This is a genomic window from Microbacterium sp. (genome assembly GCF_036566905.1).
In the GTDB taxonomy this organism is placed as follows: domain Bacteria; phylum Actinomycetota; class Actinomycetes; order Actinomycetales; family Microbacteriaceae; genus Microbacterium.
Map to the genome: position 1 here is coordinate 1 of NZ_DATCVK010000218.1, position 56,892 is coordinate 56,892.

Here is a 56,892-nt window from a genome sequence, read left to right on the forward strand (position 1 = left end):
CGCCGACCTCGTGCTGCTCGACGCGCCGACGCGCGTGCACCTCGCCTACCGTCCCGGTGTGCCGCTCGTGCACACCGTGTGGGCGGGTGGCGCGCCGGTGTGAAACCACAGCTCGCCTGTCACGATCTGGCCGATACGGCAACAGATCGTGACAGGCGAGCGGAGGGCGATCGAGACGTCAGCGGGTGGCGAGCTCCGCGACGTCGACCGGCGAGAGCGCCGAGCCCCACACGGTCAGCTCGTCGATGTCGCCCCGGAACGGGGCGTCCCACCAGTTGACGCCGAGCGCGAAGACGTTGTCCGTGCCCGACAGGACGTCCGGGAACCCCGTGCCCTGGAAGCGCCGCTCGCCGTCGACGTACACCGACGCCGCACCGTCGTCGACCACGAAGGCGACGTGCGACCACTCGCCGAGCGGCAGGGTCCGGCCCGTGCCGGCGTCGTACCACTGCGTTCCCGACCAGAGCATCGTGGACCCGCCGACGCCGTCGTGCCCGCGTGGCACGAGGCTGACCCACGAGGTCGGACTCGCCGCCGCGAAGAACGCGGTCGTGTAGGCCGTGAGCACCTCCGGCCGCAGCCACATGCTCACGGAGTACGACGAGCCCTGCACGAGATCGTCGGGCAGTCTCACGCCGCTGCCGCCATCGAGACGCAGCGCGCTGCCGTCCACGCCATCCGTGACGAACGCCGACGGGGCCGCAGCGGGCGCGTCGATGCGCGCGCCGATGGGCAGGGCATCGGCCCACGCCCCGCCGGCCTCGGCGAGCGAGCCATCGAACGACCATGCCCCCGCGAGCACGCCGGGCGTGCGGGCGAGCACGACGACGTCGAACGACACGGATGCCGACGCCGACCCGTTCGTCACGGTGGCGGTGAGCGAGACGTGGGCGTCGGGTTCGCCGATTCCCGGGCGCGTCACGGTCCCCTCGGCGTCGACGACGCTCTCGTCGCTGGACGTCCACGCGATCGTCGTCCCGCCGGTGCCCGACGTCGGCAGGTCGAGGTCGACCGTGACCGCCGAGGTATCGCCGAGCGACAGGTCGTCGACGACGGCGTCCACCGCCGCGGCGCCGGTCAGCTCCACGGACTTGCGCCCCCACAGCGTGACGCCGGCATCCGAGACCGCCGTCAGGCCCACCGACCACGCCTGCAGGTCGGGGTCCCAGATCGGCGCGAACACGCCGTCGTAGACGACGCCGTCGACCGTCAGGGTGGCGGTGTGCTGTCCCGTGAGCGTGAAGGAACCCTCGACCGCCCCGGTGATGCTCCCGTTCCGTCCGAGAGTGACATCGGATGCCGCCGCTGCGGTCGCCGTGATGTCCTTGCCCATGTCGACCAGCTGCCAGGTTCCGACGACGTCCGCGCGCTTCACCTTGCCGGCGGTCTCGCCGGCGTAGCGCATCGGTGAGACGACCGGCCAGCCGTCGGCGTTCATCCACATCTGGTGCACGCGCACCTCGTGCAGATCGCCGGTGCCGGGGAAACGCGCGTGGAAGACGAGGAAGAGCCGCCCCGTGTCGGGATCCTCGTACCAGGACGTGTGGCCGGGGGAGACGTAGCCGATGCCGGCGCCGGTGCCGGGGTCGCCCAGCTCACGGCCGAAGAGGTGTCCACCCATGAGCTTGACGCCGTACGGCTGGATCGAGAGGTCGTCGAACAGCGGAAGCGTCGGGTCTGCCTTCACGTCGCGCATGTCGTTGCCCTGCGCGTCCAGATACGGGCCGGTCACGCTCGTCGAGCGGGCGACCCGCACGTCGTAGCCGCCGGTCACGCCCAGACCGCCGAAGGAGAGATAGAGGTAGTAGTACCCGGTCTCGGCGTCGTACTGGATCGTCGGCGCCTCGATGCGGCTGTGGTTGCCGCCGACGAGATGCGTGCCGTAGCCCTGCCCGGGGAGAGGCTGGCCGGTGGCGGCGTCCATCTTCAGCAGGAAGATCCCTCCGGAGTAGGAGCCGTAGACCATCCAGAGGCCGCCGTCGGCGTCGTAGAAGGCGTCGGGGTCGACGGTATTCGGATGCAGGCGCGCGTCGTAGGTCTCGCCCGGGTTCTCGGACTCGCCCGACATGCCGCTCTTGAGCAGGATGCCCTGGTTCTCATACGGACCGTCGACCTCGTCCGACACGGCGAGGCCGAGCGCCGACCGCGGCGACGACCCCTCGCACGCGTTGTAGTACATGGCGAACCGGCCGTCGGGAAGCTGGACGACGTCGGCCGCCCAGAGCGTGGAGGTCTGCGCCCACTCGAACGTTTCGGCGAGCTCGGTGTAGATGTCGTCGAAGAGGGCGTTGTCGGCGTTCTGCGAGAGGTCGACGGTGTTCTGCTGCCACGACATCAGGTCGGTGGTGTGCGCCGAGGCGCCGTGCGACCCGAAAGCCCAGATCTCGTCGCCCGACGTGACGATGGACGGATCGTGCACCGTCACGTCGTCGAACATGGGCGCGGGCGGATCCGCCTGGGGCTTCGCCCAGGCGGAGGGCGCGCACAGCGCGCCCGCGACGAGGATGCCGGCGGTGGTCAGGGCGAGCGCGGTGCGGGAGCGTGCGCGGCGCGTCATGGGTTCTCCTGTTCGACAGTGGACGGGATGAGCGGATCCGATGGCTCTGCTTCGAGTCGTCAGTCCGTCGAATGGCAATCTACAACGATGTAGAGCTGGATTACAACGATGTAGAAATCTTCCGCCGAACCGAGCCGTCGAGCGTCAGTGCGATCCGTGCTCAGCGGGGGGCGTCGAACGTCCAGTTGTCGGGATCGACGGCGGCGGCGACGTCCCAGTCGTCCTGCGCCCAGATGAACGTCGCGACCGCGCATGTCGGCATGTGGGCGATGTCGTCGTCCGAGAGACGCGCGGCCAGCGCGCTCATGCCGGGGTCGTGCGCGACGACCATGACTGCCGGAGCACGGGTCGCCGCGGCCGCCTCGAGGATGGTCGACGCCGGAGCGCCGTACAGCTCGGGGTCGAGCGAGACCGCGGCGCCCAGGTCAGCGGCGAAGGCCTCGGCCGTCGTGCGTGCCCGCAGCGCCGTGCTGGACAGGATGATGTCGGGTCGGAATCCGGTCGCCGCGAGCCGCGCCGCCATGCGCGGCGCATCCCGCATGCCGCGGTCATTCAGCGGACGGTCGTGATCGTCGAGGCGGGAATCCCCCCAGTCCGACTTGGCATGGCGCACCAGCACGAGACGGATCATGACGCCACCTTTCGCAGGGCCTTTCCGGCGAGGAGTTCGAGCACGCACAGGGCCGCCAGCCGCACGGTGCGCCCGTCCGGCGCATCCGCCGTCGCGTCGACCTCGGCGATGTCGGCGCTGTGCACCCGCGTGTCGGAGGCGACCGCGCGCACCAGCGCGCGCAGCTCCCAGGCGGCGAGACCGCCGGGGACGGATGCCGGGCACCCGGGCGCGACGGAACGGTCGCACACGTCGACGTCGATGTCGAGATGAACGGCGCCCCCGCCGGCGCCGGCGACGTCCAGGGCCTCGGCGACGACGTCCGCCGCGCCACGGCGTCGCACATCGTCCATCGTCACGACGGTGATCCCGAGGTCGGCCGCGCGCTCTGCGTACGCCACGGAGTTCGCGAAGTCGGCGATGCCGAGCTGGACGATGCGGCGGGGGTCGAGGCCGTCCTCCACGAGCCGTCGCACCGGAGACCCGTTGGAGACCCCGTCGCGCAGGTCGAAGTGCGCATCGACGGTGATGAGTCCGGTGGCCGCAGCGCCGTGCGCGACCGCGTACGTGATCGAGTTGTCGCCGCCGAGCGCGACGACGAGGTCGGCGCGCTCACGCAGCGCTGCCACCGCGGAGCGGACGGATGCCTCGCCCGCCGGCCCGTCCGGCTCGTCGACGTCGCCGGCGTCGGCGATGCGCAGCACCTCGCCGAGGTCCAGCGGGGGTGGTCCGAGCAGCGTCGGACTGTACCGCTGCAGAGTCTCCCGGATCGCGCCGGGCGTGGCATGCGCGCCGGTCGGGGAGAGCGACGTGCGGAAGGCGGGGACACCGAGGATCGCGGCATCCCAGCCGCCGTCGTCGATGGCAGGCCACGCACCTGCGCGTGGCCAGAGAGGGTCATGGGCGAGCGTCACGCCTCGACGCTACCGGCCCGGTCAGGCCGCGACGTAGACCCACGCGGAACGACCGCTCGCGAGCACCACCGCGATGCGGCGGTAGAGCGCCACCTCGTACTCGTCGGACGCATCGAGCTCGTCCTCGGTGACGACGAGCGCCTTGCCCACGACCTTGTCGAGCGGGTTGCCGGTCTCGCGGACGATGGGGTGCACCGACAGACCCGAGAGGTCCACCACCCGCGTGTCCTCGATCTCGGCGTAGTCCACGGTATAGCCGGGCAGCGCGTCGTCCTCGCTCTCGACGAGGCGCCCGAACGTGTCGAGCTGGACGTCGGGGTGCTGCAGGGTCCCGTAGCTGAACAGGTACTGGAGGGGCTCGTCCACCGACACGGCATCAGGCTAACGCGCGGCGTCGCCGCGCTCCCGGCTCTTCACGCAGTCTTAACACGGGCGACCACGCGGCCCGCGTCAGCCCCGCAGCGCGTGCGCGGTCAGCCCAGCAGCGCGTGCGCGATCGAGAAGATCGCGAGGCCCGCCAGCGCCCCCACGATCGTGCCGTTGAGGCGGATGTACTGCAGATCGCGTCCGACCATGAGCTCGATCTTCTCCGTCGTCTCGGCGGGGTCCCAGCGTTCCACGGTGTCGGTGATGATCGACGCGATGTCATGGCGATAACGGTCGACGAGGAAGACCGCGGCGTCGGTGACCCAGGAGTCCACGCGGCGCTGGAGGGCGGCATCCGTCGTCAGCCGCCCGCCGATCTCGGCCAGTGCCTCGACGCCGCGCCGCCGCAGCCCGCTCTCGGGGTCGGCGAGGGAGCGCAGCAGCCCGGCCTTCGCCGTGGTCCACACCTCGCCGGCCAGCTCGCGCACGCGAGGGCTGTCGAAGACCGCGAGCTTCGCGTCCTCGAAACGCCCGATCGTCGCCGGGTCGTGCTGCAGGTTCGCCGCGAGGCGGTCGAGATAGCCGTCGATCGCGACGCGCGCAGGATGCCCAGGGTCGGACCGCACCGCGGCCACGAACTTGACGGCCTCGTTGTACACGGTGTCATCGACGAACCGGTGCGCGATCGACGGCACCCATGCGGGCAGGCGCCGCGAGATGACGCCGGTGAAGGATGCCTGATTCGCGGCGAGCCACGCCGCGATGCTGTCGGCGGCGAGATCGACGGCGCCGCGGTGCGCGCCCGCCTCGACGATGCGTCCGAGCCACTCGCCGAGCGGCGGTCCCCACTCCGGCGTGATGAGGTGCTCGCGGGCGAGCTCCTCGATGACGTCGCGCACGTCGTCGTCGCTCAGTGCCCGCAGGACGCTGCTCGCCATGACGGATCCCTCGGCCGCGACCCGCTCCGCGTGCGCCGGCACACTCAGCCACTCGCCGAGCCGGGCGGCGATCGCGGTCTGATCGAGCTTGGTGCGCACGACCTCCGCGCGGAGGAACTCGGTCTCGACGAACTCGCCGAGCGTGCGGCCGATCTCGTCCTTGCGGCTGGGGATGATCGCGGTGTGCGGGATGGGGATGCCGAGCGGATGCCGGAACAGCGCCGTCACTGCGAACCAGTCAGCGAGCGCACCGACCATGCCGCCCTCGGCTGCTGCGCGGACGTATGCAAGCGCAGGAATGTCCTGCTGGAAGGCGAACGAGAACGCGAACAGCACAGCCATGAACACCAGTGCGCCGAGGGCGACGCCCTTCATGGTGCGCAGCGCTCGACGGCGCTCCTGGTCGGCAGGACTCAGGAGATGGGTCGGTGTGGGCGACATGGGGTCAGTCCTCGAGGGGGCCCAGCCACGCGGTCGCGACCGTCGCATGCGCGGATTCCGGGTCGGACGGGTGGAAGAGCCCCGCGAGGACATCGCGGTAGAGCCGGTTCAGCTCGTTGGCCGAGAAGTACGACGAGCCGCCCCCGACGAGCATCGCGTCGTCGACGATCGACTTCGCCGCCGTCACCGCACGGTGCTTGACGCCCGCGAGCAGCGAGAACCATCGCGTCCCGTGGTCGGCGAGCTCGTCGACGTCGCGTGCGAGCGCCTCGATCTGCGACGGCAGCGCGTCGTACGCGAGCGCCATACCGGCGATGCGCCAGCGGATGTCGGGATCCTGGCTGTACGCCTTGCCGGTGCGCTTGGAGGTGCGCTTGCCGGCCGCAGCCACCGCGAGGTCGAGCGCGCGTCGAGCGACGCCGGTGTACACCGATGCGAGCAGCAGCTCGAAGACGCTGAAGATGCCGAACACCAGCGGGTCGGGGTTGGGTCCCGGCGCGAGCCGGCGGACGACGCGGTCTGCCGGTGCCACGGCATCCCGCAGCTCGGTCGTGCGGGACTGCGTGCCGCGCATGCCGAGCGTGTCCCAGTCGTCGCGCACCACCACGCGGCCGACCTGGACCTCGGAGCGCGGCACGAACGCGTAGACCATGCGCGGCGCGTCCTCGGACGAGGTGTCGAGACCGTGGAGCCCCAGCTGGGTCCACACCGGGGCGAGCGAGGTGAAGATCTTGGTGCCCGTGAACGAGTACCCGCCGTCGGGCAGGGGAGCGGCATCCGTCCCGCTCCCGAACAGCACGAGATCGTTGCCGGCCTCGCTGATCCCGAAGGCGAACACCTCGCCGGCCGCCGCCCCTTCCTGCACGAACCGCAGCGCATCGATGCCGCGGTCGGCGAGCACCTTCGCGACCCCGGTCCACACGAGGTGCATGTTGATCGCGAGCGCCGTCGCCGGTGCCGCGCTCGCGAGGCGCTGCTGGAGGACGGCTGCCTCGGCGAGACCGAGCCCCGCACCGCCGAGCTCTTCGGGCACGAGGATCGCGAGGTAGCCGGCATCCTTCAGATCGGCCAGATCGTCGTCGGGGAAGGTGTTCTCGCTGTCGTGCACGGCCGCCCGGGCGCGGAAGCGCTCGAGGAGTTCGTCCGGAAGGAGGTCGGCGGCATCGTTGGGGGTCACCCCGCCATTCTTACGCCATGATGTGCGCATGGCGACGCTCTCAGAGATGATGCAGGCGCTCATCCCCGCTACTCAGCGGCAGACCGCGGCGGAGGTCACCGAGGCGCTCGACCTCGGCTCGGGGGATCGTGCCGGCAAGCGCAGCGGCTTCCTCATCATGCTGACGCTCGCCGGGATCATCGCGATCGCGGGGGTGCTCACGGACTCGACGGCGACGGTGATCGGCGCGATGATCATCGCGCCGCTGGGCACCCCCATCCTGGGGATCGGACTTGGCATCGTGCGAGGTCACCTCAGCCTCGTGGTGCGGTCGATCCTCTGGGTGCTCCTCGGGGTCGCCATCGTGATCGTGCTGGGACTCGCGTTCTCGGTGTTCGTCTCCACGCCCGAGAGCCTGGAGACCAACTCCCAGGTCGTGGGTCGCACATCGCCGAGCTTCATGGATCTGGTGGCGGCGCTCGCCACCGGGTTCGCGGGCGGCTTCGCCATGTGCCGTAAGGACCTGAGCGCCATCCTCCCCGGAGTCGCGATCGCGATCTCGCTCGTCCCGCCGCTCGGCGTCGTCGGCGTCTGCGCGGGACAGGGCCTGTGGACGGATGCCGTCGGTGCGCTGTGGCTCTTCCTCTCCAACGTCGTCGCGCTCGTCATCGCGGGCAGCATCGTCTTCACGCTCGCCGGCTACGCACGCGATCCCGGATCGTCGCGCGTCGCCAACCGCCGGCGTGCGTACACCATCGTCACGGTGCTGGCGGTCGTCATCACGATCCCGCTGATCGTGAACTCGGTCGTCTCGGTCGCGCTCGCGCGCTGGTCGGTCGGCATCCAGAACGCCGCGACGCAGTGGCTCGCCGACGACGAGGGCGCCCGCGTCTATGGCGTGGAGTGGTCGGGCGCGACGGCGACGATCGAGGTCACCACCGAGGACGGCGAGACCCCGCCGCTCGATGAGCTGCAGGAGGCGGTTGCCGCAGTGGTCCCGTCGTTCGTCGGTGTCGTGGTCGACGTGGGGCAGGGAGTCGAGATCCCCGTCCAGTAGCCGGCCGGCGGCTGCTGCTGCTGGGCGTCGGGCGGCGGGCTGCCGGGGGCGCCGGGCGTCAGCCGAGCGCGGCGCGCAGTGCCTCTATCGTCGCCTCGGGCCGGTCGCGATGGGGCGAGTGCCCCGCATCAGCTACGACCGAGACGGTGAACACGGGGTTCCGCGCGACGGCGGTCTCGGCGGGCTTGCCGCGGAAGATCGAGTAGACATGCGGATCGGACGCGATGACATGGGTGGGCACCGACACCCGGAGGGCGGCGTCCGTCACGTCCCACCGCACGTTCTGCGCACTCGTCTGCTCGACCGCCCAGCGGCTGGCCTGCTGGGCCGACAGCGCCTTCAGCTCGACGTCCTGCGGGTGCCAGTGCGGATGCTCGGTGCGTACGGCCTCCTCGGACGGGTCGTCGAACGCTCGGATCTGGCTGTTGCGGACGATGTCGCGGTCGCGATCGGTGAGCATGATGGCCGGGTCGACGAGGATGAGCCGATGCGTCCACGACGGATCCTCCGCCGCGGCGAGCACGGATGCCGCGCCGCCGAGCGAATGCCCGATCACGAGGTCCCACGGCCGCTCGGCACCCGCCCTGGTGCCGACGACGTCGGCGCCGTACGCGGCCAGCGTGTAGTCGAGCGCGCGCGGCGCGGTGCCGTGTCCGCGCAGGTCGACGGCATCGGCCCGCCAGCCGGCGTCCGCCAGCGCGACGCCGTAGCGCCACATGAGCGCGCCGTTCGAGCCGAGGCCGTGGATGAGCAGTGCGCGGCGCTCGGCCGAGGGCGAGCCCCAGGACAGGCGGGGGAGGATGACGCGACTGGGCATACGCTCAGCCTAGGAGCGCGGCCCCGGCCGTCCCGACGCACGGCAGGATAGAGGCGGGGGTTGGCGTGATCTCGACGGAAATGGCTGTGGCACTGCGCGAAGCAGGGCTGGTGTGGCACCCGCGCTCGGGCGACCGGTTCCAGCTGGACGAGCCCGAGTTCGAGGCCGACGTGTTCACGGTCAGCGAGATGACCATCGAGCCGCGCGAGTACCCGACCGGCCGCATCCTCGCATTCAACGGCACCACCGAGTGGGCGCTGGACTCCGTCGCGCTCGAGGACGCGCTGTGGCTGCCGCACGAGCACCAGCTGCGCGAACTGCTGCGCGGCGCCTTCCGTGGCCTGCGGCGCCTGCCCGACACGCATGAGGTCGAGATCGTGCTCGGCGGCGAGCGGCTGGCGTTCGAGCATCCCGAGCCCGCCGATGCGTACGCCCTGGCGCTGCTGGAGATGCTGCGGCGCTTGGCCTGACGGCTTCCGGGACCTCAGCCGATCGTCGCGACCGGCTCGGTGTCGGGGATCGGGCTCGCGCCGCGCACCCGGAGGTCTGGCAGACCGCGCGCGAACACGATCGCGACGAGCAGGCCCAGGGCGCAGAACGTCGCCGCCGCTGCATAGGACGCTGTCACGCCGCCCGGCCCGTCGATGAGGAGCCCTGCCACGGCCGAGCCGGCCGCGGCGCCGATGAGCTGACCGGTGCCGACCCAGCCGAAGGCCTCGGCGGTGTCGCTGAACTTGACGCTCGCGGTGGTCACCGCCGAGAGCACGGCGAGAGCCGGCGCGATGCCGATGCCGGCCACGAACAGCGTGCCGCCGATCCACCACACGTTGATCCACAGGGCGGTCATGGCCAGCCCGATCGCCACCACGGTCAGCCGCCGCGCCAGCGCCCAGCGCCCCATCGGCAGGTGCCCGAAGGCGAACCCGCCGGCGAGGCTGCCGATCGAGAAGACGGCGAGCACGAGGCCGGCTTCCAGTCCGCCGTGGTCGAACGTCGCGACCACGCTCGCCTCGACCGCGGCGAACGAGCCGATGATGAGGAAGCCGACCACCGTCGCGAGCAGGATCGGCGGCCGCGTCAGCACCGTGCCGAACGAGCGCTTGCTGCGCGGGATGCGCACCCGGCCGACCTCGGGGGAGAGGATGAACCACGCCCCGCCGCCCACCAGGAACACCACCACCAGCACGAGACCGACGACGGTGCCCGCCTGCGTGGCGACGAACGTGATGAGCACCGGGGCGAGGATCCAGATCACCTCCTGCAGCGAGGCGTCGAGCGAGTACAGCGCGGTGAGCTGCGTCGAGTTGACCATCTTGGCGTAGATCGTGCGGACAGCCGCAACGATAGGCGGCGTCGATGCGCCGGCGATGAAGCCCAGCACGATGTAGACAGGCACGGGCACGACGAGGAACGCGACCGCCAGCAGGGATGCCGCCGACACGGCCGTCGTGAGCGTCAGCACGCGGCGCATGCCCCAGCGGCCCATCCACCGGCTCGTGACCGGGCCGGCGAGCGCCTGGCCGATCGACACCGCGGCGAGCACGATGCCCGCGGCGCCGTAGGAGCCGGTGATCCCCTCGATGTGCAGGAGGATCACGAGGCTGATCATCCCGTTCGGGAAGCGCGCGGTCAGCTGCGCCGCGATGATGCGGGCGACCCCGGGGGTGCGCAGAAGATCCCGGTAGCCGGCCACCCGTCCACGTTACGACACGCGCCGACGCGCACGACGCGATCGCGACACGCCCGCGACACGCCGGAGGACTTCTCCACAGGCCGACCCGATGTCGGACCCCGGATCTACCGTCTGGCTGTGGAGGGATGCGGCCGCGGCGTCCGAAAGCGCCGTGATCCTGGCCTTTTCCAGAGCCCCTGGGCTGTGGATGAATCCGTGGAGAACCTGTGTTGTACATGGGGAGAACGGTGGAAAATCACACGGATGTAACTACTAGCCCTTGTGGTGCTATCGAATGTCGGTACCCATATGTAGTATTGGAGTCCCGGTGGGGGGACTACCGGGAAGAGCACCGGATGCCACCGGGGGAAGCACTGAGGAGACGGAATCGACATGGCGATCACGGTTTACACGAAGCCCGCGTGCGTGCAGTGCACGGCGACGTATCGAGCACTCGATTCCAAGGGGATCGAGTACGAAATCCACGACCTCTCGCAGGACCCCTCGGCCCTCGAGCAGGTCAAGGCGCTGGGGTACCTCCAGGCGCCGGTCGTCATCACCGATGAGGACCACTGGTCGGGCTTTCGTCCCGACAAGATCGACGAACTCGCAGCGCGGCTGGCGTAGTTCGACGCAGCCCACCCGTTTCGACGGAGCTCAACGACCGCCGTCGGGTGTGTCCGAGCAAGGGGCGTCATGGGCGTCGTAGCAACTGAGACACCGCTGCTGGTCTACTTCTCGAGCGTGTCGGGCAACACCGCACGCTTCATCGAGAAGCTCGGAGCACGAGCACTCCGGATCCCGCTGCATGCGACGGATCCGGAGCTCGTGGTCGACGAGCCCTACGTCCTCGTGACACCCACCTATGGCGGAGGCCAGGGGCGGGGCGTCGAGAAGGGCGCCGTTCCCAAGCAGGTGATCCGGTTCCTCAATGACGAACGGAACCGGCGCCACATCCGCGGGGTCATCTCCGCGGGGAACACCAACTTCGGCGAGCACTTCTGCCTCGCCGGCGACATCATCAGCCGCAAGTGCAACGTGCCGCACTTGTATCGGCTCGAAGTATTCGGCACGCCTGAAGATGTGGAACGCGTGAACGCGGGATTGGAACGATGGTGGGAACTCTGACGCAGCAGACCGACTTCAAGACGGAGGCACGCTTCGAGGGCATGGATTACCACGCCCTCAACGCGATGCTGAACCTCTATGACGCCGATGGAAAGATCCAGTTCGACGCCGACAAGCGCGCTGCGCGGGAGTACTTCCTGCAGCACGTGAACCAGAACACGGTGTTCTTCCACTCGCTCAAGGAGCGCCTGGACTACCTGGTCGAGAAGGAGTACTACGAGCCCGAGGTGCTCGCCAAGTACCCGTTCGAGTTCATCCAGAAGATCAACGACCACGCCTACGGCAAGAAGTTCCGCTTCGAGACGTTCCTGGGCGCGTTCAAGTACTACACGAGCTACACGCTCAAGACCTTCGACGGCAAGCGGTACCTCGAGCGCTTCGAGGACCGCGTGGTCATGACCGCCCTCGGCCTGGCGGACGGCAACCAGACGCTCGCGCTCGAGCTCGTCGACGAGATCGTCTCGGGCCGGTTCCAGCCGGCGACGCCGACGTTCCTCAACACGGGCAAGGCCCAGCGCGGCGAGCTCGTCTCGTGCTTCCTCCTGCGCATCGAAGACAACATGGAGTCGATCGCCCGCGGCATCAACTCGGCACTCCAGCTGTCCAAGCGCGGCGGCGGCGTGGCGCTGCTGCTGTCGAACATCCGCGAGTCGGGCGCGCCGATCAAGCAGATCGAGAACCAGTCCAGCGGCATCATCCCCGTGATGAAGCTGCTCGAAGACTCTTTCTCGTACGCCAACCAGCTGGGCGCGCGTCAGGGCGCCGGTGCCGTGTACCTCAACGCGCACCACCCCGACATCCTGCGCTTCCTCGACACCAAGCGCGAGAACGCCGACGAGAAGATCCGCATCAAGACGCTCTCGCTCGGCGTCGTCATCCCGGACGTCACGTTCGAGCTCGCCAAGAACGGCGAGGACATGTACCTGTTCTCGCCGTACGACGTTGAGCGCGTCTACGGCGTGCCGTTCGGCGACATCTCGGTCACCGAGAAGTACCGCGAGATGGTCGACGACCCGCGCATCAAGAAGACCAAGATCAACGCGCGCGAGTTCTTCCAGACCCTCGCCGAGATCCAGTTCGAGTCGGGCTACCCGTACATCATGTTCGAGGACACGGTGAACAAGGCCAACCCGATCAAGGGCCGGATCAACATGTCCAACCTCTGCTCGGAGATCCTCCAGGTCAACACCCCGACCACGTACAACGAGGACCTCTCGTACGCCGAGATCGGCAAGGACATCTCGTGCAACCTCGGCTCGATGAACATCGCGCTCGCCATGGACGGCCGCAATCTCGGCCGCACCGTCGAGACGGCGATCCGTGCGCTGACCGCGGTGAGCGACCAGAGCCACATCACGTCGGTGCGCTCCATCGAGGACGGCAACGACCGCTCGCACGCCATCGGCCTCGGCCAGATGAACCTGCACGGCTACCTCGCACGCGAGCACGTCCACTACGGCTCGGAAGAGGGCCTGGACTTCACGAACATCTACTTCTACACGGTCGTCTACCACGCGCTGCGGGCCTCGAACCTCATCGCGATCGAGCGCGGCGAGGTGTTCGACGGGTTCTGGGACTCGACCTACGCGTCGGGCGAGTTCTTCGACAAGTACACCGACCAGGCGTGGGCTCCCCAGACCGAGAAGGTGAAGGAGCTGTTCGCCGGCATCCCGATCCCCACGCAGGAGGACTGGGCGGCGCTGAAGGCCTCGATCCAGCAGCACGGCATCTACAACCAGAACCTGCAGGCGGTGCCGCCGACCGGTTCGATCTCGTACATCAACAACTCGACGAGCTCGATCCACCCGATCGCGTCGAAGATCGAGATCCGCAAGGAAGGCAAGCTCGGTCGCGTCTACTACCCGGCTCCGTTCATGACGAACGAGAACCTGGAGTACTACGAGGACGCCTACGAGATCGGCTACGAGAAGGTCATCGACACCTACGCGGCCGCGACGCAGCACGTGGACCAGGGCCTGTCGCTCACGCTGTTCTTCAAGGACACCGTGACCACTCGCGACATCAACAAGGCGCAGATCTACGCGTGGAAGAAGGGCATCAAGACCATCTACTACATCCGCCTGCGGCAGATGGCCCTCGAAGGCACCGAGCTCGACATGTGCGTGAGCTGCACGCTTTAGCCCTTCGACATCCTCAGGGACCGAAAGAAGACTGAAATGACTCCCGAACCGCTCAAGCTGCTCTCGCACGTGCAGGCGATCAACTGGAACCGCATCGAGGACGACAAGGACCTCGAGGTCTGGAACCGCCTCGTGAACAACTTCTGGTTGCCCGAGAAGGTGCCGCTGTCGAACGACATCCAGTCGTGGAACACGCTCACCCCCGACGAGCAGACGCTCACGATGCGCGTGTTCACCGGGCTCACGCTCCTCGACACGATCCAGGGCACCGTCGGCGCCGTCTCGCTGATCCCCGATGCGCTCACCCCGCACGAGGAGGCCGTCTACACGAACATCGCGTTCATGGAGTCGGTGCACGCCAAGTCGTACTCATCGATCTTCTCCACGCTGTGCTCGACGAAGGAGATCGACGAGGCCTTCCGGTGGTCCGTCGAGAACCCGAACCTTCAGAAGAAGGCTCAGATCGTCATGGAGTACTACCGCGGCGACGAGCCCCTCAAGCGCAAGGTCGCCTCGACCCTGCTCGAGAGCTTCCTGTTCTACTCGGGCTTCTACCTGCCGATGCACTGGTCGAGCCGCGCCAAGCTCACCAACACCGCCGACCTCATCCGCCTCATCATCCGCGACGAGGCCGTGCATGGGTACTACATCGGCTACAAGTTCCAGAAGGGACTCGAGAAGGTCGACGAGGCCACGCGCAACGACATCAAGGACTACACGTTCTCGCTGCTCTACGAGCTCTACGACAACGAGATCCAGTACACGCAGGACCTCTACGACGGCGTCGGCCTCACCGAGGACGTCAAGAAGTTCCTGCACTACAACGCCAACAAGGCCCTCATGAACCTGGGCTACGAGGCGATGTTCCCCTCGACGGTCACCGACGTGAACCCGGCGATCCTGTCGGCGCTGTCGCCGAACGCCGACGAGAACCACGACTTCTTCTCGGGGTCGGGCTCGTCGTACGTCATCGGCAAGGCCGAGGCCACCGAAGACGAGGACTGGGACTTCTGACGCGAATCTGAAGTCACCGGGAGGACGGATGCCGCTTGCCGCGGCATCCGTCCTCTCTTTCGTGGCCGGCGCTCGGCCGCGGGCCAGAAAGCGCGCGAAGTCGCGTAATAGATGGCGGTCGATGCTGTCTCTTGAGTGGGGGATGCGCCGGAGCCCCGGTCCGGCACCCCGGCCGTGGGTCCCGAGCTCGCGGCTACCGGGGGTGCCGGCATTCTCGCGTCGGCCCCCCGGTCAAAATCCCCGCTCTGTGGGCTGCCCATCACGGAACGCTTCGCCATCTGAGGCCAATTCCGCCGGAACAGGTGACACCGAGCCCCCGCGTTCCTACAGTTGTGACAGCGCGCCCGGTTATGGGGACCGCCTGCAGGCAGTGCGCGCGGTGGAAGGGGAACGTGTCGTGGACGATGACGCCGGTTCGACAGGGGTTTCCGCCCCCGCAGCCGCTACCGCGCGGGCGGCAGTCCCGGTGACGCGCAGCACGCTCGTGTGGTTCGGACTCGGTTTCGTGCTGCTGTCGTTCTTCGCCGCGTTTTTGGGGTCGTGGCTGGCTCGATCGGTGGACACCGCCGAGCCGGCGCCGGCGCCATCGGCGTCGGCCACGGCCGCTCCCGAGTACGAGGAGGCGCTCGCCGAGATCCTCCCGGCCGGTTCCGCCGTGCGCGCGGGTTCCGGGGCGCCCGAGGCGGGCAAGGGGTACGAGGGCGACGTCTACATCGACCTCCTCACGGCCGACGTCTACCTGTTCCAGGACGACTGGACCTTCGTCGGCAACATCCGCGCCTCGGCCGCCGAGAACCTCACCGGCGAGCAGGGACCCGCCGGCGAACAGGGAGCTGCCGGCGAACAGGGGCCGCAGGGCGCGGAGGGCGCCCAGGGACCGAGCGGAGCGCCAGGCGCGCCGGGCGCGCCCGGGACTCAGGTCATGCTCGGCACCGCAGCACCCGACGACGCGGAATGCACCGCCGACGGTGACGTGTTCATCGACACGGCCGCCGTGCAGTTCTACGAGTGCACCGACGACGCCTGGGTGCTGTTCGGCCCCACGCCGGATGCGACGCCGGAGCCCTCGCCCGAGACGAGCGAGTAGCCGTCACGCCGCGTCCCACCGATCAGCGGCGGGTCGACACCGTCACCGTGAACTTGGCGTTCCGGGCGATCTGTCGCGTCGGTCCGACCGCGCGCTCCAGCGCGGGCCGGTAGCCCAGGCCTGAGTTCCACACCGTCCACAGCTCGCCGCCCGGCCGCAGGACGCGCGCCGCGTCGGCGAACATGCGGGGAGCGATGCCTTCATGCACCGCGGCGCCCGAGTGGAAAGGCGGGTTGAGCGCGATGAACGACGCACTGCCGTCGGGCCGGCCCCCGAGCATGTCGTCGCGGATGACCTCCACGCGATCGCCCACGCCGTTCGCCTCCGCCGTGGCGACCGCCGAAGCGACGGCAGCGGACGACTGATCCGAAGCGATGACGCGCAGGCTGGGATGCCGCAGCGCCAGCGTCACCGCGACCACTCCCGTGCCGCATGCGAAGTCGATCACCGTCCCGCCATCGTCGGACACGACAGGCAGCTGGTCGAGCAGGAATCTCGTGCCGATATCGATCGAAGCGCCCGCGAACGCGCCGCCGAATGCGCAGACGACGATGCCGTCGTGCTGCTCCCGACGCGGTGCGGGGTCGCTGCCGTCGTGGGGCTCGCGCGCCGTCAGCACGCGGGACTTCTGCCGCGCGTGGCTCACGTCGAGCCGCGCGAAGCTCTCGCGCAGGATGTCGTTCATGCCGAGCGTCATGTGCTTCACGCGCCCGCCGGCGAAGACGACGACGTCGGGCGCCGCGTGCGCGGCGATGAGGCCCGCGATGTCGCGCAGCGCCTCGAGCGACCGCGGAAGTCGCATCAGCACGACGCGTGCGCCGTTCACCAGCTCGGGCGATAGCGGCAGCGACGTGAAGGCGTCGCCGAACCCGAGTCGCTCGGCGTTCGCGGTCAGGGCACGCTCGCCGGTGAGCGGATCCTGGTGGACACGGATGCCGCGCCCGCCGTCCGCCGCCGCGGCCAGTGTGAGCGCGCCATAGCCATCACCGATCACCGTGAGGTCGCCGTCGCTCAGACCGGCGCGGGCAGACGCCGATTCATCGAGGAGCAGGCGGTCCGCGGCATCCGCCGCCACCAGCCCGGGGGCCTCGACGTCGGGCCAGCGGCGCAGTCCGTCGAGCGAGAACGTCACGGTCCCACGGTAGCGGGCCGTGCCCCGTTCACCGGTCGGCGAATGCGCACCGTCGCACGACAGCAGGGCTAGCATTTAGCGCGTGTCCGAGCGCGCCTTCAGTCCTGTCATCTCCCTGCTGACGGTGGCGGGCGTCTGGGACGCGCGCCTGGGGGCAGAACTGCGCGACCTGGGCCTCACCACGCGCAAGTACGCTCTGCTCGCGCACATCGAGGCGACACCGGGCATCTCGTTCAGCGAGCTCGCCCGCCGATCGCAGATCACGGTGCAGTCCGCGCACACCGCTGTGCAGACGCTCGTCGCCGACGGCCTGGTCGCCGATGCGACGAAGCACGCCGGTTCGGCGTCCGACCTGCGGGTCACCGCGCGGGGGAGCGACGTGCTGGAGTCGGCACAACAGCGGCTCGCGGCGCTCGACGGTGCTCTCGGCGAAGGTGCGCCCGCCCTCGCGACAGCCCTGGAGGGGCTGCACGAGCAGCCTTTCGGCGCGGAGGCCGAACCAGCGGACGGGTGAACCTTCAGGTTCACTGAAGAGGTTTCAGTTAGGCTGAAGGTGTGTTCCGAACTCCTCACATCCTCTTCCGCGCGCTCGCGATCGCCGAGGCGATCTCGTGGACCCTGCTCATTCTCGGCCTCGTTCTCCGCGCCACCACCGACTGGGCGCTCGGCGTCACGATCGGCGGCGGCATCCACGGCTTCGTCTTTCTGTCGTACGGCGCCACGGCGATCCTCGTCGCGCTGAACAACCGGTGGCGCGCATGGCCGACTGTGGTCGCGCTGGTCAGCGCCGTCATCCCGTACGCGACGATCCCGGCGGAACTGTGGCTGCAGCGCACCGGCCGGCTGGCAGGACCATGGCGGCTCGAGCCGTCCGACGACCCGCGCGACGGCGCCTGGTACGACCGGCTCATGCGCTGGTTCCTGAGGCGTCCCTGGGTGCTCGCCGCGCTGATCGCCCTCGCCGTGATCGCCCTGTTCGTCGTGCTGCTGATCGCCGGCCCGCCCGGAGGTCGCGACTGACGGCGCCGGCCCTCCCGGAGGTCGCGACTGACGGCGTCGGCCGTCCGGCAGGATGGCCCGATGGCTCAGTCGCGCGGCGGGAGCTGCTGCAGTGTCCAGGTGTTGCCGTCCGGGTCGTCGAACTGAACGAACCGGCCCCACCCCTGCTCATCGACGCCTCGCGCCTCCACGCCGAGGCCGCGCAGGTGCGCGAGGGCTTCGTCGGCATCGGGGACGACGACCTGGATCGTGTTCTGGCGACCCGGCTCGAGATCGTTGCCGAGGCCGGTGCCGAACGCGATGGAGCAGGCCGACCCGGGCGGCGTCATCTGCACGAACCGCAGGCCCTCGAAGGGGACCTGGTCGTGATCGGCGTGGAATCCGATGCGCTCGTAGAACTCCTTCGCCCTGTCGACGTCGGTGACGGGCACGAAGATGAGCTCGATCTTCCAGTCCATGGTTCTCTCCTTTGAGACGGTTCCCCCCGACTGATGAGGCTACGCCGCACCGCCGACGCCGACAGGGGCTGAGTCCGGAGTCACGTCCGTAACGAGAGGGAATACCTGCGCGCGGGCGCCGTTGAACTTGACAATGCGTGTATCAAGTTCAAAACTTGATGCTCGATCACTCAAGTTTCAGGAGAGACGGAATGCCCGAAGACTTCACGCCCCAGGCCGGCGACGACGGGAGCTCGTTCGACGAGTTCCTGGCACGCTACCTCGCGGGGGAGCGCGCGCGTGCCGAGCGGTCGATCGACCTGAGTCGGTACCTCGGCGCTCGCACCCAGGAGCTGCTCCAGCGTGCCGGAAAGTACGCCCTGGACCGCGGCCAGCGGGAGCTCGACGCCCTGCACGTGCTGCGCATCCTCGTCGCCGAGGCACCGGCCCGCGACGCGGTGAGCCGCGTCGGAGCCGACCCCGACGAGATCTCTCGCGCGACCGAGGAGCGGCTGCCCGCAGCCTCCGCCGCGGCGGACGTCGACGGCGCCGTCGTCACCGCGTCCGTGCAGCGCGCGCTGTTCCACGCGTTCCAGGTCGCCCGTTCGTCGGGCTCGACGTACGTGGACCCCGAGCACCTCTTCTTCGCGCTCGTGCTCGCGCAGGACACGCCGGCCGGTCAGGTGCTGGCGCGCGCCGGCGTGACCGCCGAGGCGCTCATGCAGGGTGCCCGCGAGACCGTGACGCCGGGCGAGGGCGCCCCGGCGGAGGCCGGAACGGATGCCGCGGCATCCGACACCCCCATGCTCGACACGTACGGCACCGACCTCACCGCGCGCGCCGTCGCCGGTGACCTCGACCCGGTCATCGGGCGCGCCGACGAGATCGAGCAGACCATCGAGATCCTCAGCCGCCGCACCAAGAACAACCCGGTGCTGGTCGGCGAGGCCGGCGTCGGCAAGACGGCGATCGTCGAGGGACTCGCGCAGGCGATCGTCGACGGCGGTGTGCCCGAGCAGCTGCTCGGCAAGCGCGTCGTCGCCCTCGACCTTCCCGCCATGCTCGCCGGAACCCGCTACCGCGGCGACTTCGAGGAGCGCCTCACGAAGACGATGGACGAGATCGCCGCCCACAAGGGCGAGCTGATCGTCTTCATCGACGAGGTTCACACCGTCGTGGGCGCCGGCGGCGCCGGCGACGGCGGGATGGACGCCGGCAACATCCTCAAGCCCCGCCTCGCGCGCGGCGAGCTGCACCTCGTGGGTGCGACGACGCTCAAGGAGTACCGCGTCATCGAGAAGGACCCCGCGCTCGAGCGCCGGTTCCAGCCGGTGCGCGTGGGCGAGCCGTCCGTCGAGGACGCCGTGCTCATCCTGCGCGGCCTGAAGCCCGCGTACGAGGAGCACCACGGCATCGTTTACACCGACGAGGCGCTCCGCGCCGCGGTCGAGCTCAGCGATCGCTACCTCACCGAGCGCGTCCTGCCCGACAAGGCCATCGACCTGATCGACCAGGCCGGTGCGCGGCTGCGTCTGCGCCTCGGCTCGAAGGTGGACGTCAGCAGCCTCATCGAGCGTCTCGCGACCCTCGAGGCCGACAAGAACGCCGCGGTGTCGGCAGAGCACTACGAGGAGGCGTCGCGGATCCGCGACCAGATCGCCGAGGTGCAGGCCAAGCTCGACGATGCGACGGCGTCCGGCGCCGCGGCCGCGCGTGTCGACGCGATCGTCGGCGAGCCGGAGATCGCGGCCGTCATCAGCCGGGCCACCGGCATCCCGGTCAACCGCCTCACCGAAACCGAGCGCGAGCGGCTGGCGTCCCTCGAGGACGAGCTGCACGGCCGGGTGATCGGGCAGGACGACGCCGTGGTCGCGGTCGCCAAGGCCGTGCGCCGCAACCGGACCGGCATGGGCGACGCACGTCGCCCCGTGGGCTCGTTCCTCTTCCTCGGCCCGACCGGCGTCGGGAAGACCGAGCTGGCCAAGGCGCTCGCAGCGAGCCTGTTCGACGACGAGAGCGCCGTCATCCGCTTCGACATGAGCGAGTTCGGCGAACGGCACACGGTGTCGCGCCTGGTCGGCGCTCCTCCCGGATACGTCGGCTACGACGAGGCCGGGCAGCTCACCGAGCGCGTGCGGCGCAACCCGTACTCGATCGTGCTGTTCGACGAGATCGAGAAGGCGCACCCCGACGTGTTCAACCTGCTGCTGCAGGTGCTCGACGATGGGAGGCTCACCGACGGCCAGGGGCGCACGGTCGACTTCCGCAACACCGTGGTGGTCATGACCTCGAACCTGGGCTCGGAGTTCCTGGCCTCGCGGGGCGGCGCCATCGGCTTCCTGCCCGACGGCGGAGGGGAGACCGGCTTCGGCTCGGAGAAGGACTTGCGCGATCGCGTGTTCGGCAAGCTGCGCGAGGCGATGCGGCCCGAGTTCCTCAACCGCATCGACGAGATCGTGCTGTTCCGCAAGCTCGACAAGCCGCAGCTCCAGAGCATCGTGCGACTGCTGCTGGGCGCGTCCGACGCGCGGCTGGCCAAGCGCGAGATCGACCTCGTCGTCACCGACGGTGCGGTCGCCTGGCTCGCCGAGCACGGCTACGAGCCGGAGTACGGCGCCCGGCCGCTGCGTCGCCTGATCCAGCGCGAGGTGGACGACCGCATCGCCGACCTGTTCGTGACGGGTGCGCTCGTCGACGGCGGTGCCGTGACGGTGGATGCCGTGGGCGACCAGCTGTCGGTGGTCGCGGGCGAGTCGTTCGCGGTCGCCGCGTGAGCTGAGCCGCTCCTCGAGAGGCGCCGTGTCTTCGGGCACGGCGCCTCTCGCCATGTCCGAGGGGCGGTCGCCCGGCGCCGCGCCGGCGAAGAGGTCAGGCGCCCAGCATCCGTTTCAGCGTGCAGGCGTTGCGGACGGCGTTGCCCTCGCCGTCGTTGTTGAAGTAGGCGTGCACTTCGTGGCCGGCGGACTCCCATTCGCGGATGCGCTCGGCCCACCAGGCGAGGTCGTCGTCGGAGTACGAGCCGCCGTACAGATGGTCCGGGTCGGGCCCGTGCAGGCGCACGTACACGAGGTGGGCGGTGGCCCGGAGGATGCAGGGCAGGCGGGCCCCGCTCATGACGCAGTACGCGGCGCCGTGGCGCTCGAGCATCCCGAACACCGCCTCGTCCGCCCACGACGGATGCCGGAATTCGATCGCGGGCCGCGTCCACTCGGGCAGGGCGCTCAGGAAGTGGTCCAGACGTGCGTCGTCCCGCTCCATGCCCGGATGCAGCTGGACGATCAGCGGCCCGCGGCGGCCGCGCAGCTCGTGCAGCCCGCGGGTGACGCGTGAGATCCAGACCTCGGGATCGAGCAGCCGCCGCGCGTGCGTGAGGCCACGGGGCGCCTTTACCGCCATCTCGAACCCCTCCGGCAGCCGCTCCCGCCAGGCCGCGAACCTCGCATCGGCCGGCCAGCGGTAGAAGCTGCCGTTGAGCTCGACCGCATCGAACGCCGCGGTGTACTCCGAGAGCCAGCCGCTCTGGGGGCCTTCGTAGAGCACGCCCCGCCAATGCGGGTAGACCCATCCCGACGTCCCGATGCGTGCCATCGCTCCAGCGTGCCCGGCGACAACGGCCTCGGGCAGGGGGGTTGCATCAGCGGACCGGCCGCGTTAGCCGCTCTCGAGATGCGCGTGTCGGCCGCCGCTGACAGAGTGGGTGCATGACCCGCATCGGCGCGATCTTCAACCCGTACACCCACACTCCCGACGAGTTCCGCGACGCCGTGCTCGCGGCCGAGGCGTCGGGCCTTCGCGAGCTGTGGATCTGGGAGGACTGCTTCCGGCAGTCCGCGTTCGCGACGGTGGGCGCGGCACTCGCCTGGACCGAGGCCCTCCGGATCGGGATCGGCATCGCACCCATGCCGCTGCGCAACGTCGCCGCGACCGCGATGGAACTGGCCACCGTCGAGCGACTCTTCCCCGGCCGGCTGCTGCCGGGTGTCGGGCACGGGGTGCTGGACTGGATGGGGCAGGTGGGCGCGCGGGTCGCATCGCCCCTGACGCTCATGCGCGAGTACGTGCCGGCGCTGCGGAGCCTGCTGGCCGGCGACGAGGTCACGGCGGCCGGGCGCTACGTGACGCTCGACGGCGTGCGGCTCGACTACGCGCCGACGACCCCGCCCCTCGTGTACGCGGCGGCGGAGGGCCCCAAGACCCTGCGGCTGAGCGGCGAAGTGGCCGACGGAACGGTCCTCGACAGCGGTCACACGGCGGAGGAGTACGCGATCGCCACCGCGTCGATCCGCGAGGCGCGCGAACTCGCCGGGCGCGGCGGTCATCACGACGTGGTCGCCTACGTCGTCACGGCATTCGGCGCCGATTCCGAGGCCCGCGCGATCGCCGACGTGGGGGACAAGGCCGACCCCGCCCAGCGGGCGCTCTGGGGCGACCCGGCACAGGTCGCCGCCGGCGCGCAGCGGTTCTTCGACGCCGGTGTCGACGACCTCGTGCTCCTTCCGTCCTCGCGCGGCGACATCGCCGAGTTCTACCGGGCGGCCGCCGACGTCGCCCGTCTGGTCGGGACGGATGCCGCGTGACGGCGAAGCTCTCGCTCGGGATCGCTGCCGCGGCCGGGCCGGACCTCGCTGAGCGGGTAGCGCCCGCTGCGGAGGCGGCCGGCCTTCACGGCCTCTGGGTGAACGACACGCCCGGACACGACGCGCTGGCGGTTCTCGCCGCGGCCGCTGCCGTCACCGAGCACCTCGTGCTCGCGACCGGCGTGCTCCCCGTCGACCGCCGCACGCCCGACGATATCGTGGATGCGGCCTCCGGTCTTCCCACCGCTCGGCTGGTGCTCGGCATCGGCTCAGGACAGGCGCGCACCGGCGCGGTGGAGCTGGTGACGGATGCCGCCACCGAGCTGCGTCGGCGCACCGGCGCGCGCATCGTCGTGGGTGCGCTCGGCCCGCGGATGCGGCGGGCCGGGGCTGGGGCATCCGACGGACTCCTGCTGAGCTGGCTCACCCCGGCGGCCGCGACCGCGCAGGCGGCACGGGCCCACGCGATCGCCCCCGGGACACATGTCGCGCTGTACGTGCGGACGGCTGCCGACGTCGCCGCGCTCGCCGCACTCGACGAGGAGACCGCACGCTACGCGGGGTACCCGGCGTACGCCGCCAACTTCGCCCGACTGGGGCTGGCCGCCGCCGATACCGTGATCCGCCCCGCCGACCTGGGGGACCGGATCGTCGCCTACCGCGCCGGCGTCGACGAGGTCGTCCTGCGGGCGATCACGCCGACGGGCGGCGTGGACGACCACCTGCGGTTCATCGACGCCGTGGCCGAGGCGATCGCGTGACCCGGGTCGTCGCCCGCTGGGCCCTCGCGGCGCTCCTCGTCGTCGCGGGCGCCTCGCATCTGACCTGGGGCCGCCGTGGCTACCGCATCGTGGTGCCGGACTGGGCGACGATCCTGCTCCACACCGACAAAGACACGATCGTGCTCGCCTCCGGCGTCGTCGAGCTGATGCTCGGCGGCGCGCTCGTGGCGCTCCCCGCCGAACGCCACCGGATCGGCTGGTCCGTGGCGGCGTTCTTCGTAGCGGTCTTTCCGGGCAACGTCCACCAGTGGCGCACGGGTCGGCCGGCTCCGATGCTGCGCACCGACCGCTCCCGCTTCGTGCGACTGCTGCTGCAGCCGCTGCTCGTGGTGTGGGCGCTCTGGAGCACCGACGCTGCGGCGGGCGGTCGCGGATGAGCCGGCCCGTCGCCGTCATCGCAGGGGCGTCGGGGTTCGTCGGGCGAGCGCTCCTGCGCGCGTTCGCCGATGACGGCTACGACGTGCGCACGATCGGCCGTGCCCGCGCCGACGTCTCCTGGACCGACGCCGACGGCATCCGTGCGCTCGTCGATGGCGCGGCGATCGTGGTGAACCTCGCCGGGAAGTCGGTGAACTGCCGCTACACCGACGCGAATCGCGACGAGATCCTGCGGTCGCGCGTGCTGACGACGCGGGCGCTGCGTGCCGCGATCGGCGACGCGTCCACGCCGCCTCCGCTGTGGCTCAACGCGAGCACCGCGACCATCTACCGCTACGCGCTCGACCGGCCGCAGACGGAGCGGGACGGCGAAGTGGGTACCGGCTTCTCGGTGGACGTGGCACGCGCGTGGGAGGACGAGTTCTTCGCGGACAGCCTCCCGTCCACACGACGCGTCGCGCTGCGGATGGCGATCGTCCTCGGCGACGGTCCCGCGACGCACACCCTGGTGCGGCTGGCCCGCATCGGACTCGGCGGAACCCAGTACGACGGCTGGTGGTTCCCACATCGGCGCTATCGCGGAATCGGCCCCCGTCCCACCGGTGACGGCCGCGCTCCGCGCCAGCGTTCCCGTGGCCGGCAGCGGTTCAGCTGGATCCACCTCGACGACGTGGTCGGGGCGGTGAGGTTCGTGCGGGACGACCCCAGGATCTCCGGGCCGGTCAATCTCGCGGCGCCGGGCACCTCCGACAACCGCGAGCTCATGGCGACGCTCCGCCGCGTCGTGGGCGCGCCGATCGGGCTTCCCGCCTGGCGCTTCATGCTCGAACCGGCGATGTGGGTGCTGCGCACCGAGCCGGAGCTCGTGCTCAAGAGCAGATGGGCGGCTCCCGAGACGCTGAGCGGGGCGGGTTACGACTTCACGTATCCCGAGCTGGAGCCGGCCCTGCGCGACGTCGTGGGGTCTCTCGGCGGGCGACGGCACTGAGACCGGGCGGCGCCACCGTGTGCGTGTCGGGGCCGGATGGGAGAATGCGGGCATGCTGCTCCACGAGCTCGTGACGGCGACGGATGCCGTGGCCTCGACGTCGTCGCGACTGGCAAAGGTCGCCGCGCTGTCCGATGCCCTGCGCCTGCTCGACCCCGACGAGGTCGGGCCGGCGATCGGGTTCCTGACCGCGAGCCCGCGCCAGGGTCGCCTCGGCGTCGGGTGGCGGAGTCTCTCGAACCTCGCCGTGACGCACGCCGACGAGCCGACGCTCACCGTGGGCGACGTCGATGCCGCGCTCGATCGTCTCGCCGGGGCGGACGGCCCCGGATCGGTGGCGGCGCGCACCGCGGCGCTCGATGCGCTGGCCCGCTCGGCCACGGCGCAGGAGTGGGATTTCCTCGCCCGCGTCATGCTCGGCGAACTGCGCACCGGGGCGCTCGAGGGGGTGCTGCTCGACGCCGTCGCGAAGGCGTCGGACCGCGACGCCGCCACCGTGCGCCGTGCCGCGATGCTGTCGGGCGACCTCGGCGCCACGGCGCGCATCGCCCTCACCGGCACGCCGGAGGAGCTCGCCGCGGTCGGGCTCGAAGTGGGGCGCGGCGTGCTGCCGATGCTCGCCTCGACGGCGGGCTCGGCGACAGAAGCGCTCGAGACGCTCGGCGGAGCGGCATCCGTCGAATACAAACTCGACGGGGCGCGGATCCAGGTCCACCGCGACGGCGAGGACGTGCGCGTATTCACCCGGAGCCTCGCCGACATCACCCACCGCGTGCCCGAGATCGTCAAGGCCGTGAGGGCGCTCCCGGCCGACCGCGTGATCCTGGACGGCGAGACGCTGTCACTCGACGAGGACGGCGGGCCGCGCCCGTTCCAGGACACCATGGCCCGCTTCGGGTCGTTGGGCGCCGACGACGCGGCCGCGGTGGTGCTGCGCCCCTGGTTCTTCGACATCCTGCACCTCGACGGCCGCGACCTCATCGACGAGCCGCTGTCGACGCGCCTCGCGATGCTCGACAGCGCCGTCGGCGACGCCCGGATGCCCGGCATCGTCACCGAAGACGCGACGCGTGCCGAGGAGTTCTCGCGCGAAGCCCTCGCCGCCGGGCACGAAGGCGTGATGGTGAAGGCGCTCGACGCGCCCTACGCCGCCGGCCGACGCGGCAAGAGCTGGCTCAAGGTCAAGCCCGTGCTCACCTACGACCTCGTCGTGCTCGCCGTCGAGTGGGGATCGGGACGGCGCACCGGCCAGCTCTCGAATCTGCACCTCGGTGCGCGCGATCCCGACGGGGCGTTCGGCGAGCCCGGGGGCTTCGTGATGGTGGGCAAGACCTTCAAGGGCCTGACCGACGCGACCTTGCGCTGGCAGACCGAGTACTTCCCGACCATCGAGACCCATCGCTCCTCGTACGCCGTGCACGTGCGGCCCGAGACCGTCGTCGAGATCGCCATCGACGGCGTGCAGCGCTCCTCGCGCTACCCCGGCGGCGTCGCCTTGCGCTTCGCGCGCGTGAAGGGCTATCGCCCCGACAAGCGTGCCGACGAAGCCGACACGATCGAGACCCTGCGCGGACTGCTGCGGGGGTAGGGGAGCGGCCCCTACGTCAGCGGCGGACCGCGACGTACTCGTGCCCCGCCGTGCGTCAGCGGCGGACCGCGACGTACTGGTGCTCGGGCCTGCCGGTGGTCCCGTAGCGCAGACGCACCTCGACCAGGCCGCGGCTGGCGAGCCCCGCGAGGTGGCGCTGCGCCGTGGCCCGCGAGATGCCGACGCGTTCGGCGATCTCCGCAGCGGACGCCTCGTCGTCGCCCAGCCCCTCGAGGATCAGCTGCTCGGTCGCCGAGCGCGCGACGGTCGCCGGCTCGGCACCGCCGTGCATGATCGCGAGGGCGCGGTCGATCTGCTCCTGCTCCAGCGGCCGGTCGGTGACCAGCAGGTTCCGCATCCGTGCGTAGCGATCGAGCCGCTCGGCGAGCATCCGGGCGTCGAAGGGCTTCGTCAGGTAGGCGAGCGCCCCCGCTCGCAGAGCGCGGCGCACGGTGGTGGCATCGGTCGCAGCTGACAGCACGAACGCGTCGATGTCGGCCGCGGCGACGAACTCGACGCCGTCGCCGTCGGGAAGGAAGGCGTCGACGAGCAGCAGATCAGGGGCCTGCGCCCGCACCGCCTGCCGTGCGGCGCCCAGCGATTGCACCGCCTCCAGAGCCGTGAACCCGGTACGCGACGCGACGATGTCGCGGTGCAGGCCGGCCACCCGGAAGTCGTCGTCGATGACCAGCACGCGGATGGGACGGTTCATGCGTTCTTCTCCTCGGAGTTTCCGTCAGCGGAGCGGAGCGCCCCGGGCAGCCGCGCGCCGAACACGGCTCCGGAGCCCGCGCCGCCGGGATCGATCAGCCAGACGTCGCCGCCGCGGCGGCGCGCGAGATCGCGTGACAGCGGAAGTCCGAAGCCGTGCCCGTGCACGGCGTCGATGCGGCTCGCCTCCGCCTCGCGCGCGGCGACCCGCGCGAACGGGTCTGCTCCCGGCGGACGGATGCCGCCGCCGGAGTCGGCCACCGTGATCACCAGTTCGTCGCCGTCTCCCAGCAGCGCAACTTCGACCCAGCCGGGCCGTGCGCCGTCCACCGCCGCGGTGACCGCGTTGCCGACGAGGTTGCCGAGCACGGCCGCCACGTCCTCCGCCTGGGCCACCTCGCTCAGCAGCATCGTGTCCTCCGAGATGCGGACCGTGACGCCCCGCTCCCGCGCCGTCGCGGCGGTCGCGCCGAGAAGCGACGTCAGGAACGGGTCGGGGACGCGCTCGAGCCCCGCGACGCCGAAGTCCACGGCGCCGCGCTCGGTCAGATCGCCGAGGAACGCGCGGGCCTCGTCGACGCGGTCTGCGTCGATCAAGCCGGAGGCGACGTGCAGGCGATTGGCGAACTCGTGCCGCTGCACCCGCAGCGCCTCGGCCATCGCGCGCACGGTCTCGAGTCGGCCGACGAGCGCCTCGACGTCGGTGCGGTCACGCACGACCACGATCTGACCCAGTGCCCGCGCATCCCTGTGCACGGGCCTCGTGTCGAGGTACAGCACCCTGTCGCCGACGACGGCCTCGACGCCCGAGGCGCCGTCTCGCACCGCGTGGCGCACCGTGTCGGGCAGCGCGAGCCCGTCGAAGCGGCGCCCGAGAGGGGCGTCGATGCCCAGCATCCGTTCGGCCGTTTCATTGCACACCCGCACGACGCCGTCGGGATCGAGTGCGATGACGCCGTCGCCGACCCCCTCGAGCACCGCCGCCTGGTTCTGCACGAGGGTCACCAGCTCCTCCGGCTGCAGCCCGAGGGTGAGCCGTTCGAACCGCCGCCGGAGCACCAGCGTGGCCACCGCGGCGAGTGCCAGCCCGCCGATCGCGGCGATCGCGATCGTCGCGACGAGGGCGGGGAGATCGTCGAAGACGCTCGCGCGCTCGAACCCGACGCTGACCTCGCCGACGGGAGCGCCGCGGTCCTCTGCGTACACGGGCACCTTGGCGCGGGCGGACTCGCCGAGCGTGCCCACCTCCCAGTCGACGACCTCGTTGCCCTCGAGCACCTCGGCGAAAGGAGTCGAGACGACCTGGCCCAGAAGCTCCTCAGTCGGGTGGGCAAGACGGATGCCGTGATCGTCGGTGATGACGACGAACAGCGCGTCGGTGCGATCCGCGACGTCGGCGGCGATCTGCTGGAGCGCGCCGGTGCGCAGCTCGGCGGCATCCGGCGTTCCCGGGTCGGCGGAGAACTCGGCGACCAGCGACTTCACGTCGGGATCCTCCGCGACAGTGCGGGCGATGTTGAGGGCGGCGGCCTCCGACTCCGCGCGGAGCTGGCGCACACCCAGCCACCCGAAGACGAGCGCGCACACGGCGACGACGGCGGTCACCGTCGCCAGCTGCATCAGCAGCAGCCGCGTCGCGAAGCGCATCCCACCTCCCGGAGCCGATGAGGGGCTGGGGCCGATGAGGGGCACCGGCCGTCCGCGCACGTGAGCACAATGCGCAGAAGACACGCTACGCGCACAACCCGCGGGAATGCGACTTAGCGCGCGACGACCCGCTGCCCGCGCCTAGCCTCGCGGGAACGCACCGCCACCGGTGCGATATGCCACCACCCGCACGATACGACGAAGGAGTCGAGATGAACGCGGCAGTTCCGTTCCTGTTCCACGCCGCCGAGGCCGAGGAAGGCTACGCCACCGCCTTCGTCCCGTCCGAAGGCGTTCTCGTCGCCCTGGGCTTCACGATGGTCCTGGCGTTCATGGCGCTCATCATGACGCGCCGGCTGACGCCGATGGTCGCGCTCATCCTCGTGCCGACCGTCTTCGGGCTGTTCGCCGGCGCCGGGCTGGGACTCGGCGACATGATCCTCGACGCGATCGGCAGCATGGCTCCGACGGCGGCCCTGCTGATGTTCGCGATCATGTACTTCGGCATCATGATCGACGTCGGCCTGTTCGATCCGCTCATCCGCGCGATCACGCGCCTGCTCGGCGACGACCCGGCCAAGGTCGTGCTCGGCACGGCCGTGCTGGCCGGCGCGGTCTCGCTCGACGGCGACGGCTCGACGACCTTCATCATCACGACCTCCGCGATGCTGCCGATCTACCTGCGCCTCGGCATGAGCCCCGTCGTGCTCACCTGCGTCGCGGGCCTCATGAACGGCACGCTGAACATCGTCCCGTGGGGTGGCCCCACCGTGCGTGCGGCGACCGCGCTCGGCCTGCAGCCCACCGACATCTTCGTTCCGATGCTGCCCTCGCTCGCCGCCGGCATCGTCATCTCGCTGACCTTCGCCTGGTTCCTCGGACTCTCGGAGCGCAAGCGCATCGGCAGCATCGACGAGTCGCGCCTCGACGGCGGGGGAGTGCTCGCCGGATCCCGCATCTTCCGCGGCGCCGACACGAAGCCGGGCGCCCGCGCGACGCTGCGCACCGGCAACATCGTGACGCTCGCCGGCGGCCGCGGCAGCCTGCCCGTCGCCACCGCCGTCGTCGACCGCGAAGACACCGCGATGGCCGACACGATGCTCGACCCGAACCGTGCGACGCTGCGGCCCAAGCTCATCTGGTTCAACCTGGCGCTCACCCTCGCGGTGATGGTGCTGCTGGTGCTCGACGTCTTCCCGCTCGCCTACGTCTTCATGGTCGGCGCCGCGATCGCGCTGTTCGTGAACTTCCCGAAGCTCAAGAGCCAGGCCGACGAGATCGTCGCCCACGCCCCGAGCATCGTGGGCGTCGTCTCGATGGTCCTGGCGGCCGGCGTGCTGGTCGGCGTGCTGAACGGCACCGGCATGGTCGACGCGATGGCGACCTGGATCACGACCGTGATCCCGGCCTCGCTGGGACCCTTCCTGGCCGTGATCACCGGCATCCTGTCGATCCCGTTCACGTTCTTCATGTCGAACGACGCGTTCTACTACGGCATCCTGCCCGTGCTGGCGCAGAGCGCCGAGCACTTCGGGATCGCGCCGGTCGAGATGGCCCGCGCCTCGATCACCGGCCAGCCGGTGCACCTGCAGAGCCCGCTCGTGCCCGCCATCCTGCTGCTCGTCTCGCTCGCGAGCGTCAACCTCGGCGATCACCACAAGAAGGTGCTGTGGCGGGCGTGCGTCGTGTCGCTCGCGATGCTCGCCGTCGGCGTGCTGGTGGGCGCGATCCCGCTCATGGCCTGAGCGGGTCGCTCCCGGGCGGGTTCTCCCCGGCGGCGTCCACGGCTCGTAGGCTTTGGCCATGACCAGAGCAGCCGCACCCGACGCCGCCTACGAGCACCGCAGCTTCGGGGCGCCCGGCGCGGAGCGCACCGTGTTCCTGCTCCGCGAGGGCGTCTCGACGCTGTCGGATCCGCTGCACGACGCCACGTCCCGACGCGACGTGCGGGTCGTTGCGATCGGACTCACGGTGGACGACATCGACGACCCGGTGGCCTACCGCGGCACGACTCCCGCGGAGGCCACCGCACGACGGATCGCGCAGTTCGTCACCGAGGAGCGCGGCGATCGGCCCGTGGGCCTCGTGGGCGTCGCCACGGCCGGCGAAGTGGCCATCCAGGTCGCCGCGCTCGTCGGCGCCGGCGTCGACAGACTCGCCCTCCTGGCCGTGCCGCGTCCTGAGTCAGAGCTCGGCCGGTATGCGGTCGCGGAGCTCCTCGAGACCATCACCGCCAAGACGCTGCTGATGAACGCGCGGCAGGATCCGGATGCCGCCCACGCCGCAGCACGCTGGTTCGCCGAGAGGCTCCCCTCCGCCCGCGTCGAGATGGTGCCGCAGACCTCGGACCCCGAGTCGCGCCTCGTCCTCGGCGAGGTGTGGGAGCGCGTGCTGTCGCACGTCGCCCCCGGAACCCTCCGATGACCCGGATCGTCGTCCTCACCGGCGCCGGCATCTCCGCGGAGAGCGGCGTACCCACCTTCCGCGGAGCCGACGGCCTGTGGGAGGGACACCTCATCGAGGACGTCGCCACGCCGGAGGCGTACGAACGCGACCCCGACACCGTGCTCGCCTTCTACGATGCGAGGCGCCGGGCGCTCGGAACCGTCGTGCCCAACGCCGCCCATCGCGCACTCGCACGACTGGAGGGTGCGATCGCCGGCGACCTGCTCGTCGTCACGCAGAACGTCGACGACCTGCACGAGCGCGCCGGCAGCCGCAACCTCGTCCACATGCACGGCGAGCTGCGCCGGGCGCTGTGCCTCGCGTGCGGCTCCCGGCCCGCCTGGACCGAAGACCTCATCGATCGCCCGCCCTGTCCCGAATGCGGAGAGCGGATGCTGCGCCCCGACGTGGTCTGGTTCGGCGAGATGCCGTATGACCTCGACCGCATCGAGAACGCCGTCGTCGCCGCCGACGTCTTCGTGTCGATCGGCACGTCCGGCGCCGTGTACCCGGCTGCCGGCTACGTCGCGCTGGCGGCCGCCTTCGGCGTGCGCACCGTCGAGCTCAATCTCGAGCCGAGCGACGCGGCCGTTCCGTTCGACGACGCCCGGGCAGGTCGTGCGAGCGAGCTGGTGCCCGCCTGGGTTGATGAGGTCCTGTCGGCGCGCCGCGCGGCCGTCGAGCGAAGCTGAGGGCGTCACGCGTCCCCGGGAGGGCGCCGCACGGACGGACGAGGGCGCCGCGCGGAATGCTCCGCCCGGCGCCCTCGAATCGACTGCTGCGGCTACACCCGGCCGCCACCCGACCGCACGCGCGACAGCGCGTCCACGGTTGCGGCGAGGATCAGCACGGCGCCGGTCACCAGCAGGTTGACGCCCGCGGGCAGGTTAAGCAGGCCCAGACCGTTCGTGATCGTCGCGATGACGAGCGCGCCGATCGCCGCGTGCATGAGGCGTCCCTTGCCGCCGAACAGGCTGACACCGCCGACGACCGCCGCGGCGACGCCCGACAGCACGATGTCGCGGCCGACGGTGGCGTCGACCGAGCCGACCCGCGCCACGCTCAGCAGCGCTGAGAACACCGCGAGGCTCGAGCAGATCACGAACGCCCACCACTTGATCCACCGCACCTTGACACCGGAACGGCGTGCAGCCTCGGCGTTGCCGCCGATGGCATAGATGTAGCGGCCGAACTTGGTGCGGTCGAGCAGGAACGTGCCGAGCCAGAGGATCGTCAGCACGACCGGCACGACGATGGGGACGCCGGCCACCTCGACCACGGACTGGCCGCGGTTCTGATTGAGGACGAAGACCACCGCGCCGCCGATCACCGCGATCGCCGCGAGCTTGATGAACACCAACGACACGGCACGATTGGGAACGCCGGCACGCGTGCGGCGTGCGCGGTCCCAGAAGGACGTCCCCCCCGAGATCGCGAGCATGATCACGAGCATCACCCATCCGCCCCACACGGGCAGATTTCCGTTCTGGAGCGCGATGAGCTCGGGCACCTCGAGGCGGAACAGACCCCCGGGGCCGATGATGACGAGCGCGAGCCCCTGGAACCCCAGGAACAACCCCAACGTGACGACGAATGACGGGATGCCCACCCTCGCCACGAAGAAGCCGATGAACGCCCCTGTGAGGAACCCGAAGCCGAAGCCGATCAGGAGTGCGAGCGGCCAGGGGATGCCGAACTGCGCGTTCAGCACGACGAACAGCGCCATGCCGACACCGCCGGTCACACCGGCGGACAGGTCGATCTCGCCGAGCAGCAGCACGAATACGAGCGCCATGCCGAGCACGACGAGCGTCGCCGCCTGGTTCAGCAGGTTGGCGAAATTGCGCTCCGTGAGGAAGAACGGACTCATGATCGAGAACAGCGCGCCGAGCACGACGAGGCCGCCGATGGCGGGCAGGGCGCCCATGTCGCCGCCGCGGACGCGCTGCCACCACGCCTGGAGCTGGTCGCCGACGCCGCCCTCCACGCCGCTGCCGATCAGGTCGCTCGCGAGGGGATCGGGAGCGGCCTCGGTCCGGGTGGCATTGCTGCTCATTCCGCGCCTCCTTCGGTGCGAACGGTCGACGTGTCGAGGATCGTGACACCGGCGGGTGCCTTGGTTCCGGTGATGTAGCCGACCACGTCGTCGCGGGTCGTCGAGGACGCCGGGATCTGAGCGACCATCTGACCGAGGTACAGGACGGCGATGTCGTCGGCGACCTCGAAGACGTCCACCAGGTTGTGGCTGATGAGGACCACGGCTACCCCCTGCTCCGACAGGCGCTTCACCAGGTTCAGCACCTGCTCCGTCTGGGCGACGCCGAGGGCGGCCGTGGGCTCGTCGAGGATGACCACTCGGGCCTTCTTCAGTACGGCGCGAGCGATCGCCACGGTCTGCCGCTGGCCACCGGACAGGCTCGACACCTTCTGGCGGACGGATTTCACCGTGCGCACCGAGAGGGAGCGCAGCGTGTCGGACGCCTCTTTCTCCATGCGCCCCTCGTCGAAGGTGCCGGCCGAGAGCTCCTCGCGGCCGAGGAACATGTTCTGGACGATGTCGAGGTTGTCGCACAGGGCGAGGTCCTGGTACACGACCTCGATGCCGAGGTTCCCGGCGTCGCGGGGCGCGTGCAGGTCGCGGTGCACGCCGTCGATGAGGACTTCGCCCTCGTCGTACGGCTGCACGCCGGCCAGACCCTTGATGAGCGTGGACTTGCCGGCGCCGTTGTCGCCCACGAGGGCGGTGACCTTGCCGGGATGGACTTTGAGGTCCACGCCCTTCAGGACGCTGACCGGTCCGAACGATTTCTTCACGCCGACCAGCTGGATGATCGGCTCCGCGCCGAGCGCGGTATCTGGGGCGATGGTGGTGTCTGACATGCTCGCTTCCTTGCGCTGTCTGTGTCGAGCGCGCAGAGGGCGCCGCGCCTTCGAGACGCGACGCCCTCGCGGCTGTGGACCGAACGTTACTCCGTGACTCCGAACTCGGCGCACTTGGCTTCGACTTCCGGCGTGCAGACGTCGTCGTACGATGCGTAGCCACCTGCTGCGACGACTTCCTTGACCTCGTTCGGACCGACCACCGTCGGTGCGACCTGGATGTACGGGGTGCCATCCTCGAGTTCGGCGTCCGCCTCAGGAGTCTCGCCCTTCAGCAGCGCGACGGCGGTCTCGATCGCGGCGTCCGCTTCGAGATTCACCTGCTTCCACACGGTGCCCGTCTGCCAGCCGAGGAGGATGTTCTGCAGGCCGGCCACATTCGCGTCCTGACCCGACACCGCCACGCCCTGCAGGTTGTTGTCCTGCAGCACCTTGATGACGCCCGCCGCATTCGTGTCGTTCGCGACCCACACGCCGTCGACCTGGCCGTTCAGGCTGGTGAGGGCCTGCTCGAAGTTGGTCTGCGACTTCGCCTGGTCCCAGACCCCCGGGGGCTCTGCGGCCGCGGTGATGCCGGCCGCCTCCATGACCTCGACCGCGCCGTCGTGGAACATCTTGGCGTTGCCGTCGGTGGGGTCGCCGCCCATGTAGACGACGGTCGCGTCGGCAGGGGCCACACCCTTGGCCTCGAGACCATCGAGGACGAGCTGGCCCTCGAGCCGGCCGACCTCTTCGTTGTCGAACGAGACGTAGTAGTCAGCGCCCGCGAAGGGACGGTCATAGGCGATGACCGGGATGCCCTCGGCCTTCGCGTCGGCGGCCACAGCCTCGGCTGCACCCTGGTAGTCCACCAGGAGCATGACGCCGCAGCCCTGGGTGAGCTGCTGGTCGGCGATCGTCGAGTACTTGTTGACGTCGCCCTGGGCGTTCTGGATGTCGACGTCGAAGCCGGCTTCCTCGAGGCCCTCCTGGAGGAACGTGCGGTCGAGGTTCTCCCAGCGAGGCGAGGACGCAGCGTCGGGCAGGATCACACAGGCACGGTCGGCGGCGTCGCCGCCCTCCTCCGTGGAACCGCCGTTGCCGCCGCCGCCACTCGAGCAGCCGGCCAGCATCACCGCGGCCGCGCCCGTGAGGGCGGCCACGGCGAGGATCGAAGACTTCTTCATCATTCGCCTTTCGTCGTTGAAGCGAGCGAGTTCCAGGAGCGTCCCTGGTTTCTTCGCGCTGATGCGATCATCGATGACCGGCATTCTTGGCGTCAAGTCTTGAACGTAACGCTTTGGCAACGCACCGGCCATCGGGAGACGGATGCCGCGACGCTCGCGTGCGAGAGAGCGCTTACCGTGCAGAGTGCACCGTTTTCGGCCGCAGACCGCGCATAATGTTCCGCAGCCATTGCGGGTCGTCCGGCGAGGCTGTTCGGCGCGTTCGCCAAGTGAAGCCAGTGGGCGGCGGGCTTGTGGTCAGGCGCGGCCGGTGGCGGCACGGGTGCGCCGCGAGAGCGAGTCGACGATCACGGCGAGCACGAGCACGACGCCGGTGACCATGAACTGCACCGACGAGTCGAGGTTCATCAGGGTGAGACCCGACGAGATGGACTGGATCACCACGATGCCCACGAGCGCCGAGAACGCCGATCCGCGTCCTCCGAAGAGGCTGGTGCCGCCAATGACGGCTGCGGCGATCGCGTTGAGGTTCACGTCGCCCGTGCCCGAGCTCTGGTTGGCCGACGCCAGTCGTGCGGCCGCCAGGATGCCTCCGACGGCGGCGAAGGTGGAGCACATCGCGAACACCGAGAGGTAGATGCGGTCGACCCGGATGCCGGCGCGCCGGGCGGCCTCCACCGACCCGCCGACGGCGTAGACGGCCCGCCCCCAGCGGGTGCGGGTCAGGACGAAGTTCATGGCGACGATGAGGGCGAGGAAGAACAGGAACATCACCCCGACGCCGCGATACAGGTTCAGGTACCAGGTCGCGACGAGCAGGAACGCGAGCAGGACCCCGCTGCGCACCGCGATCTCGGTGTAGCTCTGGCTCACCAGGTTCGCCGCCGCCCGCCGTCGGGCACGCCGCAGGAGCGACCACGCGAACGCCGCCACGGCCAGCACCGCCACGACATACGATGCCCAGGCCGGCAGGAACATCTGCTGGGCGAACTGGACGAGCCACGAGTCGAACGGGATCGCGATGGATCCCGTCTCGCCGAGCACCCACAGCTGCAGCCCGAGGAAGCCGAGGAGGCCGGCCAGCGTGATGACGAAGCTCGGCAGTCCGAAGCGTGTGAACAGATAGCCGTACAGCAGACCGACCAGGCACCCGACGGCGATCGCCGCCACCAGCGACAGGATCAGGTTCCACTGCAGCTGCACGAACGTGACGGCGAGCACCGCGGCGGCGAGCCCCGACACCGACCCGACGGACAGGTCGATCTCGCCGACGAGCAGCACCAGCACGACGCCGAGTGCGATCGTGCCGATGGCAGCGCACTGCATCGTGAGGTTCACGAGGTTCTCGCTGGAGAGGAAGACCGGGTTCAGCAGCTGGAAGACCGTCCAGATCACCGCGATCCCGAGCACGACGGGAAGGGCACCGAGATCTCCGCCGCGGATGCGCGTCACGAAGCCCTCCAGGGCGAGGCGGATGCCGCTGCCGCTCAGGAGCCGTTCGTCGCCGGTCGGCTCGGTCAGGCGCTCGTCGCCGCGCGCGCTCATCGGCTCCCGTCCCCGCGGGGTCGGGGGGTGCGGCGCGACCCGGCGCGCGGCATGCGGATGACGGTGCCGCCGGAGGTCTGGGCGGCGGCGTCGTCGTCGCGCGCGGCGTCGGGCGCGGCATCCGTCCTCTCCGGCATGCGTCGGGGCGGCGCGGAGTGGTCGACCGCGCCGGTGATCGCCGCGATGAGGGTCTCGCTGGTGACGTCCGCGACGTTGTACACGCCGTTGTTGCGACCCAGGCGCAGCACGACCACGCGGTCGGCGACGGCCATGACGTCCGCCATGTTGTGGCTGATGAGGATGACCCCGTGCCCGCGCTCGCGCAGGCGCTCGATGAGGTTCAGCACCTCGGCGGTCTGCGCGACGCCGAGCGCGGCCGTCGGCTCGTCGAGGATCACGACGCGCGGCTCGCCGATCAGGGAGCGGGCGATCGCGACGGTCTGGCGCTGCCCGCCCGACAGCGACGCGACGGGCACGCGCACGGACGGGATCTTGGCCGACAGCTCGCGCAGCAGCGTCCAGGTGCGCCGCTCCATGTCGACCTCGTCCAGCGTGGCGCCGTCGCGCAGTTCGCGTCCGAGCCACAGATTCGCGACGACGTCGAGGTTGTCGCACAGCGCGAGGTCCTGGAAGATCGTCTCGATCCCGAGCTGCTGAGCGTCGGCGGGGGAGTCGATGCCGACCTCCTCGCCGTCGAATTCGATCGACCCGCTGTCGGGCGGGTGCACACCCGCCAGCACCTTGACGAGCGTCGACTTGCCGGCGCCGTTGTCGCCGACGAGCGCGACGACCTCGCCCTCGTTCACCCAGAAGTCAACGTCGGTGAGCGCCTTGACGGCGCCGAACCTCTTGCCGATGCCGCGCATCGTCAGCACGCGTTCACGCGGCCGCCCCGTCCGCGGGTGCGTCATCGACATTCTCGCCCCGTCCTCATCGTCGTTCCCGGCCCCAGCCGACCCCTGCCAGAATCTGGACCCTACCCGATGCCCGCAGCTTCGCACGCATCCGCGTAAGCGGGGGTGCAGATGTCGTCGACGCTCCAGAATCCGTCTGCGACGACGGTGTCCATGATGTCGTCGATCGTCACCGCGACGGGGTCGAGCAGCGTGGCCGGAGTCCCCTCGATCTCCAGTGGCGCGGTCACCTCCTCGCCGTGCAGCAGCGTGACGGCGACCTCGGCGGCGAGCTCCGCCTGCGGCTTGATCGCCTTGTACACCGTCATGTACTGGTCGCCGGTGAGGATCCGCTGGATCGCCGAGAGCTCGGCATCCTGTCCGGTCACGATCGGGAGCGGATCGACGTTCGCGACGCGCAGCGCTGCGATCGCACCGCCGGCGGTGGCGTCGTTGGCGGCATAGACGCCGGCGATCGCGCCGCCGTGCTGCGCGATCTGTCCCGACACCCACTCCTGCGCCTTCTCAGGGCTCCAGCCCGGGGTGTCGTACTCCGCGAGCACGCGCAGGCCGCTGTCGTCGATGATGCTGTGGGCGCCGCGCTTGAACAGCGCCGCGTTGCTGTCGGTCGGCGAGCCGTTCACCATGAGGATGCCGCTGCCGTCCTCGGTCGTCCGCATCCCCTCGACGAACGCGGTCGCCTGCAGCACGCCGACCTTCTCGTTGTCGAACGAGATGTAATACGCGAGGTCTCCGCCGGCGATCAGGCGGTCGTACGAGACGACGGGCACTCCCTTGGCGTTGGCGGAGTTCACGATGCTGACGGCGGCGTTCGCGTCGACCGGATCCAGTACCAGCACCCCCGCGCCCGAGGTGAGGGCGGACTCCGCCTGCTGCTGCTGCTTCGCAGCATCCTGATCGGCGTTGGCGTACAGCACGTCATAGTCGCCGAGCTCGGCCACGCGCGCTTCGAACAGGGGCCGGTCGAAGGTCTCGTAGCGCGCGGTCTTCGCGTCGGGCAGGAGCAGCGCGATGGTGTCGTCCGCCGGCGTGCCCTCCTCGGCTCCCGGATCCCCGGTGCACGCGGACAGCGCCGCCGCGGCGAGCACGAGGATGCCGGCAGCCGCCGCCGCGCGATGCCCGACCGGGCGCCGCCGCGGCCGATCGTGTCGGGTGCGGGACATCGGACGAGCCTATGCGGTGATGGGGAGCGTCGACGCCGCCGGGAGCTGGGCGCTGACGGTGACGTGGTCGAGAGCGATCGCGATGGCCCCGCGCGTCTCGGCCCACTCGCCGAAGGAGGCACCGACGATCTCGGGCAGGCCGTCGGCGGACGGGAGGGCGGTGCGCTCGAGCGAGTGCCGCATCGGCGCCATGAGGATCTCGCCCGCCTGCCCCAGCTCTCCTCCCACGACGATGACCTCGGGATCGAAGAGGTTGCACAGGCTCGCGGCCGCGATGCCGATGTGGCGTCCGGCGTCGGCGATGACGCGCCGAGCTGCTCCGTCGCCCGCTTCGGCGGCCTGCAGCAGGTCGCCCAGGCGGTGCATGCCCTCGCTCGACGGGAAGAGCGACAGCAGCGCCGGCCCGCCCGCGTAGGTCTCGAGGCAGCCGCGGTTGCTGCAGCGGCAGATGGGTCCGTTCTCGTCGAGCGTGACATGGCCGATCTGGCCCGCCTTGCCGTTGACGCCGCGGAACAGGTCCCCGCCGACCACGAGTCCGGCGCTGATGGTGTGGCCGACGCGGATGAAGACGGACGACGCAGCGGCGCGCCCGTTGCCCTCGCGGGCCTCGGCGAGACCGCCGAGGTTCGCCTCGCTGTCGACGTAGACGGGGCGGCCGATGCGGACCGAGAGGCTCTCGGCGATGTCGACGCCCTCCCAGCCGCGCAGGAGGCCCGGGGTGGACACCATGCCGGTGCGCGGGTCGATGGGTGCGGGGAGCGCCAGGCCGACGGCGAGGAGGTCGGTGAGCGAACCGCCGAGCGACTCCATCATGTCGCCGAGCAGCAGTGCGAGGCGGTCGAGCTCGGAGTCGTGGCGGTGGTCGAGAGGGAGGGGGAGCGAGGACTGGGTGACGATGGTGCGCGCGGTGTCGGCGATCGCGATGTGCAGCTGCCGCGAGCTGTAGTGGACGCCCGCGACGAGACCGAGCCGGCGGGCGAGCGACACGAGCGTCGCGCGGCGACCGCTGCTCGTCGTGAACGACGTGTGGAGCAGGCCCGACGCGGTCAGCTCCTTGACGATGTTCGAGACCGTGGCCGGGGAGAGTCCGGTGCTGCCGGCGAGCTCGATCTGCGTGAGGCGGCCGTGGCGCTTGAGCGACTCGACGACGCGCGCGCGATTGGCCTCGCGCAGCGAGGTCTGCGAGCCCGGCGGAGCTTGACGGCGTGCCACAGCTCACACTGTATCCCACCTGCGATTCCCCAGATCGGCCGCGCGATCGCCCGTCGGCGGGCGGTCCCGCGGCGCCGCGCGCACTAGCATCGGTACGCCATGCACACCGTCGTCGAGGCGCTCCGCGCCGCCCTTGCTCCGCACACGGTCGCGACCGATGCCGAGACGCTGGACCGGCTGAGCCACGACGATGCCGAGTGGGCCGACTTCGCACGGCCCGCCGCCGTCGTGTTCGCCTCCTGCCTCGACGACGTGGTGGCGACCGTCCGCATCGCCGCGGCCCACGGCGTGGCCATCGTCCCCCGCGGGGCGGGCACCGGCCTCTCGGGCGGCGCCAACGCGACGAGCGGATGCCTCGTCGTGTCGCTCGAACGGATGACGCGGATCGTCGAGGTGAACGCGGCCGAGCGGTACGCGGTGGTCGAGGCGGGCGTGCTGAACGACGACCTGCGCCGCCACGTCGCCGAGCACGGGCTCTGGTATCCGCCCGATCCCGCGAGCCAGGCCATCTCCACCATCGGCGGCAACGTGGCCACCAACGCAGGCGGCATCTGCTGCGTGAAGTACGGGGTGACGCGCGACTACGTGCTCGGCATGACGGTGGTGCTCGCCGACGGCAGCGTCGCGAAGCTGGGCCGCACGACGGCGAAGGGCGTGACGGGCTATGACCTGACCGGACTCTTCGTCGGCTCCGAGGGTACCCTCGGCGTCATCGCGGACGTCACGGTGAAGCTGCGACCGCTCGGCGGACGCCAGGAGCGCGCGGTCATCGGCTATTTCCGCACCCTGACGGATGCCGGGCGCGCGGTCGCCGCCGTGGCCGAGGCGGGGATCGTGCCGTCGGCGCTCGAACTGATCGACCGCACCTGCCTGCACGCAGTCGCCGAGTGGCAGGGCTGGGACCTCCCCGAGGAGGCCAACGCCCTCCTGCTCGCGAAGGTGGACGAGCCCGGAGAGCGCGGCGAAGAGCTCGCCGCGGCGATCGAGCAGCTCTTCCTCGCCGCGGACGGCGATCGCGTCGAGCGGGCCGACGAACCGGCCCACATCGACCGGCTCTTCGCATCCCGGCGCCTCGCCTATCCGGCCTTGGAGCGGCTCGGTCCGGTGCTCACCGAAGACGTGTGCGTCCCGCGCGGCGCGGTGCCGGAGATGCTCGCACGGATCGAAGCGGTGGCGGAGGCCGCCGGCGTCGTGATCGCCAACATCGCCCACGCGGGCGACGGCAATCTGCATCCGCTCATCATCGCGCCCGAAGGCGACGAGGACGCGAAGTCGCGCGCGAAGGCGGCGTTCGACCGCATCGTCGACGACTGCCGCGCGCTCGGCGGCACGGTCACCGGCGAGCACGGCGTCGGACTCCTGAAGCTCCCCGGCGCCGCGGAGGAGCTCAGCCCGGTGGTCCAGGGAATGCACCGCGCGATCAAACACGCCCTCGACCCGATCGGGATCCTGAACCCCGGCAAGGCCTTCCCGAACGGAGACTGAGATGACCTCGATCCACGCCGACGACGGAGTGCGGCTGCACTACGAGGAGTCCGGCGATCCGTCCGGCCGCCCGGTCGTGCTCCTGGCCGGCTTCAAGGCGGCCGCGACCTCCTGGCGGTACCAGGTACCGGCGCTCGCGCGCGCCGGCTATCGCGTCCTGTCCGTGGACCTGCGGGGGCACGGCGCCGCAGAGCGCCCGGCCTCGGGCGTAGACATGGCTCGACGCGGCAGCGACCTCCACGACGTCGCCGGGGCGCTCGACCTGCGCGAGGCGGTACTGGTGGGCGGGTCGATGGGTGCGAACACCATCTGGTCGTATCTCGGCCAGGAAGGCTCCGACCGCGTCGCCGCCGTCGTGTCGGTGGACCAGACGCCGAAGATGCTCAACACGGCCGATTGGCCGTACGGCTTCTACGGCTATACCGAGCAGAACGTCGACACGTACTTCGCTGCGGGTATCCCCGAGACCGGGCACGGCACGCCGATGCTGCGCCGCGGCATGCGGCTCGTACGCCTGCTACGGGCCATGAAGGGCGCCGAGCGCGAGCTCACGCCGGGTGAGCTGACTCTGCTGAACGATCACGCCAAGGCCGACTGGCGGCCGGTGATCGCTGCCACGACGGTGCCGGTGCTCTTCGTCGCCGGCGCCGAGAGCGAGTTCTGGCCGAGTGCGCACGCGGCCGCCGCCGCCGCGCTCGCCGAGCACGGAACGTCAGCGGTCATCGCACGCGACGGCCACGCGACGAACATCGAGCAGCCCGCCGCCTTCAACGCGGGACTCCTGGACTTCCTCACGCGCATCGGCTGACGCCCGCCCCGCGGGACGGCTACTCGCGCAGACGCACCAGTCGCTCGTGTCCGGTCTCCTCGAGCTCTGCGATCGACTCGCGAGCCTTCACGAAGTCGTTGAACGACCGGTAGCCCAGGGCCTTCTCGCTGAAGGACGGGTCCATCCGCCGCATGTGCGTCTTGACCGCCGAGCTGTGCAGCCATTCGGAGTCGTCGTTCTTGTCGTGGCCGAGGCGCAGGGCGCGCTCGAGCAGCCGGGTGGCCGTCTCCTGCGGGTCCTCGGCGGGCTCCTCGACCGGCTGCACCGGCTCGGGAGCGGGTGGCTCGACGCTCGCGGCCACGGTCTTCGAAGACGCACGACGGTTCCCGCGCTTCGGGGGCGCCGTCGTCTCGAGCGCCTCGTTGAGCGCTGCCTCGACCTCGACGGTCGAACGGGCCTCGGCAGGCGCTGCCGTAGCCTCTGCAGGCGCGTCCGGCGTGACGGCATCCGTCGGCGCGGCGGCCTCCGCCGGCACGGACTTCGCCCCTCCGCGACGGCCTCCCGACCGCGCGGCCGTGCCGCTGGTCGGCGCGCTTGCTGCCGTCTCCTTCGCCTTGGTCGCACGGCCCGAGGCAGCCTTCGACGGCGCCTTCTCGGCGGCCTTCTCCGCGGTCCTGTCTGGCGTCTTGGCCACGCGCGCGGGCTCGCGTGTGACACGGGGGACGCCCGGCAGCGAGTCGTACGCCTCGAACTCGTCGCACGCGGCTGCGAGCGACTTCGCCGTGGACCCGGCCACACCGACGCCGACCACGTAGCGGCCGAGCCGCTTGCACCGCTGCGCGAGGGGGACGTAGTCCGAGTCGCCGGCCACGATCACCACGTGTGTGAGGTCGGGCAGCCGGAACATGTCCTCGACGGCATCCACCGCGAGACGGATGTCGGCTCCGTTCTTGGCGTACGCGGCGGCGGGGAAGAGCTGCACGAGATCGACCGCGCGGGCGACGAGCTGCGAACGGTAGATCGCGTTGACGGGTGCCGACCAGTCCGCGTACGCGCGGGTGAGCACGAGCGTGCCGAAGGAGGCCGCGAAGTCGATGATGGCGCCGACGTCGATCGTGGCCGCGGCAAGACGTTCGGCGATCTCGGGATCGGTCGGGTTGTCGGCAATGCGCTGACGGTCGCGCGAGTACGAGTTGCGGCCGTGGACGCGGTCGTACCAGGACATCACGATGTTGTCGAAATCGAGGTACACCGCGACGCGGGGATTCTGCAGGTCGGGCATGTCACTCCTCACCGGGGTAGCGCACGCCCACGAGCGTGCGGATCTCATCGAGCGTGGCCATGATCGCGACGGTCTCGTCGATCGGCAGGATGTCGGAATCGGTGAGGCCATCCGCGAGGTACCGCCCCGCGGCCAGCGCCTGGTACTGCATCCCGCGCCCTTCGATGTCGGAGCGGTACTCCTCGCGCACCGTGCCGTCGGGCTCCACGAGGCGGAACGAGGTCGCCGTGTACCAGACGCGGTCGATGTCGATGCGGGCGTCTGTGCCGATCACCGAGGCCGTGTTCGGCCCCGCCCCGCGGGAAGCCGACAGCGACGTCGACAGCGCGCCGTTGGCGTGCGCCATGATCGTCGCCACCTCGGTGTCGGATCCGGCGTCGCCGATGCGCGCGGACGCGACGAGGGACAGCGGCTCGCCCAGCATGTCCCAGGCGAACGACACCGGGTAGATGCCGAGGTCGAGGAGAGCGCCGCCGCCCAGCTCGAGCGCATTGATGCGGTGTGCGGGGTCGGACGACAGCAGCTGGGTGTGATCGGCGGTGACCGCGCGGATCTCGCCGAGCGCGCCCGAGGCCACCAGCTCGCGGATGCGGACCATGTGCGGCAGATACCGCGTCCACATCGCCTCCATGGCGAGGAGCCCGCGGTCGGCGGCGGCGTCGCGGACCGCTGCCGCTTCGGCGGCGTTCAGCGTGAACGGCTTCTCGACGAGCACGTGCTTCCCGGCCTCCAGCGCCAGCAGAGCGTTGGCGGCGTGCATCGGATGCGGCGTCGCGATGTAGACGATGTCGACGTCGGGATCGGCGACCAGGTCCTCGTACGAGCCGTGGGCGTGGGGGATGGAGAAGTCGGCGGCGAAGGCGTCCGCGGTCTCGCGACGGCGGGATCCGACGGCGGTGACGTCGAGGCCGGCGGTGCGCAGATCGCTGGTGAACGCCCGCGCGATGCCACCTGGTCCGAGGATCCCCCAGCGGGGTGAGGACGGTGAGGTCATGAGACGAGGCTAGTGGCGCGACGGCGCACTCGCCGGGTCGACTAGCTCGGCACGCTCTCCGCCAGCTGGGGACGGTCGGCGGCCTCGCCGATCCGCTCGAGCGCGCGGGCAAGGTCCTCGACGATGTCGCGGGCATCCTCCAGGCCGATCGAGAGACGCACGGTGGTCGGACCGATGTGCGCCTCCGCGAGCTGGGTGCGCGACATGTGGCTGTGGGTCATCGAGGCCGGGTGGGCGACGAGGCTGCGCGCGTCGCCGATGTTGGCGACGAGCCGGATCACCTGCAGGCGCGAGATGAACTCCTCGACGAGGCGGAAGTCGGCCTCGTCGTCGCCGGTCGTGGGGAGGTCGAACGCGAAGACCGAGCTCACCCCGTGCGGCAGATACGCCTGGGCCTGGGCATGCCACGGGCTGGTCTCGAGTCCCGGGTGGTGCACCCGCGCGACCGCCGGGTGCGTGTCGAGGAATCGCGCGACCGCGAGGGCGCTCTCGGTGTGGCGCTGCATGCGCAGATCGAGCGTCTCGAGTCCCTGCAGCAGCTGGAAGGCGTTGAACGCCGACAGCGAGGGCCCCAGGTCGTGCACGTACTTGGTCTTCACCAGCGCGATGTAGGGCGATCCGGTCTCGCCGAAGCGCTCGACGAGGCTGCCGTCCGGGACGCGCCGGTAGGTCTGCGTGAGCTGCGGCCAGCGCTCGGGCTCGGCGGTGAAGTCGAACGTGCCGAGGTCGACGACGACGCCGCCGAGCGATGTGCCGTGGCCGCCGAGGAACTTCGTCGCCGAATGCACGACGATGTCGGCGCCGAAGTCCTTGGCGCGCTGCAGGTACGGCGTCGCGACGGTGTTGTCGATCACGAGCGGCACGCCCGCGCCGCGGGCGACGGCCGCGACGGCGCCGATGTCGAGCACCTGTGCGATGGGGTTCGAGATCGACTCGGCGAAGAGCGCGCGGGTGGTGGGGCGCACCGCGGCCGACCACGCGTCGATGTCGTCCTGGTCGACGAAGGTGACCTCGATGCCCCAGTCGGCGAACGTGTCCTGCAGCAGGTCGACGGTGCCGCCGTAGAGCTGCCGGGCCGCGACGATGTGCTCGCCCTGCTTGGCCAGGGCGAGGAGAGCCACCGCGACGGCCGCCTGACCCGAGGCGACACCCGCGGCGCCGATGCCGCCCTCGAGCTCGGCGACGCGCCGCTCGAACACGAGCACGGTGGGGTTGGCGGCGCGACTGTAGATGTTGCCGTCCTTGCGCAGCGCGAAGAGGTCACGTGCCTCCGCGAGCGAGCGGAACTCGAAGCCGTTCGACTGGTGGATGGCCGGAACGGCGGTGTTCTCGGCCACGCTGGAGTCGAACCCGGCCTGCACCTGGGCCGTCGCGAAGGAGCGAGGGGCGGCCGGGCGAGGCGGCAGATCGTTGTCGGTGGCACGAGGCATGCTGACCATTGTCGAGCCGCGGGGGCGGCGCCCGTGCGTCGTGTGTCGAACTGTTGCGCCGGCGGCCCCGGCCGCCACGGGCGGCGGTAGGCCGCGCGCAGGCGAGAATGGACCGGTGGCGCAGCTGATCACCCCCGCAGAACTCGACCGCCTTGTCCGCTCCGGCACCGTCCGCGTGCTCGACGTCCGCTACCGGCTCGACCGCCCGGACGGCAGTGCCGACCACCTCGACGGGCACGTGCCCGGCGCCGTCTACGTCGACATGGAGACAGAGCTCTCCCGGCACGGTCGCCGCGAGGACGGCCGCCACCCGCTGCCGGCCACCGAGGATCTGCAGGCGGCGGCTCGACGCTGGGGCATCCATGACGGCGAAACGGTCGTGATCTACGACGACGACCGGGCGCTGGGCGCCTCGCGCGCGTGGTGGCTGCTGACCCGCTCGGGCGTCGCCGATGTGCGCCTCCTCGACGGCGGGCTGCGTGCGTGGGTCGCCGCCGGCCTGCCCCTGGAGACCGGTCCCGTCGTTCCCGAGCCGGGAGACGTGTCGCTCACCCCTGTCACCGAGCCGGTGCTCTCGATCGACGAGGCTTCCGCGCTCACCGCCTCCGGCGTGCTCATCGACGTGCGTGCCGCCGAGCGCTATCGCGGGGAGGTCGAGCCGGTCGACCCGATCGCGGGTCACATTCCGGGCGCGGCGAACCTCCCGACCGGCGCCTACATGGACGGCGAGCGGTTCCGGGATGCCGCGAGTCTGCGTGAGTTGTTCGGCAGCGTCGGCATCGCCGAGGGCGTGACCGCGGCAGCCTACTGCGGGTCGGGCGTCACCGCCGCCCAGGCCGTGTTCGCCGCCGAGCTCGCGGGGCTGCGGCTCGGCATCTACCCGGGTTCGTGGAGCCAGTGGTCGAACACGTGCGGGCGCCCCGTCGCCACCGGCGCTGCGCCCGCCGAGGTCACCGCCACCGTGTGACCGCGGCGGTCAGGGCACGAGGGTGATCTTGCCGTCCACGCCCGCTTCGATCGCGCGGTGCGCGTCGGCGGCGTCGGCGAGGGCGAACGACGGTCCCAGTTCCACCGAGAAGCGGCCCGCGGCCATCAGGGCGATCGCCACCGGCACAGCCTCGGTGCGCCACGCCTGCTGCTGCGCGGTGAGCGGCAGCGGAGACCCGCCCGAGAACGCGCGGATGCCGAGGCCCGTGGCATCCCGCCCCCGCACGAGCGTCGCGACCCGCTGTCGGTCGGGCACCAGCTCGATGGACGTCTGCAGCGCCTCGTCGGTGCCGGCCGCGTCGATCGCGACCGTCACGCCGTGCGGCGCGACCTCGCGCACCCGGTCGGCGAGCCCCTCACCGTAGGTGACGGGGGTGGCACCGAGCGCGCTCACGCGGTCGAACCGGCGCTCGGACGACGTCGCGATGACCGTGGCACCCCACAGCACTGCGAACTGGATGAGCGCCTGGCCGACGGCACCGGACCCGCCATGGACCAGCACCGTGTCGCCGCTTCCGACACCGAGGGATCTCAGCGCCTGGTACGCGGTGCCGACGGGGATGCCGAGTGCCGCGCCCTCTGCGGCGCTCACGTGCGGCGGACGCACGAAGACCCGGTCCGCCGCGACGACCACCTCGGTCGCGTACGCGCCCGAGGCGCCCGCGAAGACCACGGGGTCGCCGGCGCGGAACCCGTCCACCTCGTCGCCGACGGCGAGGACGACGCCTGCGCCGTCGCCGCCGACGCGTCGATGCCCGGTGATCTCGCCCGACGGGCGCGCGCCGGAACGCAGCTTCGCGTCGATCGGGTTCACGCCCACCGCCGTGACGCGGATCGCGACCTCGCCCGCGTCCGGCGCCCGCTCGGGCACGGGGATCTCGTGCAGCACCTCGGGGCCGCCGAACTCGGTGTACGCGATCGCAGTGGTCATGGCGGGGGCAACTCCTGTCGTCGAGGCGGGTATTCCCGCACGGGCTCTGCTCGTCGAGCGGCTAGCCGCGCAGGGCCCGCTGCAACCGCTGCAGCGACACGGGCTCCGCCGTGCCGAGGGACTGCGCGAACAGGCTCACACGGTACTCCTCGAGAAGCCACCGTGCGTGCACGAGCGACACCGCGGCGTCATCGGGCGGCGGGATGGTGCCCCCGGCCTCGGCGAAGACGGTCGCGGCACGCTCGAACTCCGTCATCCGCTGCCGGTCGCGACCGGGATTGTCGGCCAGCGTGCGCACGCGGTCCAGCGCTCCGCGGAGGTACCGCGGGAGGTGTGCGAGGCGCGCTGTGCCGGTGCGCGACACGAAACCGGGGAACACGAGGCCTGCGAGCTGGCCCTTCACGTCGTTCAGGGCGCCGAGGAGGGTCAGCGAGTTGCCGTCGCGCATCGCCTTCTCGACCTCGCGCGCGGCGGTGAGGATCCGCGCCGCCAGCGACACGGTCTGGAAGAGCTCGTCCACGACGGCTCCCGAGAGCGCGTCGCGCACCGCCTCGAAACCCGCGCGCGTGCGCACCAGAGCGTCGGGGGCGGTGCGGGCGATCACGGCATCCGCCACCGCCACGCGGCAGTCCTCGATCAGCGCCTTCGCCGACGGATAGGGCGACGCCGCGAGGGCGAGCTTCTCGGCGGACGTGAGGTGCTCGAGCACGTACGCCGTGGGCGAGGCGACCGACAGCAGCACGAGCCGTCGCACCCCCGCCCGCGTCGCGCGGGCCGCTGCCTCGGGTGTGGTCTCGATGCGCAGGGCCACCGAGGCGTTCTCGTCCACGATGGCGGGGTAGCCGCGCACGACGCCGCCGGCGACCTTCGTGTCGACGACCTCGGGGAGGTCGCCGAACGTCCAGTCGGTGAGACCGGTCTGCTCGACGAACGCGGACTCGGGGCGCGCCGCGGCGCCCGGCGCACTCGTTGATCGGGGCGCCGGCATGCCCGCCGCTCGCGCGGCGCCGGATGCCGGTGTCGATGCGCTCAGCGAGCGCGAGACCGATGCCCGTGCACGGTCGGCGAGACGCGCCTGCAGCGCCGCGAGGTCGCGGTCCGAGCCGACGGCGCGTCCGCGCTCGTCGACGGCGCGGAACGAGACCTGCAGGTGGCCGGGCACCCGCTCCATCTCGAAGTCCGCGGCGCTCACCGGCTGACTCGCGACACGCTGGATGCGCGCGGCGAGCGCCTCGCGCAGACCCACCGGCGGCAGTCCGGCGTGCGCCTCCGGGCCCTGCCCCGCGAGGTCGGCCGAGAAGGTGGCCGCCCAGTCGGCGGCGGGCACCACGTGGCGACGGATGGACTTCGGCAGCGACCGGAGCAGCGCGGTGATGAGCTCGTCGCGCATGCCCGGCACCTGCCAGTCGAATCCGTCCTGCCGCAGCTGGGCCAGCAGGGCGAGCGGCACGACCGCCGTCACGCCGTCGTCGGCGGCGCCGGGCTCGAAGCGATACGCGAGCGAGAGCACCTGGTCGCCCTGCGTCCACCGTGCCGGGAAGTCCCGCTCGTCGCCGCGGGACGCCTCGTCGACGAGGTCGGCCTCGGTCATGTCGAGCAGGCGCGGCGTGCGGACAGAGGCCTCCCGCCACCAGGCCTCGAAGGAGCGCGCGTCGAAGACGTCACGGGGGATCCGCGCGTCGTAGAAGCGGTAGACGGCCTCGTCGCCGACCAGGATGTCGCGGCGACGCTCGCGCTCCTCGATCTTCTCCAGCCGACGGCGCAGTTCGAGGTTCCGCCGCTCGAAGGCGGTCAGCCGCTTGTCGAGGTGGGTCGAGTCCCACTCGCCCTCGACCAGCGCGTGGCGCAGGAACAGCTCGCGCGCGAACGGCCGGTCGAACCGGGCGAGCTGCACGCGCCGCTTCGGCACGATCTCGAGCCCGAACAGCGTGACCTTCTCGTAGGCGGACGCCGCCCCCGCCGCCTTGGACCAGTGCGGCTCGCTCAGCGACCGCTTGGCGAGATCGCCCGCCAATGGCTCGGCCCACTCCGGATCGATCGCCGCGACCGTGCGCGCGAACAGTCGGCTGGTCTCGACGACCTCGGCGGCCATCACCGCGCTCGGGCGCTTCTTCTTGAGTCCGGAGCCCGGGAAGATCGCGAAGCGCGTGCCGCGCGAGCCGACGTACTCGGCGCCGCGGCGCTGTTCGGCGCGCTCCGAGCGATCGGCCGATCGACCCCGTGCGGCGGTGCCCGTCGTGCGCTCGTCGAGGATCCCGAGCTGCGACAGCAGGCCCGAGAGGATCGCCTTGTGGACCTCGTCGGCATCGGCGGCGCCGGACGGCGTCTTGCGGGGCGCGTTCACGAGGGTGCTCAGCTGCCGATGCACGTCGGCCCACTCCCGCACGCGCACGTAGTTGAGGTGCTCGGCGCGGCACAGCCGCCGGAACGCGCTCGAGCCGAGCTCGGACTGCTTCTCCTGCAGGTGGTTCCAAAGGTTCAGGAGGCTGAGGAAGTCGCTGGACGGGTCGGTGAATCGCGCGTGCAGGCGGTCGGCCTCCTCCCGACGGTCCTCGGGCCGCTCCCGCACGTCCTGGATCGACAGCCCCGCGACGATCGCCAGCACGTCGCGCAGGACGCCGGTGCGGCGGGCCTCCACGAGCATGCGCGCGAAGCGCGGGTCGATCGGCAGCCGCGCGATCTCGCGACCGAGGTCGGTGAGCGTCGGGTGGCCGCGGTCGTCGCCGGCCCCGCTTCCCGTCCGCACAGGCAGGCGCACGGCGCCGAGCTCGACGAGCAGGTCGAACGCCGCCTTCACGCCACGGGAGTCGGGCGGGGTGAGGAACGGGAACGACGAGATGTCGCCGAACCCGAGCGACAGCATCTGCAGGATCACCGAGGCCAGGCTCGTGCGCAGGATCTCGGGCTCGGTGAACTCGGGACGGGTGTCGAAGTCCTCCTCCGAGTAGAGCCGGATCGCGATGCCGTCGCTGGTGCGTCCCGCGCGGCCGGAGCGCTGCTGCGCCGATGCCTGCGACACGGCTTCGATGGGCAGGCGCTGCACCTTGCTGCGGTTGCTGTACCGCGAGATGCGGGCCGTGCCGGTGTCGACGACGTACCGGATGCCCGGCACCGTCAGGCTCGTCTCTGCCACGTTCGTCGCGAGGATCACACGGCGACGGACGCCGGCGACCTGCGACCGCTCGAACACCCGGTGCTGCTCGGCCGCCGACAGCCGACCGTACAGCGGCAGCACTTCGGTGGGCGCGGCATCCTTCGCGTACATCCCCCGCACGGCGTCCGCGGCGTCGCGGATCTCGGCCTCGCCAGGCAGGAACACCAGGACGTCGCCCGCAGGCTCGCGGTCGAGTTCGCGCAGCGCAGAGGTGATGCCGTCGACGTCGTCGGACTCGTCCGCGTCCTTGGCGGGGCTCGGCGGGCGGTAGCGGATCTCGACCGGGTAGGTGCGTCCCGACACCTCGATGATCGGCGCGGGCGTGCCGTCCGGCTTCGCGAAGTGCTCGGCGAAGCTCTGCGGATCGATCGTCGCGCTGGTGATGACGACCTTGAGATCGGGCCGCTTCGGCAGGATCCGTCGCAGGTACCCGAGCAGGAAGTCGACGTTGAGGGAGCGCTCGTGCGCCTCGTCGACGATGATCATGTCGTACCGGCGCAGCAGCCGGTCCCGGTGGATCTCGTTGAGCAGGATGCCGTCGGTCAGGAGCGCGATGCGCGTGTCCTCCGACACCTTGTCGGTGAAGCGCACCTTGTAGCCGACGGTCGAGCCGAGGGGCACCTGGAGCTCCTCGGCGATGCGCTCGGCGATGGTCCGGGCCGCGATCCGGCGCGGCTGCGTGTGGGCGATGCGCGTGCGGCCGAGCTCCAGCGCGATCTTCGGCAGCTGCGTGGTCTTGCCCGAGCCGGTGGCGCCCGCGACGATGACGACCTGGTGATCGCGGATCGCGCGCGCGATCTCGTCCCGCGCGGCGCTGACGGGGAGCTCCGGCGGGTACGAGATGACGGCTTCGGGCACGGACATAGCCTTCGATCGTATCCCGTGTCGCGGCCTCCGCCGCCTGCGGGTCGCCGGATCGCATGACGAAGGGTCTTGATCGGCAAACAACTTTGCATTACAAAGTTACCATGACCCCCTCGGCGCGCACGCTCGCATCGCGGCCCCTTTCCGGCCGACGCTCCGATCGCGGTGCGCTCGCGTGGGGCATCGGGCTCCCGGCCCTGCGCGTGCTGCTCGTCGCCGCGGCGTGCACGCTCGCATGGCTGCTGCTGACCGCATGGGCGGGGCCCGCCGTCTTCCCGCCGCCGCCCCTTGTCGCGGCCGTCGCGATGCTGCCGGTCAACGTCGTGTGCCTGCTGCTGGTGGTGCGCCGCCTCCGCGCCACCGGCACGAGCGCCGCGGCGCTGATCGGCTACCGCCGCGGGCGCCTCGGCCGCGACATCCTGTGGGGCCTGCTGTGGCTGGCGGTGCTGTACGTGCCGTTCGTGCTGACCATCATGCTCGTCATGTGGGCGCTGCACGGCGCCGGCATGTTCACGGCGTTCGAGACCGTCTTCTTCGATCCGGACACGGTCCCGCCACTGTCTCCGGGTGTCGCGGCGGTGCTCGCGGTCGTCGCCGTGCTGACGTTCGCGCCGCTGAACGCACCGACCGAGGAGCTCGTCTATCGGGGGTCTGCACAACGGGATCTCGCAAGCCGGATGCCGCTTCCCGCCGCGATCCTCATCTCGGCGGCACTCTTCGGCCTGCAGCACGTCTGGTACGCGCCGACGCCGGACGCCGTCATCGTCTACGCCTGCGCGTTCTTCGTCTGGGGCATCGGCTCGGGCATCATCGCGTGGCGCCAGGGGCGGCTGCTGCCGCTCATCATCGCCCACGGCCTGGTGAACCTGTTGTCGACGCTTCCCGCGCTCGCCGTGCCCTTCCTCCTCGCGAACGGAATCCGATGAACATCCCCGGTACGACCGACCCTTCCGGCCCGACCGACGACGACGCGCCCCGCGACGCCGCCGCGATGCTGGACCTCGTCCGCAGCCAACAGGAACGCATCACCCGGCAGCTCGCCGCGGAGGTGCCGCTCATCCTGCTCGCGTGGGGGATCGCATGGTTCGTGGGATTCGGGCTGCTGTGGCTCATCGACGGAGCGAAGCCCGCCGCAAGCGTGCCGCTGCCGGTGGCGGTCGCCGTGTTCATCGTGCTGATGGCCGGGGCCCTCGTCGCGACGGCGATCCTCGGCATCCGCAGCGGTCGCGGCATCCGGGCATCCGCGGAAGCCGCGTTCACCGGCGCGGTGTACGGCTGGAGCTGGACGATCGCGTTCGTCGCGATGTTCGTCTTCGGCAGCGCGCTCGTCCACAACGGGATGGCGCCCGACCTCGCGAACATCTACTACCCGACCGCGTCGACGCTGCTGGTGGGGCTCCTCTACTTCGTGGGCGGCGGGATCTGGCATGCGAAGCCGCTGCTGTGGCTCGGCGGCTGGATCATGGTCGTCGCCCTGGTCGCGCCGTTCTTCGGGTATCCGACGCATTATCTGGTCTTCTCGATCGCGGGCGGCGGCGTCTTCCTCGTCGGCGCGCTCGTCGCCTGGCTGTGGATCCGCCGATGACCGAGCTCGATCCCGTGATCCACGCCGCTGCGCGCCTGCGGATCACCGCGACACTCGCGACGCTGGACCCCGGCGAGAGCATCGCGTTCCCGCGTCTGCAGGAGCTGCTCGACATGACCGCCGGAAACCTCTCGACGCACGTCCGCAAGCTCGAGGACGCCGGTTACGTCGCGGTCGAGAAGACGCATCGCGGGCGCACACCCGTCACCTATCTCGCGCTGACGAAGCAAGGCCGGCGCGCGTTCGAGGACTACACCGACGCCCTGCGGTCCGTGCTCGGGGACCGGTCATGAACCTCGCCCGCTTCGACCGCGTCACACGCCGCTGACCCGTCCGCTGCGCGACACCCGTCCTAGGCTGGGAACATGACAGTTCCCACCGTGACCCTCAACGACGGCAACACCATCCCGCAGCTCGGCTACGGCGTCTTCAAGGTGCCGCCGGCCGATACCGAGCGGGCCGTCAGCGAGGCGCTCGAGGTCGGGTACCGCCACATCGACACCGCCGCGATCTACGGCAACGAAGAGGGCGTCGGTGCGGCGATCGCGGCGAGCGGCATCCCGCGTGAGGAGCTGTTCATCACGACGAAGCTGTGGAACGACCGCCACGACGGCGACGAGCCGAACACCGCGATCGCCGAGAGCCTCGAGCGACTCGGCCTGGAGCAGGTCGACCTGTACCTGGTCCACTGGCCCACTCCGTCCCGCGACAACTACCTGCACGCGTGGGAGAAGCTGATCGAGCTGCGCAGTGCCGGCCTCACCCGCAGCATCGGCGTCTCGAACCACCTCGTGCCGCACCTCGAGAAGATCGTCTCGGCCACGGGCGTCGCTCCGTCGGTGAACCAGATCGAGCTGCATCCCGCCCACCAGCAGCGCGACGTCAGCGAATGGGCGGCGGCGCACGACGTGAGGATCGAGTCGTGGGGTCCGCTCGGACAGGGCAAGTACGACCTGTTCGGCGCCGGACCGGTGGCCGCCGCCGCCCAGGCGCACGGCCGGACGCCGGCACAGGCCGTGCTCCGCTGGCACCTGCAGAAGGGCTTCATCGTGTTCCCGAAGTCGGTGCGCAGAGAGCGTCTCGAGGAGAACCTCGACGTCTTCGGCTTCGAGCTCACCGCCGACGAGATGGCGGCGATCGATGCCATGGATCCGGGCGACGGTACGGGCCGCGTCAGCGCGCACCCCGACGAGGTGAACTGACCGCTCGCGAGCGGGAGGAGCGGATGCCGTGAACCCACGCCTCGCGGAAGCGACGAGCCCGTATCTGAGAGCCCACGCGGGCAACCCGGTCGCGTGGTTCCCGTGGGGCGAGGAGGCGTTCGCCGAGGCGCGGAGACGCGACGTGCCGGTCATGGTGTCGATCGGCTACTCGACGTGCCACTGGTGCCACGTGATGGCGCGCGAGTCCTTCGAAGACGCGGCGACCGCCGCAGAGCTCGACGCGGGCTTCGTGTCGATCAAGGTCGACCGCGAGGAGCATCCGGAGGTCGACGCGGCCTACATGGCCGCCGCATCCGCGTTCAGTCCGAGCCTCGGGTGGCCGCTCACGGTCTTCGCGACGCCCGACGGGCGGCCGTTCTACGCCGGCACCTACTTCCCGCCCGAGCCCCGAGCGGGGATCCCCGCCTTCCGCCAGGTGCTCGCCGCCGTGCAGGAGGCGTGGGCGGAACGGCGCGACCAGATCGACGAGACCGCGGCTGCCGTCGCCGGCGCCCTCGCCGAGGTGCGGGAGGCGGCGCCGGCGACGGATGCGGCCGTTCCCACCGCCGAGGAACTCGCGCGCGCCGCGCACGCGCTCGCCGCCCGCGAGGATCCGCGTCACGGCGGATTCGGCGATCCCGCCTCGAACGCGCCCAAGTTCCCGGTGGCCACGGCGCTGCGGTTCCTGCAGACCCGCGTCGTGCGCGAGCAGGCGGCTGCGGCATCCGGCGTCGCCGATCGGGCGCTCGCCGCCATGGCCTCGTCGCCGCTGCGCGACCCCGTCGAAGGCGGATTCTTCCGCTACGCCACCCGCCCCGACTGGACCGTGCCCCACTACGAGCGCATGCTGACCGACAACGCCCAGCTGCTCGACGTGGCGATGGACGCGTCACCGGCTCGGCACGATGTCGCGCGCGGCATCGCGGGATTCCTCATCGACGTGCTGCAGCAGCCGAGCGGCGGGTTCGGTGCTGCACAGGACTCCGAGTCCTGGATCGACGGTGCACGCAGCGAGGGAGGCTACTACGCCCGCGACGCCGCCGGCCGCGCCCCGCTCGAGCCGCCCGCGGTGGACGGCAAGGTGGTGAGCGGCTGGAACGGCCTCGCGATCGGCGCTCTCGCCCGTGCCGGCGTGCGCCTCGACGAAGCGTCCTGGATCGAGGCGGCGCGCTGGGCCGCCGACGCCGTCCTCGAGTCGAACGTCACCGCCGACGGCCGACTGCTGCGGGCATCGCTCGACGAGGTGCCGTCGCGCGCCCACGCGACCCTCGCCGACCAGGGACAGCTCGCGTCCGGGCTCCTGGCTCTGGCTGTGGCCACCGGAGAGATCGCGTACGCGGTGCGCGCCCGCGAGCTCGTCGACGCCTGCGTGCAACCCGCCGGTCGCGTCGTGGTGCCCGGCGGGGGAGACCCGGTGCTCACCGGGCAGGGGATCGGAGCACCGGATGCCGCCTCCGACGCCGACGAGCCCTCCGGTGCGGCATCGGTCGCGGAGGCCGCCGCGCTGCTCTGGGTGCTCGGCGCGGGCGAGCAGTATCGCGCGCTCGCCGAGCGTCTCGTCGCGACGCACGCGTCCGCCGCGCTCGCCCAGCCGCTCGCGTACGGCGCCCTGCTGCGTGTCGCCACTACTCTCGCCGCCGCCCCGCGGCAGGTCGTGGTCGTCGCGGACGACACCGCAGCGGCCGTCGCCAGCGCGGCTCGCGGCATCCGTGCCGACGTCGTGAGCATCCTCTCGCCCGCGCAGGCG

The 56,892-nt window shown here is 70.9% G+C and carries 51 protein-coding genes and 1 pseudogene (1 of these 52 only partly in view); 26 read left to right on the plus strand and 26 right to left on the minus strand.

Annotated elements, in window-relative coordinates; translation table 11 throughout:
• Window positions 1-178 precede the first annotated feature (178 nt).
• The 6 genes from VIP82_RS18730 to VIP82_RS18755 all read right to left on the minus strand — a co-directional run bounded on the left by VIP82_RS18730 (window position 179) and on the right by VIP82_RS18755 (window position 7,003).
• A complete protein-coding gene (locus tag VIP82_RS18730; protein WP_331911393.1) occupies window positions 179-2,557 on the minus strand; it encodes a LamG-like jellyroll fold domain-containing protein in 2,379 nt (792 codons plus the stop codon).
• A gap of 160 nt (window positions 2,558-2,717) precedes the next feature.
• Entirely contained in the window at window positions 2,718-3,188 is a 471-nt protein-coding gene (locus VIP82_RS18735; RefSeq protein ID WP_331911395.1) for a SixA phosphatase family protein, read from the minus strand.
• A complete protein-coding gene (locus VIP82_RS18740; RefSeq protein WP_331911397.1) occupies window positions 3,185-4,081 on the minus strand; it encodes an agmatinase family protein in 897 nt (298 codons plus the stop codon). The genes VIP82_RS18735 and VIP82_RS18740 overlap by 4 nt, the downstream gene beginning before the upstream one ends.
• A 21-nt stretch (window positions 4,082-4,102) precedes the next feature.
• Entirely contained in the window at window positions 4,103-4,453 is a 351-nt protein-coding gene (locus VIP82_RS18745; RefSeq protein WP_331911399.1) for a gamma-glutamylcyclotransferase family protein, read from the minus strand.
• Between the two features lie 101 nt (window positions 4,454-4,554).
• Window positions 4,555-5,826: a DUF445 domain-containing protein gene (locus VIP82_RS18750; protein WP_331911401.1), complete on the minus strand. Its 1,272-nt coding sequence runs from the start codon at window positions 5,824-5,826 to the stop codon at window positions 4,555-4,557.
• A gap of 4 nt (window positions 5,827-5,830) precedes the next feature.
• Window positions 5,831-7,003 (minus strand): acyl-CoA dehydrogenase family protein, encoded by a 1,173-nt coding sequence (locus VIP82_RS18755; protein ID WP_331911403.1) that lies wholly within the window; start codon window positions 7,001-7,003, stop codon window positions 5,831-5,833.
• Between the two features lie 28 nt (window positions 7,004-7,031).
• Here VIP82_RS18755 and VIP82_RS18760 point away from each other — a divergent pair, with 28 nt between their 5' ends.
• Window positions 7,032-8,039 (plus strand): TIGR00341 family protein, encoded by a 1,008-nt coding sequence (locus VIP82_RS18760; protein ID WP_331911405.1) that lies wholly within the window; start codon window positions 7,032-7,034, stop codon window positions 8,037-8,039.
• 58 nt (window positions 8,040-8,097) lie between these two features.
• On the opposite strand, the gene VIP82_RS18765 is transcribed toward VIP82_RS18760, so the two are convergent.
• The gene (locus VIP82_RS18765; protein WP_331911407.1) at window positions 8,098-8,856 is read right to left on the minus strand and encodes an alpha/beta fold hydrolase; all 759 of its coding nucleotides are present in this window, start codon (window positions 8,854-8,856) and stop codon (window positions 8,098-8,100) included.
• 65 nt (window positions 8,857-8,921) lie between these two features.
• Between VIP82_RS18765 and VIP82_RS18770 the strand changes: the two genes are divergently transcribed.
• Window positions 8,922-9,326, plus strand: a complete 405-nt coding sequence (locus tag VIP82_RS18770; RefSeq protein ID WP_308869672.1) for a pilus assembly protein CpaE — start codon at window positions 8,922-8,924, stop codon at window positions 9,324-9,326.
• A 14-nt stretch (window positions 9,327-9,340) separates the two neighbouring features.
• Here the strand turns inward: VIP82_RS18770 and VIP82_RS18775 are convergent, their stop codons facing one another.
• Window positions 9,341-10,549 carry an MFS transporter gene (locus VIP82_RS18775; protein ID WP_331911409.1) on the minus strand — a complete coding sequence of 403 codons (1,209 nt, stop codon included), beginning with the start codon at window positions 10,547-10,549 and terminating at the stop codon, window positions 9,341-9,343.
• 372 nt (window positions 10,550-10,921) lie between these two features.
• On the opposite strand from VIP82_RS18775, the gene nrdH reads away from it, so the two are divergent.
• The 5 genes from nrdH to VIP82_RS18800 all read left to right on the plus strand — a co-directional run bounded on the left by nrdH (window position 10,922) and on the right by VIP82_RS18800 (window position 15,898).
• A complete protein-coding gene (nrdH, locus tag VIP82_RS18780; protein ID WP_194413491.1) occupies window positions 10,922-11,155 on the plus strand; it encodes a glutaredoxin-like protein NrdH in 234 nt (77 codons plus the stop codon).
• 69 nt (window positions 11,156-11,224) lie between these two features.
• Window positions 11,225-11,656, plus strand: coding sequence for a class Ib ribonucleoside-diphosphate reductase assembly flavoprotein NrdI (nrdI, locus tag VIP82_RS18785; protein WP_308869670.1), 432 nt, complete (start codon window positions 11,225-11,227; stop codon window positions 11,654-11,656).
• Window positions 11,641-13,797 (plus strand): class 1b ribonucleoside-diphosphate reductase subunit alpha, encoded by a 2,157-nt coding sequence (gene nrdE / locus VIP82_RS18790; RefSeq protein ID WP_331911411.1) that lies wholly within the window; start codon window positions 11,641-11,643, stop codon window positions 13,795-13,797. The genes nrdI and nrdE overlap by 16 nt, the downstream gene beginning before the upstream one ends.
• Window positions 13,798-13,833: 36 nt before the next feature.
• On the plus strand, window positions 13,834-14,811 hold the full coding sequence (nrdF, locus tag VIP82_RS18795; protein ID WP_308869668.1) for a class 1b ribonucleoside-diphosphate reductase subunit beta: 978 nt from the start codon (window positions 13,834-13,836) through the stop codon (window positions 14,809-14,811).
• Window positions 14,812-15,277: 466 nt separating this feature from the next.
• Window positions 15,278-15,898: a hypothetical protein gene (locus VIP82_RS18800; RefSeq protein WP_331911413.1), complete on the plus strand. Its 621-nt coding sequence runs from the start codon at window positions 15,278-15,280 to the stop codon at window positions 15,896-15,898.
• 22 nt (window positions 15,899-15,920) lie between these two features.
• Here VIP82_RS18800 and VIP82_RS18805 read toward each other — a convergent pair whose 3' ends face one another.
• Entirely contained in the window at window positions 15,921-17,030 is a 1,110-nt protein-coding gene (locus tag VIP82_RS18805; protein ID WP_331911415.1) for a class I SAM-dependent methyltransferase, read from the minus strand.
• Between the two features lie 82 nt (window positions 17,031-17,112).
• On the opposite strand from VIP82_RS18805, the gene VIP82_RS18810 reads away from it, so the two are divergent.
• Entirely contained in the window at window positions 17,113-17,544 is a 432-nt protein-coding gene (locus tag VIP82_RS18810; RefSeq protein WP_331911417.1) for a MarR family winged helix-turn-helix transcriptional regulator, read from the plus strand.
• 41 nt (window positions 17,545-17,585) lie between these two features.
• Window positions 17,586-18,050: a DUF3817 domain-containing protein gene (locus VIP82_RS18815; RefSeq protein ID WP_331911419.1), complete on the plus strand. Its 465-nt coding sequence runs from the start codon at window positions 17,586-17,588 to the stop codon at window positions 18,048-18,050.
• Window positions 18,051-18,115: 65 nt separating this feature from the next.
• Here the strand turns inward: VIP82_RS18815 and VIP82_RS18820 are convergent, their stop codons facing one another.
• Window positions 18,116-18,487: a VOC family protein gene (locus tag VIP82_RS18820; RefSeq protein ID WP_308869663.1), complete on the minus strand. Its 372-nt coding sequence runs from the start codon at window positions 18,485-18,487 to the stop codon at window positions 18,116-18,118.
• Window positions 18,488-18,678: 191 nt separating this feature from the next.
• On the opposite strand from VIP82_RS18820, the gene VIP82_RS18825 reads away from it, so the two are divergent.
• Window positions 18,679-21,240: an ATP-dependent Clp protease ATP-binding subunit gene (locus VIP82_RS18825; RefSeq protein WP_331911421.1), complete on the plus strand. Its 2,562-nt coding sequence runs from the start codon at window positions 18,679-18,681 to the stop codon at window positions 21,238-21,240.
• A gap of 94 nt (window positions 21,241-21,334) precedes the next feature.
• Here the strand turns inward: VIP82_RS18825 and VIP82_RS18830 are convergent, their stop codons facing one another.
• Window positions 21,335-22,054 (minus strand): DUF72 domain-containing protein, encoded by a 720-nt coding sequence (locus tag VIP82_RS18830; protein ID WP_331911423.1) that lies wholly within the window; start codon window positions 22,052-22,054, stop codon window positions 21,335-21,337.
• Window positions 22,055-22,167: 113 nt separating this feature from the next.
• Here VIP82_RS18830 and VIP82_RS18835 point away from each other — a divergent pair, with 113 nt between their 5' ends.
• Genes VIP82_RS18835 through VIP82_RS18855 form a run of 5 tightly spaced genes read left to right on the plus strand, consistent with a single transcriptional unit; the run spans window position 22,168 to window position 26,779 of the window.
• The gene (locus tag VIP82_RS18835; protein ID WP_331911424.1) at window positions 22,168-23,043 is read left to right on the plus strand and encodes an LLM class flavin-dependent oxidoreductase; all 876 of its coding nucleotides are present in this window, start codon (window positions 22,168-22,170) and stop codon (window positions 23,041-23,043) included.
• The gene (locus tag VIP82_RS18840; RefSeq protein WP_331911426.1) at window positions 23,040-23,804 is read left to right on the plus strand and encodes an LLM class flavin-dependent oxidoreductase; all 765 of its coding nucleotides are present in this window, start codon (window positions 23,040-23,042) and stop codon (window positions 23,802-23,804) included. The genes VIP82_RS18835 and VIP82_RS18840 overlap by 4 nt, the downstream gene beginning before the upstream one ends.
• Window positions 23,801-24,202 (plus strand): DoxX family protein, encoded by a 402-nt coding sequence (locus VIP82_RS18845; protein ID WP_331911428.1) that lies wholly within the window; start codon window positions 23,801-23,803, stop codon window positions 24,200-24,202. The genes VIP82_RS18840 and VIP82_RS18845 overlap by 4 nt, the downstream gene beginning before the upstream one ends.
• Complete coding sequence (locus VIP82_RS18850) at window positions 24,199-25,191, plus strand: epimerase (RefSeq protein WP_331911430.1); 993 nt, start codon at window positions 24,199-24,201, stop codon at window positions 25,189-25,191. Before VIP82_RS18845 ends, VIP82_RS18850 begins: the two co-directional genes overlap by 4 nt.
• A gap of 52 nt (window positions 25,192-25,243) precedes the next feature.
• Window positions 25,244-26,779, plus strand: a complete 1,536-nt coding sequence (locus tag VIP82_RS18855; protein ID WP_331911432.1) for an ATP-dependent DNA ligase — start codon at window positions 25,244-25,246, stop codon at window positions 26,777-26,779.
• Window positions 26,780-26,834: 55 nt separating this feature from the next.
• On the opposite strand, the gene VIP82_RS18860 is transcribed toward VIP82_RS18855, so the two are convergent.
• Window positions 26,835-27,491 carry a response regulator gene (locus VIP82_RS18860; protein ID WP_331911434.1) on the minus strand — a complete coding sequence of 219 codons (657 nt, stop codon included), beginning with the start codon at window positions 27,489-27,491 and terminating at the stop codon, window positions 26,835-26,837.
• Window positions 27,488-29,137 carry a sensor histidine kinase gene (locus tag VIP82_RS18865; protein WP_331911436.1) on the minus strand — a complete coding sequence of 550 codons (1,650 nt, stop codon included), beginning with the start codon at window positions 29,135-29,137 and terminating at the stop codon, window positions 27,488-27,490. The genes VIP82_RS18860 and VIP82_RS18865 overlap by 4 nt, the downstream gene beginning before the upstream one ends.
• Before the next feature lie 212 nt (window positions 29,138-29,349).
• Here VIP82_RS18865 and citH point away from each other — a divergent pair, with 212 nt between their 5' ends.
• From citH to VIP82_RS18880, 3 genes are read left to right on the plus strand one after another with little or no spacing between them, the layout of a single operon-like run.
• Window positions 29,350-30,882, plus strand: coding sequence for a citrate transporter CitH (citH, locus tag VIP82_RS18870; protein ID WP_331911438.1), 1,533 nt, complete (start codon window positions 29,350-29,352; stop codon window positions 30,880-30,882).
• A gap of 58 nt (window positions 30,883-30,940) precedes the next feature.
• Complete coding sequence (locus VIP82_RS18875; RefSeq protein ID WP_331911440.1) at window positions 30,941-31,561, plus strand: alpha/beta fold hydrolase; 621 nt, start codon at window positions 30,941-30,943, stop codon at window positions 31,559-31,561.
• Window positions 31,558-32,274: an NAD-dependent deacylase gene (locus VIP82_RS18880; RefSeq protein ID WP_331911442.1), complete on the plus strand. Its 717-nt coding sequence runs from the start codon at window positions 31,558-31,560 to the stop codon at window positions 32,272-32,274. The genes VIP82_RS18875 and VIP82_RS18880 overlap by 4 nt, the downstream gene beginning before the upstream one ends.
• Before the next feature lie 92 nt (window positions 32,275-32,366).
• On the opposite strand, the gene VIP82_RS18885 is transcribed toward VIP82_RS18880, so the two are convergent.
• From VIP82_RS18885 to VIP82_RS18915, 7 genes are all read right to left on the minus strand, one after another.
• Complete coding sequence (locus tag VIP82_RS18885) at window positions 32,367-33,638, minus strand: sugar ABC transporter permease (RefSeq protein ID WP_331911444.1); 1,272 nt, start codon at window positions 33,636-33,638, stop codon at window positions 32,367-32,369.
• On the minus strand, window positions 33,635-34,462 hold the full coding sequence (locus tag VIP82_RS18890) for an ATP-binding cassette domain-containing protein (protein WP_331911446.1): 828 nt from the start codon (window positions 34,460-34,462) through the stop codon (window positions 33,635-33,637). The genes VIP82_RS18885 and VIP82_RS18890 overlap by 4 nt, the downstream gene beginning before the upstream one ends.
• Before the next feature lie 86 nt (window positions 34,463-34,548).
• The gene (locus VIP82_RS18895; RefSeq protein WP_331911448.1) at window positions 34,549-35,628 is read right to left on the minus strand and encodes a sugar ABC transporter substrate-binding protein; all 1,080 of its coding nucleotides are present in this window, start codon (window positions 35,626-35,628) and stop codon (window positions 34,549-34,551) included.
• Between the two features lie 297 nt (window positions 35,629-35,925).
• The gene (locus VIP82_RS18900) at window positions 35,926-37,173 is read right to left on the minus strand and encodes a sugar ABC transporter permease (RefSeq protein WP_331911450.1); all 1,248 of its coding nucleotides are present in this window, start codon (window positions 37,171-37,173) and stop codon (window positions 35,926-35,928) included.
• Entirely contained in the window at window positions 37,170-38,090 is a 921-nt protein-coding gene (locus VIP82_RS18905) for an ATP-binding cassette domain-containing protein (RefSeq protein WP_331911452.1), read from the minus strand. The genes VIP82_RS18900 and VIP82_RS18905 overlap by 4 nt, the downstream gene beginning before the upstream one ends.
• 59 nt (window positions 38,091-38,149) lie before the next feature.
• On the minus strand, window positions 38,150-39,250 hold the full coding sequence (locus tag VIP82_RS18910; protein WP_331911454.1) for a sugar ABC transporter substrate-binding protein: 1,101 nt from the start codon (window positions 39,248-39,250) through the stop codon (window positions 38,150-38,152).
• Between the two features lie 9 nt (window positions 39,251-39,259).
• The gene (locus tag VIP82_RS18915; RefSeq protein ID WP_331911456.1) at window positions 39,260-40,462 is read right to left on the minus strand and encodes an ROK family transcriptional regulator; all 1,203 of its coding nucleotides are present in this window, start codon (window positions 40,460-40,462) and stop codon (window positions 39,260-39,262) included.
• A 99-nt stretch (window positions 40,463-40,561) separates the two neighbouring features.
• Here VIP82_RS18915 and VIP82_RS18920 point away from each other — a divergent pair, with 99 nt between their 5' ends.
• On the plus strand, window positions 40,562-41,947 hold the full coding sequence (locus VIP82_RS18920) for an FAD-binding oxidoreductase (RefSeq protein WP_331911458.1): 1,386 nt from the start codon (window positions 40,562-40,564) through the stop codon (window positions 41,945-41,947).
• A gap of 1 nt (window position 41,948) precedes the next feature.
• Window positions 41,949-42,755 carry an alpha/beta fold hydrolase gene (locus tag VIP82_RS18925; RefSeq protein ID WP_331911460.1) on the plus strand — a complete coding sequence of 269 codons (807 nt, stop codon included), beginning with the start codon at window positions 41,949-41,951 and terminating at the stop codon, window positions 42,753-42,755.
• A 19-nt stretch (window positions 42,756-42,774) separates the two neighbouring features.
• On the opposite strand, the gene VIP82_RS23040 is transcribed toward VIP82_RS18925, so the two are convergent.
• The 4 genes and pseudogenes from VIP82_RS23040 to VIP82_RS18940 all read right to left on the minus strand — a co-directional run bounded on the left by VIP82_RS23040 (window position 42,775) and on the right by VIP82_RS18940 (window position 46,422).
• The gene (locus tag VIP82_RS23040; protein ID WP_414684704.1) at window positions 42,775-43,410 is read right to left on the minus strand and encodes an OST-HTH/LOTUS domain-containing protein; all 636 of its coding nucleotides are present in this window, start codon (window positions 43,408-43,410) and stop codon (window positions 42,775-42,777) included.
• A gap of 23 nt (window positions 43,411-43,433) precedes the next feature.
• Window positions 43,434-43,998 (minus strand): annotated as a pseudogene (locus tag VIP82_RS23045) (NYN domain-containing protein); the annotation flags it as partial.
• A gap of 1 nt (window position 43,999) precedes the next feature.
• Window positions 44,000-44,992 (minus strand): Gfo/Idh/MocA family protein, encoded by a 993-nt coding sequence (locus VIP82_RS18935; protein ID WP_331911464.1) that lies wholly within the window; start codon window positions 44,990-44,992, stop codon window positions 44,000-44,002.
• 41 nt (window positions 44,993-45,033) lie between these two features.
• Window positions 45,034-46,422 (minus strand): O-acetylhomoserine aminocarboxypropyltransferase/cysteine synthase family protein, encoded by a 1,389-nt coding sequence (locus tag VIP82_RS18940; protein ID WP_331911466.1) that lies wholly within the window; start codon window positions 46,420-46,422, stop codon window positions 45,034-45,036.
• A 115-nt stretch (window positions 46,423-46,537) separates the two neighbouring features.
• Between VIP82_RS18940 and VIP82_RS18945 the strand changes: the two genes are divergently transcribed.
• Window positions 46,538-47,389: a sulfurtransferase gene (locus VIP82_RS18945; protein WP_331911468.1), complete on the plus strand. Its 852-nt coding sequence runs from the start codon at window positions 46,538-46,540 to the stop codon at window positions 47,387-47,389.
• Window positions 47,390-47,398: 9 nt separating this feature from the next.
• On the opposite strand, the gene VIP82_RS18950 is transcribed toward VIP82_RS18945, so the two are convergent.
• Entirely contained in the window at window positions 47,399-48,340 is a 942-nt protein-coding gene (locus VIP82_RS18950) for a quinone oxidoreductase family protein (RefSeq protein WP_331911470.1), read from the minus strand.
• Between the two features lie 61 nt (window positions 48,341-48,401).
• Window positions 48,402-52,358 carry an ATP-dependent RNA helicase HrpA gene (gene hrpA / locus VIP82_RS18955; protein WP_331911472.1) on the minus strand — a complete coding sequence of 1,319 codons (3,957 nt, stop codon included), beginning with the start codon at window positions 52,356-52,358 and terminating at the stop codon, window positions 48,402-48,404.
• Window positions 52,359-52,462: 104 nt separating this feature from the next.
• On the opposite strand from hrpA, the gene VIP82_RS18960 reads away from it, so the two are divergent.
• The 5 genes from VIP82_RS18960 to VIP82_RS18980 all read left to right on the plus strand — a co-directional run.
• On the plus strand, window positions 52,463-53,284 hold the full coding sequence (locus tag VIP82_RS18960; RefSeq protein WP_331911474.1) for a CPBP family intramembrane glutamic endopeptidase: 822 nt from the start codon (window positions 52,463-52,465) through the stop codon (window positions 53,282-53,284).
• Window positions 53,281-53,943 (plus strand): hypothetical protein, encoded by a 663-nt coding sequence (locus VIP82_RS18965; protein WP_331911476.1) that lies wholly within the window; start codon window positions 53,281-53,283, stop codon window positions 53,941-53,943. The genes VIP82_RS18960 and VIP82_RS18965 overlap by 4 nt, the downstream gene beginning before the upstream one ends.
• On the plus strand, window positions 53,940-54,236 hold the full coding sequence (locus VIP82_RS18970; RefSeq protein WP_331911478.1) for a transcriptional regulator: 297 nt from the start codon (window positions 53,940-53,942) through the stop codon (window positions 54,234-54,236). Before VIP82_RS18965 ends, VIP82_RS18970 begins: the two co-directional genes overlap by 4 nt.
• A gap of 72 nt (window positions 54,237-54,308) precedes the next feature.
• On the plus strand, window positions 54,309-55,145 hold the full coding sequence (locus VIP82_RS18975; RefSeq protein WP_331911480.1) for an aldo/keto reductase: 837 nt from the start codon (window positions 54,309-54,311) through the stop codon (window positions 55,143-55,145).
• A gap of 28 nt (window positions 55,146-55,173) precedes the next feature.
• Window positions 55,174-56,892, plus strand: the 5' portion of a protein-coding gene (locus VIP82_RS18980; protein ID WP_331911482.1) for a thioredoxin domain-containing protein. It continues 132 nt past the right edge of the window; the window shows 1,719 of its 1,851 coding nt (coding positions 1-1,719); the start codon lies at window positions 55,174-55,176; the stop codon falls past the right edge of the window.

Coding starts and splice junctions, on each gene's coding strand:
- VIP82_RS18730 (WP_331911393.1), bottom strand. CDS start 2,557: ATGACGCGCCGCGCACGCTCCCGCACCGCGCTCGCCCTGACCACCGCC.
- VIP82_RS18735 (WP_331911395.1), bottom strand. CDS start 3,188: ATGATCCGTCTCGTGCTGGTGCGCCATGCCAAGTCGGACTGGGGGGAT.
- VIP82_RS18750 (WP_331911401.1), bottom strand. CDS start 5,826: ATGTCGCCCACACCGACCCATCTCCTGAGTCCTGCCGACCAGGAGCGC.
- VIP82_RS18760 (WP_331911405.1), top strand. CDS start 7,032: ATGGCGACGCTCTCAGAGATGATGCAGGCGCTCATCCCCGCTACTCAG.
- VIP82_RS18765 (WP_331911407.1), bottom strand. CDS start 8,856: ATGCCCAGTCGCGTCATCCTCCCCCGCCTGTCCTGGGGCTCGCCCTCG.
- nrdH (WP_194413491.1), top strand. CDS start 10,922: ATGGCGATCACGGTTTACACGAAGCCCGCGTGCGTGCAGTGCACGGCG.
- nrdI (WP_308869670.1), top strand. CDS start 11,225: ATGGGCGTCGTAGCAACTGAGACACCGCTGCTGGTCTACTTCTCGAGC.
- nrdE (WP_331911411.1), top strand. CDS start 11,641: ATGGTGGGAACTCTGACGCAGCAGACCGACTTCAAGACGGAGGCACGC.
- nrdF (WP_308869668.1), top strand. CDS start 13,834: ATGACTCCCGAACCGCTCAAGCTGCTCTCGCACGTGCAGGCGATCAAC.
- VIP82_RS18820 (WP_308869663.1), bottom strand. CDS start 18,487: ATGGACTGGAAGATCGAGCTCATCTTCGTGCCCGTCACCGACGTCGAC.
- VIP82_RS18825 (WP_331911421.1), top strand. CDS start 18,679: ATGCCCGAAGACTTCACGCCCCAGGCCGGCGACGACGGGAGCTCGTTC.
- VIP82_RS18830 (WP_331911423.1), bottom strand. CDS start 22,054: ATGGCACGCATCGGGACGTCGGGATGGGTCTACCCGCATTGGCGGGGC.
- VIP82_RS18835 (WP_331911424.1), top strand. CDS start 22,168: ATGACCCGCATCGGCGCGATCTTCAACCCGTACACCCACACTCCCGAC.
- VIP82_RS18850 (WP_331911430.1), top strand. CDS start 24,199: ATGAGCCGGCCCGTCGCCGTCATCGCAGGGGCGTCGGGGTTCGTCGGG.
- VIP82_RS18855 (WP_331911432.1), top strand. CDS start 25,244: ATGCTGCTCCACGAGCTCGTGACGGCGACGGATGCCGTGGCCTCGACG.
- VIP82_RS18860 (WP_331911434.1), bottom strand. CDS start 27,491: ATGAACCGTCCCATCCGCGTGCTGGTCATCGACGACGACTTCCGGGTG.
- VIP82_RS18865 (WP_331911436.1), bottom strand. CDS start 29,137: ATGCGCTTCGCGACGCGGCTGCTGCTGATGCAGCTGGCGACGGTGACC.
- citH (WP_331911438.1), top strand. CDS start 29,350: ATGAACGCGGCAGTTCCGTTCCTGTTCCACGCCGCCGAGGCCGAGGAA.
- VIP82_RS18875 (WP_331911440.1), top strand. CDS start 30,941: ATGACCAGAGCAGCCGCACCCGACGCCGCCTACGAGCACCGCAGCTTC.
- VIP82_RS18880 (WP_331911442.1), top strand. CDS start 31,558: ATGACCCGGATCGTCGTCCTCACCGGCGCCGGCATCTCCGCGGAGAGC.
- VIP82_RS18885 (WP_331911444.1), bottom strand. CDS start 33,638: ATGAGCAGCAATGCCACCCGGACCGAGGCCGCTCCCGATCCCCTCGCG.
- VIP82_RS18890 (WP_331911446.1), bottom strand. CDS start 34,462: ATGTCAGACACCACCATCGCCCCAGATACCGCGCTCGGCGCGGAGCCG.
- VIP82_RS18895 (WP_331911448.1), bottom strand. CDS start 35,628: ATGAAGAAGTCTTCGATCCTCGCCGTGGCCGCCCTCACGGGCGCGGCC.
- VIP82_RS18900 (WP_331911450.1), bottom strand. CDS start 37,173: ATGAGCGCGCGCGGCGACGAGCGCCTGACCGAGCCGACCGGCGACGAA.
- VIP82_RS18905 (WP_331911452.1), bottom strand. CDS start 38,090: ATGTCGATGACGCACCCGCGGACGGGGCGGCCGCGTGAACGCGTGCTG.
- VIP82_RS18910 (WP_331911454.1), bottom strand. CDS start 39,250: ATGTCCCGCACCCGACACGATCGGCCGCGGCGGCGCCCGGTCGGGCAT.
- VIP82_RS18920 (WP_331911458.1), top strand. CDS start 40,562: ATGCACACCGTCGTCGAGGCGCTCCGCGCCGCCCTTGCTCCGCACACG.
- VIP82_RS18925 (WP_331911460.1), top strand. CDS start 41,949: ATGACCTCGATCCACGCCGACGACGGAGTGCGGCTGCACTACGAGGAG.
- VIP82_RS18935 (WP_331911464.1), bottom strand. CDS start 44,992: ATGACCTCACCGTCCTCACCCCGCTGGGGGATCCTCGGACCAGGTGGC.
- VIP82_RS18940 (WP_331911466.1), bottom strand. CDS start 46,422: ATGCCTCGTGCCACCGACAACGATCTGCCGCCTCGCCCGGCCGCCCCT.
- VIP82_RS18950 (WP_331911470.1), bottom strand. CDS start 48,340: ATGACCACTGCGATCGCGTACACCGAGTTCGGCGGCCCCGAGGTGCTG.
- hrpA (WP_331911472.1), bottom strand. CDS start 52,358: ATGTCCGTGCCCGAAGCCGTCATCTCGTACCCGCCGGAGCTCCCCGTC.
- VIP82_RS18960 (WP_331911474.1), top strand. CDS start 52,463: ATGACCCCCTCGGCGCGCACGCTCGCATCGCGGCCCCTTTCCGGCCGA.
- VIP82_RS18965 (WP_331911476.1), top strand. CDS start 53,281: ATGAACATCCCCGGTACGACCGACCCTTCCGGCCCGACCGACGACGAC.
- VIP82_RS18970 (WP_331911478.1), top strand. CDS start 53,940: ATGACCGAGCTCGATCCCGTGATCCACGCCGCTGCGCGCCTGCGGATC.
- VIP82_RS18975 (WP_331911480.1), top strand. CDS start 54,309: ATGACAGTTCCCACCGTGACCCTCAACGACGGCAACACCATCCCGCAG.